This window comes from Streptomyces noursei (genome assembly GCF_016917755.1).
In the GTDB taxonomy this organism is placed as follows: domain Bacteria; phylum Actinomycetota; class Actinomycetes; order Streptomycetales; family Streptomycetaceae; genus Streptomyces; species Streptomyces yunnanensis.
In genome coordinates this window covers 9,418,504-9,475,097 of the sequence record NZ_CP070326.1, presented here as the reverse complement: position 1 = coordinate 9,475,097, position 56,594 = coordinate 9,418,504, and the positions used below count along the sequence as shown (strand labels likewise).

53 protein-coding genes, 1 tRNA gene and 1 pseudogene (1 of these 55 running past the window's edge) are annotated in these 56,594 nt (G+C 71.0%); 35 read left to right on the top strand and 20 right to left on the bottom strand.

Going from position 1 to position 56,594, the window contains the following annotated elements; genetic code table 11:
* Positions 1-11: 11 nt before the first annotated feature.
* Positions 12-743 carry a hypothetical protein gene (locus tag JNO44_RS41310; RefSeq protein ID WP_205369066.1) on the top strand — a complete coding sequence of 244 codons (732 nt, stop codon included), beginning with the start codon at positions 12-14 and terminating at the stop codon, positions 741-743.
* Here the strand turns inward: JNO44_RS41310 and JNO44_RS45405 are convergent.
* Positions 735-1,079, bottom strand: a complete 345-nt coding sequence (locus JNO44_RS45405; protein WP_420882727.1) for a hypothetical protein — start codon at positions 1,077-1,079, stop codon at positions 735-737. The two genes, JNO44_RS41310 and JNO44_RS45405, sit on opposite strands and share 9 nt — an antisense overlap.
* A gap of 159 nt (positions 1,080-1,238) precedes the next feature.
* Between JNO44_RS45405 and JNO44_RS41300 the strand changes: the two genes are divergently transcribed.
* On the top strand, positions 1,239-1,892 hold the full coding sequence (locus JNO44_RS41300) for a DinB family protein (RefSeq protein ID WP_205369065.1): 654 nt from the start codon (positions 1,239-1,241) through the stop codon (positions 1,890-1,892).
* 351 nt (positions 1,893-2,243) lie between these two features.
* Here JNO44_RS41300 and JNO44_RS41295 read toward each other — a convergent pair whose 3' ends face one another.
* Positions 2,244-3,056, bottom strand: coding sequence for an MgtC/SapB family protein (locus tag JNO44_RS41295; RefSeq protein WP_079182436.1), 813 nt, complete (start codon positions 3,054-3,056; stop codon positions 2,244-2,246).
* Positions 3,057-3,399: 343 nt separating this feature from the next.
* On the opposite strand from JNO44_RS41295, the gene JNO44_RS41290 reads away from it, so the two are divergent.
* From JNO44_RS41290 to JNO44_RS41270, 5 genes and pseudogenes are all read left to right on the top strand, one after another.
* On the top strand, positions 3,400-4,272 hold the full coding sequence (locus tag JNO44_RS41290; RefSeq protein WP_205369064.1) for a phosphotransferase family protein: 873 nt from the start codon (positions 3,400-3,402) through the stop codon (positions 4,270-4,272).
* Positions 4,273-4,784: 512 nt separating this feature from the next.
* The gene (locus JNO44_RS41285) at positions 4,785-5,186 is read left to right on the top strand and encodes a hypothetical protein (protein WP_205369063.1); all 402 of its coding nucleotides are present in this window, start codon (positions 4,785-4,787) and stop codon (positions 5,184-5,186) included.
* A 252-nt stretch (positions 5,187-5,438) separates the two neighbouring features.
* Complete coding sequence (locus tag JNO44_RS41280) at positions 5,439-6,206, top strand: SDR family NAD(P)-dependent oxidoreductase (RefSeq protein ID WP_205369062.1); 768 nt, start codon at positions 5,439-5,441, stop codon at positions 6,204-6,206.
* 26 nt (positions 6,207-6,232) lie between these two features.
* Positions 6,233-6,604, top strand: a complete 372-nt coding sequence (locus JNO44_RS41275; RefSeq protein WP_205371401.1) for a MerR family transcriptional regulator — start codon at positions 6,233-6,235, stop codon at positions 6,602-6,604.
* Between the two features lie 123 nt (positions 6,605-6,727).
* Positions 6,728-7,000 (top strand): annotated as a pseudogene (locus tag JNO44_RS41270) (hypothetical protein); the annotation flags it as partial.
* A gap of 243 nt (positions 7,001-7,243) precedes the next feature.
* Here the strand turns inward: JNO44_RS41270 and JNO44_RS41265 are convergent.
* Together JNO44_RS41265 and JNO44_RS41260 are read right to left on the bottom strand one after the other, a co-directional pair.
* Positions 7,244-7,723, bottom strand: coding sequence for a DnaB-like helicase N-terminal domain-containing protein (locus JNO44_RS41265; RefSeq protein WP_205369061.1), 480 nt, complete (start codon positions 7,721-7,723; stop codon positions 7,244-7,246).
* A 306-nt stretch (positions 7,724-8,029) separates the two neighbouring features.
* Positions 8,030-8,686, bottom strand: a complete 657-nt coding sequence (locus JNO44_RS41260) for a L,D-transpeptidase family protein (RefSeq protein WP_240168043.1) — start codon at positions 8,684-8,686, stop codon at positions 8,030-8,032.
* 367 nt (positions 8,687-9,053) lie between these two features.
* On the opposite strand from JNO44_RS41260, the gene JNO44_RS41255 reads away from it, so the two are divergent.
* Positions 9,054-9,467 (top strand): nuclear transport factor 2 family protein, encoded by a 414-nt coding sequence (locus JNO44_RS41255; RefSeq protein ID WP_240167890.1) that lies wholly within the window; start codon positions 9,054-9,056, stop codon positions 9,465-9,467.
* Here the strand turns inward: JNO44_RS41255 and JNO44_RS45400 are convergent.
* The 5 genes from JNO44_RS45400 to JNO44_RS41230 all read right to left on the bottom strand — a co-directional run bounded on the left by JNO44_RS45400 (position 9,440) and on the right by JNO44_RS41230 (position 16,351).
* A complete protein-coding gene (locus JNO44_RS45400; protein ID WP_205371397.1) occupies positions 9,440-10,057 on the bottom strand; it encodes a TetR/AcrR family transcriptional regulator in 618 nt (205 codons plus the stop codon). The genes JNO44_RS41255 and JNO44_RS45400 overlap by 28 nt on opposite strands.
* 47 nt (positions 10,058-10,104) lie before the next feature.
* Positions 10,105-13,017, bottom strand: coding sequence for a CHAT domain-containing protein (locus tag JNO44_RS44700; RefSeq protein ID WP_205369059.1), 2,913 nt, complete (start codon positions 13,015-13,017; stop codon positions 10,105-10,107).
* Entirely contained in the window at positions 13,014-13,631 is a 618-nt protein-coding gene (locus tag JNO44_RS41240; protein WP_205369058.1) for a hypothetical protein, read from the bottom strand. Before JNO44_RS41240 ends, JNO44_RS44700 begins: the two co-directional genes overlap by 4 nt.
* Before the next feature lie 29 nt (positions 13,632-13,660).
* Complete coding sequence (locus JNO44_RS41235) at positions 13,661-15,325, bottom strand: DUF2786 domain-containing protein (protein WP_205369057.1); 1,665 nt, start codon at positions 15,323-15,325, stop codon at positions 13,661-13,663.
* Between the two features lie 558 nt (positions 15,326-15,883).
* Positions 15,884-16,351, bottom strand: coding sequence for a VOC family protein (locus tag JNO44_RS41230; protein ID WP_205369056.1), 468 nt, complete (start codon positions 16,349-16,351; stop codon positions 15,884-15,886).
* Positions 16,352-16,358: 7 nt separating this feature from the next.
* Here JNO44_RS41230 and JNO44_RS41225 point away from each other — a divergent pair, with 7 nt between their 5' ends.
* From JNO44_RS41225 to JNO44_RS41210, 4 genes are all read left to right on the top strand, one after another.
* Entirely contained in the window at positions 16,359-16,637 is a 279-nt protein-coding gene (locus JNO44_RS41225) for a hypothetical protein (protein ID WP_205369055.1), read from the top strand.
* A gap of 15 nt (positions 16,638-16,652) precedes the next feature.
* On the top strand, positions 16,653-17,111 hold the full coding sequence (locus tag JNO44_RS41220; RefSeq protein ID WP_205369054.1) for an SUKH-3 domain-containing protein: 459 nt from the start codon (positions 16,653-16,655) through the stop codon (positions 17,109-17,111).
* Between the two features lie 277 nt (positions 17,112-17,388).
* Positions 17,389-17,709 (top strand): hypothetical protein, encoded by a 321-nt coding sequence (locus JNO44_RS41215; protein WP_205369053.1) that lies wholly within the window; start codon positions 17,389-17,391, stop codon positions 17,707-17,709.
* A gap of 202 nt (positions 17,710-17,911) precedes the next feature.
* A complete protein-coding gene (locus JNO44_RS41210) occupies positions 17,912-18,574 on the top strand; it encodes an HAD-IA family hydrolase (RefSeq protein ID WP_205369052.1) in 663 nt (220 codons plus the stop codon).
* Positions 18,575-18,706: 132 nt separating this feature from the next.
* Here JNO44_RS41210 and JNO44_RS41205 read toward each other — a convergent pair whose 3' ends face one another.
* On the bottom strand, positions 18,707-19,711 hold the full coding sequence (locus JNO44_RS41205; protein ID WP_205369051.1) for a LysR family transcriptional regulator: 1,005 nt from the start codon (positions 19,709-19,711) through the stop codon (positions 18,707-18,709).
* 589 nt (positions 19,712-20,300) lie between these two features.
* Between JNO44_RS41205 and JNO44_RS41200 the strand changes: the two genes are divergently transcribed.
* From JNO44_RS41200 to JNO44_RS41185, 4 genes are read left to right on the top strand one after another with little or no spacing between them, the layout of a single operon-like run.
* The gene (locus JNO44_RS41200; RefSeq protein ID WP_107080297.1) at positions 20,301-20,450 is read left to right on the top strand and encodes a keywimysin-related RiPP; all 150 of its coding nucleotides are present in this window, start codon (positions 20,301-20,303) and stop codon (positions 20,448-20,450) included.
* Positions 20,451-20,489: 39 nt separating this feature from the next.
* On the top strand, positions 20,490-22,310 hold the full coding sequence (locus tag JNO44_RS41195; protein ID WP_205369050.1) for an asparagine synthase-related protein: 1,821 nt from the start codon (positions 20,490-20,492) through the stop codon (positions 22,308-22,310).
* Positions 22,311-22,341: 31 nt separating this feature from the next.
* Positions 22,342-22,602, top strand: a complete 261-nt coding sequence (locus tag JNO44_RS41190) for a lasso peptide biosynthesis PqqD family chaperone (protein WP_205369049.1) — start codon at positions 22,342-22,344, stop codon at positions 22,600-22,602.
* Complete coding sequence (locus tag JNO44_RS41185; protein WP_189863786.1) at positions 22,599-23,024, top strand: lasso peptide biosynthesis B2 protein; 426 nt, start codon at positions 22,599-22,601, stop codon at positions 23,022-23,024. The genes JNO44_RS41190 and JNO44_RS41185 overlap by 4 nt, the downstream gene beginning before the upstream one ends.
* 99 nt (positions 23,025-23,123) lie before the next feature.
* Here the strand turns inward: JNO44_RS41185 and JNO44_RS41180 are convergent.
* Positions 23,124-23,197, bottom strand: a tRNA-Met gene (locus JNO44_RS41180).
* 249 nt (positions 23,198-23,446) lie between these two features.
* Here JNO44_RS41180 and JNO44_RS41175 point away from each other — a divergent pair.
* Entirely contained in the window at positions 23,447-25,174 is a 1,728-nt protein-coding gene (locus JNO44_RS41175) for a serine/threonine-protein kinase (protein ID WP_205369048.1), read from the top strand.
* 79 nt (positions 25,175-25,253) lie between these two features.
* On the opposite strand, the gene JNO44_RS41170 is transcribed toward JNO44_RS41175, so the two are convergent.
* A complete protein-coding gene (locus tag JNO44_RS41170) occupies positions 25,254-25,790 on the bottom strand; it encodes a carbonic anhydrase (protein WP_338058604.1) in 537 nt (178 codons plus the stop codon).
* Between the two features lie 661 nt (positions 25,791-26,451).
* Positions 26,452-27,366, bottom strand: coding sequence for a LysR family transcriptional regulator (locus JNO44_RS41165; protein WP_205369046.1), 915 nt, complete (start codon positions 27,364-27,366; stop codon positions 26,452-26,454).
* 121 nt (positions 27,367-27,487) lie between these two features.
* On the opposite strand from JNO44_RS41165, the gene JNO44_RS41160 reads away from it, so the two are divergent.
* The 4 genes from JNO44_RS41160 to JNO44_RS41145 all read left to right on the top strand — a co-directional run bounded on the left by JNO44_RS41160 (position 27,488) and on the right by JNO44_RS41145 (position 31,834).
* On the top strand, positions 27,488-28,669 hold the full coding sequence (locus JNO44_RS41160; RefSeq protein WP_205369045.1) for a CaiB/BaiF CoA transferase family protein: 1,182 nt from the start codon (positions 27,488-27,490) through the stop codon (positions 28,667-28,669).
* Positions 28,670-28,728: 59 nt separating this feature from the next.
* Entirely contained in the window at positions 28,729-29,556 is an 828-nt protein-coding gene (locus tag JNO44_RS41155) for an enoyl-CoA hydratase/isomerase family protein (RefSeq protein WP_205369044.1), read from the top strand.
* Positions 29,557-29,651: 95 nt separating this feature from the next.
* Entirely contained in the window at positions 29,652-30,818 is a 1,167-nt protein-coding gene (locus tag JNO44_RS41150) for an acyl-CoA dehydrogenase family protein (protein ID WP_205369043.1), read from the top strand.
* Complete coding sequence (locus JNO44_RS41145; RefSeq protein ID WP_205369042.1) at positions 30,815-31,834, top strand: acyl-CoA dehydrogenase family protein; 1,020 nt, start codon at positions 30,815-30,817, stop codon at positions 31,832-31,834. The genes JNO44_RS41150 and JNO44_RS41145 overlap by 4 nt, the downstream gene beginning before the upstream one ends.
* 12 nt (positions 31,835-31,846) lie before the next feature.
* On the opposite strand, the gene JNO44_RS41140 is transcribed toward JNO44_RS41145, so the two are convergent.
* Positions 31,847-32,359: a PadR family transcriptional regulator gene (locus JNO44_RS41140; RefSeq protein WP_205369041.1), complete on the bottom strand. Its 513-nt coding sequence runs from the start codon at positions 32,357-32,359 to the stop codon at positions 31,847-31,849.
* 54 nt (positions 32,360-32,413) lie between these two features.
* Here JNO44_RS41140 and JNO44_RS41135 point away from each other — a divergent pair, with 54 nt between their 5' ends.
* From JNO44_RS41135 to JNO44_RS41120, 4 genes are all read left to right on the top strand, one after another.
* Positions 32,414-33,130: a cysteine hydrolase family protein gene (locus tag JNO44_RS41135; protein ID WP_205369040.1), complete on the top strand. Its 717-nt coding sequence runs from the start codon at positions 32,414-32,416 to the stop codon at positions 33,128-33,130.
* Positions 33,131-33,187: 57 nt separating this feature from the next.
* Positions 33,188-33,739, top strand: coding sequence for a hypothetical protein (locus tag JNO44_RS41130; protein WP_205369039.1), 552 nt, complete (start codon positions 33,188-33,190; stop codon positions 33,737-33,739).
* Positions 33,740-34,291: 552 nt separating this feature from the next.
* Positions 34,292-36,805, top strand: a complete 2,514-nt coding sequence (locus JNO44_RS41125; protein ID WP_205369038.1) for an SdrD B-like domain-containing protein — start codon at positions 34,292-34,294, stop codon at positions 36,803-36,805.
* Positions 36,806-37,087: 282 nt separating this feature from the next.
* Positions 37,088-37,789 (top strand): hypothetical protein, encoded by a 702-nt coding sequence (locus JNO44_RS41120; protein ID WP_235096159.1) that lies wholly within the window; start codon positions 37,088-37,090, stop codon positions 37,787-37,789.
* A 7-nt stretch (positions 37,790-37,796) separates the two neighbouring features.
* Here JNO44_RS41120 and JNO44_RS41115 read toward each other — a convergent pair whose 3' ends face one another.
* Complete coding sequence (locus tag JNO44_RS41115) at positions 37,797-39,134, bottom strand: right-handed parallel beta-helix repeat-containing protein (RefSeq protein WP_205369037.1); 1,338 nt, start codon at positions 39,132-39,134, stop codon at positions 37,797-37,799.
* An 87-nt stretch (positions 39,135-39,221) separates the two neighbouring features.
* Between JNO44_RS41115 and JNO44_RS41110 the strand changes: the two genes are divergently transcribed.
* The 4 genes from JNO44_RS41110 (at position 39,222) to JNO44_RS41095 (ending at position 47,312) form a co-directional block, all read left to right on the top strand.
* Positions 39,222-40,379 (top strand): Dyp-type peroxidase, encoded by a 1,158-nt coding sequence (locus JNO44_RS41110; RefSeq protein WP_205369036.1) that lies wholly within the window; start codon positions 39,222-39,224, stop codon positions 40,377-40,379.
* Positions 40,380-40,692: 313 nt separating this feature from the next.
* Positions 40,693-41,157 carry a hypothetical protein gene (locus JNO44_RS41105; protein ID WP_205369035.1) on the top strand — a complete coding sequence of 155 codons (465 nt, stop codon included), beginning with the start codon at positions 40,693-40,695 and terminating at the stop codon, positions 41,155-41,157.
* 5 nt (positions 41,158-41,162) lie between these two features.
* Positions 41,163-44,006 carry a tetratricopeptide repeat protein gene (locus tag JNO44_RS41100; protein ID WP_205369034.1) on the top strand — a complete coding sequence of 948 codons (2,844 nt, stop codon included), beginning with the start codon at positions 41,163-41,165 and terminating at the stop codon, positions 44,004-44,006.
* A 42-nt stretch (positions 44,007-44,048) separates the two neighbouring features.
* Positions 44,049-47,312, top strand: coding sequence for a DEAD/DEAH box helicase (locus JNO44_RS41095; RefSeq protein ID WP_338058603.1), 3,264 nt, complete (start codon positions 44,049-44,051; stop codon positions 47,310-47,312).
* On the opposite strand, the gene JNO44_RS41090 is transcribed toward JNO44_RS41095, so the two are convergent.
* Complete coding sequence (locus tag JNO44_RS41090; RefSeq protein WP_205369033.1) at positions 47,306-47,998, bottom strand: transglycosylase SLT domain-containing protein; 693 nt, start codon at positions 47,996-47,998, stop codon at positions 47,306-47,308. The two genes, JNO44_RS41095 and JNO44_RS41090, sit on opposite strands and share 7 nt — an antisense overlap.
* 48 nt (positions 47,999-48,046) lie before the next feature.
* A complete protein-coding gene (locus JNO44_RS41085; protein ID WP_205369032.1) occupies positions 48,047-48,895 on the bottom strand; it encodes a peptidoglycan-binding protein in 849 nt (282 codons plus the stop codon).
* A gap of 299 nt (positions 48,896-49,194) precedes the next feature.
* Here JNO44_RS41085 and JNO44_RS41080 point away from each other — a divergent pair, with 299 nt between their 5' ends.
* The gene (locus JNO44_RS41080; protein WP_205369031.1) at positions 49,195-49,854 is read left to right on the top strand and encodes a maleylpyruvate isomerase N-terminal domain-containing protein; all 660 of its coding nucleotides are present in this window, start codon (positions 49,195-49,197) and stop codon (positions 49,852-49,854) included.
* 26 nt (positions 49,855-49,880) lie between these two features.
* Here the strand turns inward: JNO44_RS41080 and JNO44_RS41075 are convergent, their stop codons facing one another.
* The gene (locus JNO44_RS41075) at positions 49,881-50,300 is read right to left on the bottom strand and encodes a winged helix-turn-helix transcriptional regulator (protein WP_205369030.1); all 420 of its coding nucleotides are present in this window, start codon (positions 50,298-50,300) and stop codon (positions 49,881-49,883) included.
* A gap of 87 nt (positions 50,301-50,387) precedes the next feature.
* On the opposite strand from JNO44_RS41075, the gene JNO44_RS41070 reads away from it, so the two are divergent.
* The 5 genes from JNO44_RS41070 (at position 50,388) to JNO44_RS41050 (ending at position 55,514) form a co-directional block, all read left to right on the top strand.
* Positions 50,388-51,209 (top strand): NAD(P)H-binding protein, encoded by an 822-nt coding sequence (locus JNO44_RS41070; RefSeq protein ID WP_205371392.1) that lies wholly within the window; start codon positions 50,388-50,390, stop codon positions 51,207-51,209.
* 179 nt (positions 51,210-51,388) lie between these two features.
* A complete protein-coding gene (locus tag JNO44_RS41065) occupies positions 51,389-51,700 on the top strand; it encodes a hypothetical protein (protein WP_205369029.1) in 312 nt (103 codons plus the stop codon).
* Between the two features lie 710 nt (positions 51,701-52,410).
* The gene (locus JNO44_RS41060; RefSeq protein ID WP_073449324.1) at positions 52,411-52,614 is read left to right on the top strand and encodes a cold-shock protein; all 204 of its coding nucleotides are present in this window, start codon (positions 52,411-52,413) and stop codon (positions 52,612-52,614) included.
* 87 nt (positions 52,615-52,701) lie between these two features.
* Positions 52,702-54,423 carry a DEAD/DEAH box helicase gene (locus JNO44_RS41055; protein ID WP_205369028.1) on the top strand — a complete coding sequence of 574 codons (1,722 nt, stop codon included), beginning with the start codon at positions 52,702-52,704 and terminating at the stop codon, positions 54,421-54,423.
* A 377-nt stretch (positions 54,424-54,800) separates the two neighbouring features.
* Complete coding sequence (locus tag JNO44_RS41050) at positions 54,801-55,514, top strand: hypothetical protein (RefSeq protein ID WP_205369027.1); 714 nt, start codon at positions 54,801-54,803, stop codon at positions 55,512-55,514.
* Positions 55,515-55,644: 130 nt separating this feature from the next.
* Here JNO44_RS41050 and JNO44_RS41045 read toward each other — a convergent pair whose 3' ends face one another.
* The gene (locus JNO44_RS41045; protein WP_205369026.1) at positions 55,645-56,289 is read right to left on the bottom strand and encodes a LysE family translocator; all 645 of its coding nucleotides are present in this window, start codon (positions 56,287-56,289) and stop codon (positions 55,645-55,647) included.
* On the bottom strand, positions 56,238-56,594 hold the 3' portion of the coding sequence (locus JNO44_RS41040; protein ID WP_205369025.1) for a monooxygenase family protein. Its footprint extends 96 nt past the window's final position; only the last 357 of its 453 coding nucleotides appear in the window; its start codon lies off the right edge, out of view — the gene reads right to left on this strand; it ends in the stop codon at positions 56,238-56,240. Before JNO44_RS41040 ends, JNO44_RS41045 begins: the two co-directional genes overlap by 52 nt.

The following is a 56,594-nucleotide window of genomic DNA, read 5'->3' as shown; positions in this document are numbered from 1 at the left end:
GGGGGCACCAGATGACCCACCAGATCGACAGTTCCGGCGCATCCGTCGCTGAACAACTCCTTGGTCAGCGAGACGAGGCAGCCACCCTGATGCCCACCCCTTGGCCGGACTTGACGCAGCTCGCTGAGCTCAACTTCCGTCACAAGGTCGGCATCATCGCGCAGCGGGGAACCCGTGAGGCGAAGGTCGGCCGCGACGTTGCGGTCCATGCCGCCCATACCGGCCTCCCCGTTGTCCTCTTCACGGGATACCCGCCCTCGACGCAGCCCGAGACGCTCGTCGTCAAGGAGATCCCCGCCCCGACCGACTCCCACGTGAACGCGGCAGCAAAGATCCACATCGGAGGCCGGACGCCACGTCTCATCGTCATCGAACGGTACGAACGCCTGACCCGGGAGCCCCACGAGCCGTACAGCGACCCCATGCGCGACCTCATCGACGAGGTCTCCGAAGAGGAGTCGTGGGGAGACCGTCTGATGTGGACTGTCCGCAACATCCGCGTCAACATCCCGGTGCTCCTCACCACGGTCGTCGACGAGGTACCGGACCTCGCCCGGCCATTGGGCCGGTGGCTCCCCATCGACCACCCGGCCAACGTCATGACCGACGTGTGCAAGCCGACGATCGTGCTGGCACGCTCCGGTGCGGAATCGGTGGAAGCACGCCTTGAGGTCGACCCGCACGCATACCGCTCCGGAGAACGCTCGACACTCGCGTGGAAGCCGCTGCCTCGCTCATCCTGACCGGCCCGCCCCGGGCGGGAACCCCGCGACGTGGGCCAGCACCGCGGCGGCGTACGGGTGAGGCGCGTACCCGTCCCGGAGGACCAGCGCGCAGCCGGACGTGGCGATCCGCAACCGCGAGCCGTCGGTCAAGAACGCGCGGCCGATGCCGTGGACGACCCCAAGCTCGAAGTTCGACCTCACCCCGCTATGCGACCAGGAACCGGCCGCCTCGGGCTGCGGCGTTCCTCCGGTGGTGCCGGATACCGGTGTCGGCTGGAGCTGGAGCTGGGTGAGGTTGTCCATCATCAGTCCGAGGGTGAACTCGAACCGGCCATGTCCGGTGCCGGAGGTCAACTCAGCGGCATGGCGGCGGGTCTGCGGAAACGTGTCGGCCGGCAGCGCGGCGAACCGGCGGGTCAGTGGCGTCGCGGGTTTCTACGATCGGCTCAAGACCGACGGGGACTGAGGGGGATGGCACCGCTACCTCGTCGACTGAGCCGCAGGGAGCCGCACATGCACGATGAGAAGGCGCATGGTGGAGGTACGGGCGTGACGTCGGACCACGACGCGGAGCTGACGACTCCCGCTCGGGACAGACCCGCACCCGACCCCCGCGCAAGGACTGACTGGGCCCACGAACTCGGCGACCAACTGGACTGGCACTGGCGGGAACGGCTGCGTCCCCGCCTGGTGGGGCTGACCGACCAGGAGTACTTCTGGGAGCCGGTTCCCGACTGCTGGACCGTGCGCCCGCGCCGCAGCGAAAGCGAGATGGGCGGCGGACAGTTCACCGTCGACTACGCCTTCCCCGCCCCTGTCCCCGCACCGGTCACGACCATCGCCTGGCGGCTGGCGCACCTCACCGTCCACGTCCTGGCCAAGCGCACGGAAATGTATTTCGGCGGGCCGTCGATCGACTACGACGACTACGTCTACGCCGGCACCGCCGCGGCCGCACTGGACCACATCGACCGGGCCTACGACAACTGGTCGTCCGGCGTGCGTGCGGCAACGACGGCCGAGCTCGGCCGCCTGCTCGGGCCGAGCGCGGGCCCGTTCACCGACCGGCCGCTGGCGACGGTCGTCCTTCACGTCAATCGCGAGGTGATGCACCACGGAGCCGAGATCGCGTTGCTGCGCGACCTGTACGTGCACGGGCGTGAGTAGTTACGGCCGCTGATGTGAAGAGTTGCGGCCGCTGAGATCGATCACGGCTCGACCGGAGTCGAGATCGCGTTGACGCGGAGCGTGGAGCGCTGGCCGCGCCGTACGGTGACGCCGTGGTTGAGTGCGGTCCGCAGATACCCGTGATCGCGGGACAGCCGCGCGGTCGCTCCGGCGTGTGCGGCCTGCAGGCTTCTCCTTCGCCTGCAGTCGACACCGCCGCCTTCTGGCGGACGGCTGCCCGTACTGCGGGCAAGTTCCGCGGCAGCGGCCCCGTTCCGGCCGGTCCGTCCCCCAACCGGAGCTCTGCGGCAATCCGCCGATCCGGCCCGCCGGCTTGTTCCTGCTACCCGGCTACTGCCGGCGCGTTCCCCCACGGCCCCACCGGGTGAACGGGTTCCGGAACCGGTGGTGGGGCGGCTCGTCGGCGGGGTAGTTGATGTCGTCCTCGTCCGGGTGGCCGATGACCGTCCAGCTGACTGCGGAGACTGCGGGCTCCAACGACAGTCGGCTGACGGCCGCTTCGAGGAGGGAGTCGTCACGATGCTCGGTGGTGAGTTCCGCGGCGACGGTGACTTTTCCTTCTTCCGCGTCGCGGCTGTACACCGAGCGCAGCCGGAAGCCGGGCCGGGCGACGGCTTGGACGATCAGGGCCCTGATGTGTGCCTCCTCGGGCTCGGTGCATACTGCCTCGAAGTAGTAGTCGGTGGAGACCTCGGCACCGCCGTGCGGCTCCCGGTCCAGGCGCCGGCCCAGTGGTCGCAGCAGCAGGTTGGCGCCCACCACGGCAACCGTTCCCAGTCCCGCCAGGACGTACAGCCCCGTACCGGCCAGGGCGCCCACCGCTGCCGAACACCACAGGGTGGCCGCCGTGTTGAGCCCGCGCACGCTGAGCCCGTCCCGGATGATGACACCGGCTCCAAGGAAGCCGATGCCGGAGACGATTTGGGCCGCGACCCGCGAGCCGTCGTACCCGATGGTGCTGGTGGCCTGCGCGAAGCCGTAGTTGGACAGCAGCACGAAGAGCGCGGACCCGGCGGCCACCAGCGCGTTCGTCCGCAGTCCGGCCATCCGGGCCCGCCATTGCCGCTCCAGGCCGATGGCAGCGCCGAAGCCGAGCCCGGCAGCGATGTTGCCCACCATCTGCCACTCGTTGACGATGGCCATGATCCGTTCCCCTCGTCGGTGATTCCTTTCCCGTGTCGGCTCCTGTATCGGCGATTCACAGCCAGGTACTGAATCGGCGGATGCGCCTCGGGGCTCGTCTCCGCCGCCCGTCCCCGGTCCCGCTCGCCGCCTGCTCCTGCCATCGCCGCCGCCAGGAAGGCCGCTACTTCTTCCGGCCCTGGACCAGGACGCGGTTTCCCGGAACCCTCACATCGCGGGTCACGGGCACCAGGAGGCACGGCCAGAGCGTTGTCATGAACGCACCGGGGAACCGCCCCGCTGCGCGCGCGGAAACCAGCCCAGGGAACCGGGCCGCTCCGCGCAGAGAACAGCAAGGAGCCCCGTGCCCGACGAACTCACCGGCGCCGCCGCACCGGTCATCCGACTACGACCGGACTTCCGCCCCACGGCATTGCTCTCCCGAACCGACAAGTCCCTGCTCATCGCGGGGGATTGCGAGGACGGACCGGCCGTCGCGAAACTGCTGACAACCCCGGAACCACTGTGGGCCGAGAAGTTCGGCACGGAGATCGACGCCTACCAGACCTTCGCCGCGGCACCCCCGCCAGTGCCAGTTCCCGCCCTCATCGCCGCCGACAACCGGCACCACGTGCTGGTCATCGAACACGTCCGCGGCCACTGCCCGGTCCCGGGCCGCGACCGGTTCCCACCACAAGCACTGGACTCCGCACACGTCACCGCCATGCTGACGGCCATGACCGACCTCGGTCGATGGAGTCCCCCCGCAGGGGCGTTCACACGCACCCTCGACTACCTCGCACGTCTGGACCGAGACCACCACCAGGGCCTGACCACCCCGCGGGAACACCAGGCCATGACCGACCTGTTCCACCAGGCAGGCAACGTCCTCGTACCGGGCCACGGAGACCCCCTGCCGACCAACTTCGTCGTCCGGCCCGACGGACAGGTCACAGTGATCGACTGGGAGCACGCGGGACACTACCTCCCGGGGCACGACCTGGCGGTTCTATGGATCGCCCTGGCCGCCACCCCGGAAGCCCGTCCGCAGATCGAGGCACTGGTGACCGCCGGATGCCCGTCCGTCCGCGCCGCCTTCACCCTGAACCGGGCCATGCTGCTCGTACGAGAACTTCGCAACCACCGTGCGGTGCCCCCCTCCAGATGGCGGGACGAACGGGTGGCGGCAATCGACCGTGACTGGCAGGACGTGGGCGAGCTGCTGCGGGCCGGGTGAACACCGGACCGACCTCGCATCACCAAGGGCCGGTGGACCGCAGCACCGGCCCTTTCGCATGGTCGACCCGGCAAGCCCGTACCCGTGGGACTCGCGATGCCGATGTGGGTGCCGGTGCGGATGCCGAGGGCGACGGCGTTGACCTTCTGCTCGATGACGTCGGCGGCGATGACGCTCAGTCGTGCGACCTCGATCGTCATGCCGTGCTGCGGAGAACCTGCCTGCCGGCAGCGCCTACACCCCCATTGCCTCGGCGACACGGCCGGTCAGGTCCTCCCACGGACGCGGAGCGACGACCGACACGCCGGCCGTCCGCGCCTGCGCAGCGAGCCACCGGCAGTACAGGACGCTGACGCGGGCGCGAGGCCCCTGTCGGGGCGCGCGATCGACCGTTGCTGCTGGTACTGGCCGGCAGTGGCTTGATCCCGTGACGGCCCGTTGACCGTGAGTTGATCTTCGGTAGGTTGGCCCGCGGCAGGTTTGCCCCTTCGTTTCCCATTCAAGGAGTTCTCGTGTCGTATGGCGCCATACGCCTCGGTCTGGCCGCTCTGACGGTCATCGGCCTCTCGGCATCCGCCAACCCCACCGCCTCGGCCGTGGACGTCGCCACGGCGTCAAACGCCTGCCACAAGGGCGAGTTCTGCCTCTTCAGCGGGGCGCACCAGACCGGGCAGATCCTCTACCGGCTCAACGCCAAGGTCACCAAGACCGGCTTCACGTTTCCCGAGGTCGACAAGCTCGACCCGGTGATCAAGCCACTTTCGGCGCGCAACCCGATCCCCGACACCTTCGGCTGCATCGTGCGCCTCAACGACAAGGCACACTTCGCCGGTTCCGAGCAGGAGATCGACGGCTTCGGCGACAAGGAACTGAGCGGCGCGCCCGTCGGATCGATGACACCCGACTGCGGCTGACCCAACCTGCGCCGCCTAGCGGGCGTTCTTCCTTCACACCGGCGACCGGAGCTTCCTGCTCGACGAGCTTCAGCGTCAGGGCGAAGCCGAGCCGCGTCGGGCCGCGCTGTCGGCCGGAAGTGCCCGGTCGCGGCCCGGACGTCGGTCTTCGACGTCAACCACTACGGAGTCATCGAGGCAGCCGGCGAACCGTTGACCGCTGGTCGCAGGAGGACGGCCGCTTGACCTTGCCGCTGGCGGCAGGGTTGAACGATGGCCGGCATGAACAGCACCGCACCACAGAGCAGCAGGGTCGTCGCCATCACCGGGGCCGGCACCGGGATCGGCCGGGCCACCGCCCGCGCCTTCGCCGCGGAGGGCGCCCAAGTGATCGCGATCGGACGGCGCATCGCACCGCTCAAGGAGACCGCTTCCGGGCACCACCGGATCACGCCCCTGGCCGCCGATATCACCGCCGAGAGCGGGCCCGAGCGCATCATCCAAGCCGTACTGGAGACACATGGCCGACTGGACGTGCTGGTCAACAACGCCGGCATCGTGCGCAGCGGCGCCCTCGGCACGCTGACGCCGGAGAGCATCGCGCCTCAGCTCGCCACCAATCTCGTCGCCCCCATCCTGCTGGCCCAAGCCGCGCTACCGCTCCTGGAGACGGCGCACGGCGTGATCGTCAACGTCAGTACGTCGGTGGGGCAGCGGGCCTGGCCCGGCAGCTCGGTCTACGCCGCGACCAAGACAGCCTTGGAACTGCTGACCCGCAGCTGGGCGGTCGAGCTGGCACCCCGCGGGATCCGGGTCGTGGCCGTCGCCCCGGGCGCGATCGACACCCCCATCGGCGATCATCAGGGCCTGACGCCGGAGCGCATGGCCGCAGTGCGGGAGTGGCAGCTGGCGCACACTCCGCTGGGCCGGATCGGCCGCCCCGAGGAGGTGGCCTGGGCGATCACCCGGCTTGCCGGTCCGGCGGCATCGTTCGTCACCGGAGTCGTACTCCCGGTCGACGGTGGAGCGGTCGTGGCGTGATAGGAGTGGCCCAGGAGGTGGGGCGGGTGCAGATCGGCGAGCTGGCCAAGGTGACTGGGACGACCGCGCGTGCGCTACGGCACTACGAGCAGGCGGGGTTGATCTCCTCCGAGCGGGCGTCGAACGGCTACCGCGTCTACGAGGAGGGGGCGGCGGTGCGGGTGCGCAACATCCGCTATCTGCTGGCCGCCGGACTCACCCTGGACGATGTGCGCGTGTTCCTGCCGTGCCTGGACGGCGATGTGGCCGCCGCACCGCCGTCGGACAAGGGTCTGCGGGTTGCATGGGAACGGCTGGCAGTCCTCAACGAGCGGATCGCCGCCCAGACCGAGACCCGCGACCGACTGGAAGCGGCACTTCGGCAGAAGGCCGGCGGCCTGATCCGCCCGGCGGCCTGACCGGTCGTCACAGCGCAGAGGCCAAGGAACTCCGGAGCACGACGAGACGGTCCCGATCGGACACGTCTGACACGTCTGACGCGTCTCTTGCCCGGCTATCGGGCGTACCGGCTCCGGATCGGCGAGGCGGAACGCTCCGCGTTCAGCCGGCCTCCCGAGTTCGACGACACTCACGCCTGGTACCTCAAGACCCAGGACGTCATGAACCGACTGTGGGTCGCGGAGCGGCTCATCCGCATCCAGTTCCCCCTACCTGTGCATGACGCGGCACGTGCGTACTTCCTCGACCTCAACCGGACCGTGTGGGAAGGCTTGCCCGACGGTGAGAGCGTGCGGGACTACCTGGAGGACAACCGGCTGACGTTTCTCGACGCGGCACGCGCGGCCATGGGATAGCCGACGGCCGGCCCCGAAGTCCTCGCTGCTCCGTGTAACCCAGCACGGGAGTGGTCCTGAAGCCGTCCGCCGGGCGGCGGCATCGGGATGGCGTGAGGCGGCCACGTCCTCAACCTCCACTATGCGGGGGAGGCCACCCCGGACGACGAAGACGACACGTGAGGCTCGCTGAGCGGGCAGCGCGCGAGCGGGCGGGGGAGTGTTCGCCCCCGGCCCACGGGGCAGGGAGCGAACGGACGTCGCCTACGTCGCCGGCATGTACGAGGTCGAGGCGGTGCTCGTCGTCGAGAGTGCCGCGCTGGTGAACTCGGCGATCACCTTGTCCCACAGCAGTTCCTTGGACGGCGGTGAAGTGCGGCAGGCTGTGGGCGTGCGCATGGGCACCACGTCCGCTGGCCGATGGAACGCGGGCAACGCCGCCAACGAGACTGTGCCCGTCCCGGCTTGGGCGAGCGCCGTGAGGTATGTGCTCCCGCCTACTTCGGCGAACCGTCCCCGGCAGTGCAGGTGCACGCCCACAGTGATCGAGTCGACCGGCTGCCCGGAGGCGTACACCGCCAGCACCGAGACGTAGACAACGGCGAGCGGGCCGGACAGGTCCTCCGGCAGGAGGGTGGCAGCCGTCTCCGGGATCGAATCGGGGGCGACGAGCATCCGGCCGACCCGGGCGCGCTGCGCGGCTTCCCGGTCCGGCGGAGTGGGCATGGCGGTGAGTGTGGTCATGGTCCTGCTCCTCCGGAGCTTGATGTGGTCGGCGAAGGCCACCCCCGCCATGAACAACGAGCAAAGGGGCACCACGGAAACCATCGGAACCTGCCCGCAGGCACGGCAACCTGTCTGCAGGCACGGCAACCTGTCCGCGGCGGGTGACCGAGCGCATCGGCCGGCGGGCGTTCCCGCACCCGGAGGTGTCCTCGGACGCGCGGCGGCGCCGAACGACCAACCGGAAACCACGACGAGGAGGAAGGTGAGCCGTGCCGCGCCGCACGCTCGACGCCGCCACCGGGCTGACCCTTCGGAGTCCTCGTTCTAGTAACGAGTGATCGCGGTGGGTCCGGAGGTGGTCCCGATGGCGATGTGCGGCCGCTGCCGGGGCTTGGCCCAGGCCAGGATCCGGCGCACGGCGTCCGCGGGCGCGGAGACACAACCCGCCGTCGCCGCCAGCCCATTGACGTGCAGAAAGATGCCCGCGCCCCGGCCGTGTACCGGCTTCTTGTAGTTGAAGCCGATGACGAGCGCGTGCGCGTACTGGGTGCCGTAGTCGGCGAGGTGCTCGGACTCGGTGGCGCGGCAGTCGGCGGGCAGCGGCTCGGCCCAGCGGTTGTAGGCGCGTGAGCGATCGTCCTCGCACCACCAGGAGTTCCGGTTCACCCGGCGGTACGGCGTCGAGGTCCCGCTGGGCGCGGCCGTGATCCCGAAGCTGTAGGGAAGGTCGTACAGGCCGGTGGGGGTGGTGTTGGTGCCCTGTCTGCGCTTGCCGCCTTCGACGAGGCCCTTCGCCCCGAAGCGGGCGGGCGCGCTGCCGGCCACGACCCACTTGCCGCCCCGGCGGTCCCACCAGGTCAGCGTCCCCGTCGTGGCGCCGGTGCGGGGTGCGACGGCGGTGATGAGCTGGCTGCCCCCGCCGGTGTCGGCCAGCCGGTCCGGAAGGGGCGGACCGCTGCCGTCCGGGGGCAGGGCGAACAGGACGGCACAGAGCGCGACACCGACACGTACGACGGCCACGGCAACCCCCGAAGAGAGAGGGACGGTTGCTCAGAAGCTACCGGGCGGTGGCGGAAGAGGCAGCCCGGGAGGGTCGTCGATGTGTCGATCGTGCGAGCTGTCGGCTGTTCGACGGCATTCGACGGGGTTCGACGCCCTGGTCGCTGCTGGTGGCCTGCCGTAATGCGTCGGGCTCGGCCTGACGCGTCGCCGGTCAGCGCTGGGTGACCGAGCGCGGCTCCAGATGGCCCGGTTGATGTCGCAGAACGTGATCATTCCCGGAAACCGTCTTCCCGGAAGCGTCACTGTGATGGTGTGGTCTCCTGTGCCCGACTCCAGGGAGGCCGCCGTGTCCCGAACGCCGCAGGAGATCTTCGAGAGTTGTGTCTACGCCGGCACCATGACCCGCAACGCCGACGCCCTCGCTGAGAACTTCACCGCGGACGGTGTCTTCGAGGCGCCGCTCATGCCGGCCGGCGCCACCTTCCCCAGGAGGCTGGTAGGTCGCGAGGAGATCCGCAGCGCAATGGCGGCGTACTACGAGCAGCAGGCGAAGGGCAACCGCTCGCCGAACCCTGAGAAGTCCGCATACGTGCTGCACACCACCTCCGACCCCGACGTCTTCATCGTCGAAATCGACGTCGTCTTCGACGGGGAGGGGGACGGGGATGACGTGACCGTCTCTCTGGTACAGATCTTCCGCGTCCGCGACGGGAAGATCGCTCGCCTGCGTGACTACTTCACGCCCGAGCTGATGGGCTGAGGGCGACCGAAACGACGAGTGATCACTTGGTTCCAGGAAACCAGGCGCATGAGTTCCGGCAATCGTGTCACGCACCATGAGGACGGGCAGACCTGGCTCCTGCGCCCGGTGCCCGGTGCCCGAGGGTTTCTTTCGCCTGACGTGGCGCGGAAGAACGAGCCCGCATCAGCGAGGACGACGCCGAACGCGTGGACGCCGGGACCACGGCAGCACTGCTGCGCCGCACGCTCGACGGCCGCCGCGATGACCGTCGGCACCCTCGCCGACACCAAGCCGTCACGGCCAGCCTGCCGCAGTCCCGTTGGGGGTTCGACTGCGCGGCGCGGCAGGCCACTTGCGCGGTCTCCAGGACGCGCCGGAATCCGTCGAGGACGACCTGGCGGATCAGCGCCCCCCCGATCCGGGAAACGCCGGTACAAGGTGGCGATGTGCACCCCGGCACGGCGGGCAATCTCATCCAGCGGAGCGGCGGTGCCCGATTCCAGGAACACCTGGCGCGCCGCGCTCAGCACCCGGGCACGGTTACGCTCAGCGTCCGCACGCAAGCCCCGAGTACCGCCCGCTGAGGCTTTCTCGCCACCCTGCGACATGGGCGAAGTCACCGTGCCTCCTGGGCCGGCCCGCGCCACGCGTCGGGTTACGGGCCGCTGTGGATGAGCGAGGCCCACAGGTCGGGCCGGCCCTGGTAACGGTCGCGCATGGCGAGCGTCGTACGGTGCAGCGCCCCGGGGGCGTCGTCGGCGGTGCCGGACAGTTCGGCGTAGAAGGTGCGGGCCGCCACCGCGCCGAAGGCGTCGGCCAGCGGCCACAGGCTCGCGATGACGTGCCGGAAGCCGGCGAGCTGGAAGGCGGAGGCGAGGTTCAGCGACTCGTCCACGTGCTCCAGGCTGCGGTGGCCGGTGGAGCATGCCGACAAGTAGGCGAGCTGCGCATCGGCCACGGCGAGCCGGCTGATCTCCGGGATGGTGAGCATGCCGTCACTCAGGCACAGCCCGCTGTGCGAGGGTGCGGCGTGGTCGGCGAGCGCGTGGCACGCGAAGTGCGCCCAGGTGGCGGTGGACAGCGCGGCGGCGACCTGGCTCGTGGTGGCGTCCTCGTTGAGCAGCGGCGGCTGGTCGGGATGGCGGCGGTGCAGGTCGAGGGCTTCGGTGAGGGCGCCGGGCAGCCCGGGCAGGCCGGGCGTGCTCGGTAGGGCGACGGTCAGCTGCCGCCGGGCCACCGCCGCGGGGTGGCCGTGGGCGTGCGCGAGGATCCGCAGCGTAGGGGTGTACGAGGACACGAACGAGTCCAGGGCGCCGGGCCGGCCGGGGTGACCGGCGGCGTGCAGCGGGAACATCCCGAGCAGCCCGATGGGCAGCCACCAGACCCGGCGCGGCCCCGCACCCGGGGGCAGCGCCTCCGCGACCGGCCCGACGACCGTGTCCCACAGCCAGCCGAGCCGGTCCGCCAGCCCGGCATGCGCGGAGCCGACCACGGCCTCGGACTGGGCCTCCACGTGATCGGCGGTGAGGTCCGGCAGCGGCACCTGTTTGAGGTCGCCGTCGTGGCCGATCAGGATCGCGTCGGCCCTGTTCCGTGCGGAGTTGACGACGACGACCGTGCCGCCGCCCGCAGCCTGCCGCAGCTCCTCGACGCGGGGCGTCATGAGGAAACGGGTGAACCGGGGGTGCTCGCGGATCCGGGCGACCAGCTGCCCGTACCGTTCCCACAGCACGGCCTCGGCCGCAGACCCCGCGGCGAGCTCCTTGCGTACCTGGCGGAACGGCCGGGCCAGCTCCGGCAGTTCGCTTTCCAGGTCGGCGAGGTCGTCATGGGCGTCGAGTACGGTCGCCAGCTGAATGCCGCGGCCCAGCTCCGCCTGCTGGACCGCCTGGAGCGGTTCCCCGCGGGCGCAGTGCGCGGCGAACGCCTGACTGGCCAGGCCCCGGGGCTCGCCGAACCGCCGCTCCTGGTCGGTCCAGTCGGTGCCGCGCAGCGGTACGGCGGGCGTCAGCGCGATGGCGGCGTCCAGCACGCGGGCGGCCAGGTCGTACGCGCCCAGGACGTTGGCGAGTACGCCCAGATTCCGCCCGGCCACCGCCCGCCTGCTCGGCGTGGCCCCGCGCGCCGCCTTGAGCCGCGCCTCCCATGCCTCCATCGTCCGTCGGTCGGGCGCCAGGTGCCGCGCGCCGGGGACGAGATGCGCCCTGACCAGCTCGGCGAGGACGTCGGCCAGGTGCGGTTGACCATCGGGCACGGCGTCCAGCGCCCGCCGCAGGTCGTCGAGCGCGCGGTCCAGTGGCCGGTCGCGCGTGCCGCCCGAATCGCCCGGCAGGTCCGCCAGATGGAGCTGCAACCAGGTGCTGCCCCGGATGGCCAGCCGGATCGGCAGGGCCGGGCTGTCGCGCGGCGTCGCCGCCACCGCGCGGTCGGCGAGGAGCAGGGCCCGTTCCAGGTCGGGGAGGCGACGATGGCGTTCGTAGCGGTTCAGGTAGGCCACCGTGAGGTTGGCCGTCCGGCCGGCGTATCGGGGATGGTCGGGCGGGGACGCCTCGACGACGGCGTTCTGGAGTGCGATCGAACGATCGAGATCGGCCTCGTCGCCGCCCGCCCGGTGGCGGCGCTGGTAGAAGACGCCGACGCTGGCCATCGCGGACAGCTGCTCGTCCGGATCCTCGGTGGGGGCCGCCATCGCCCGTTCGAGGAAGCCGATGGCCCGATCCAGGTCGGCGGCGGCCGCGGAGGACTCGTGGCGGGCCCCGTAGGCGACGCCGAGATTGGCGAGGACGATCACCTGCTCGGGGGTGTCGGCGGCGACCTGGTCCAGGGCCTGTTCGTGGCAGTCGATCGCGTGGTCCAGGTCCGCGGGCAGCCCGTGGCAGGCGAAGCGCCGGCGGTAGGCGCTGCCGAGTTCGGTGAGGCGGTCGGGGCGGTCGGCGGCGGAGGCGGTGGCCGCGGCCAACTCCAGGTATGCGAGGGCGTCGTCGATGTCGCGGGGGTCGCCGTGGCCCGCGTAACGGGTGAGGTGGCCGCGGCCGAGGTCGGCCAGATGCTCGTACGGCAGTGTCCACCGCGAGCGGGCGTCGTCGGAGCGCAGGTGGGACCACGACCAGGTGCGCGGGCGCGGCGCTGAGATCTCCCGCGGAATGCCCGCGCAGCCGTCGCAGCGGGCCGCCCCCGATGTGACGGGGCTGCCGCAGTCCGGGCAGTGCGCCAAAGCCAACTCCCGTAAGTGCGCGGCGGCTTGCCGGTTCCCCCGGTAGGCCGCGTACGCGACATGGACGGCCCCCTGCTCGGGCTGGCCGAGCTCGCGCAGCGCCACCCCGAGGGCGAACCGGCCGCTGGCGTGCTCGGAGTCGAGGTACACGCACAGCGCCAGCGGATACAGGGCGCCCGCGGTGTCGCCGCTGTTCCACCTGCCGGCGCCCAGCATGAACTGGCAGCCCACCGCGGTCGGGGCCAACTCCGCGGCGGCGGCGAGCAGTCGTACGGCGTCCTGGTACCGCCCGCGCAGGAAGAGGTCCCTGCCCTGCTCGAACAGCGCCTTCGCGCGGGCCAGTTCGGAGCTCACCGGCCGCCCCGCGCCCGCCCGGCCCTCGTCTGGAGGCGGCTCACACAGACCCAGCACGCCAGCCAGCCCTGCTGGTCCGGGCGGGGCGGGCTCAGCGGCGGAGTCTCCAGGACACCGGACGCCAGGTACGCCTCCGCCGTCCCGGCCCCGATCCGGCCGACCAGCTCGCCTTGGTAGATCTTCTTCGCGCACAGGTCGCACGTGTCGCCGACCGTCGGCTGCTGGACGCTGGCCGGCCAGCGACCGACGACGTACTCCCACGCGGCGGCGGCGAAGGGCGCGAAGCCCGCGGGATCGACCGCGCCCGAGCCCTCGGGGACGCTGCCGCGTCGCGCGTGCTCGCGGGCGGCGGCGCGGTCGAAGACGAACCACTCGCTGCACTCCTCGCAGACCAGCCAGGGTGTGGCGCTGCTCGCGGACTGGCTGATCAGCCGGTCGAAGGCGCCGGCCTGGGCGCGCTCGTCCCAGTCGAGGGCGCGCACCAGGCCGACCGCCGCCCGGAAGGAGCTGCGCCAGTACGCCTCCGACACCACCACGTGCTTGGTCGGCAGGTGATAGCCGCTGGACCGCCGGGTCGTCGTGCCACAGGTGTCGCACACCGCTTGCTCACGCATCCGTGCCCCCGTCTTCGTTGGCGTCGTGGTCAGGTGTTCACCGGGCTCCAGGTGCCGGCGTCGGCGTCCCAGTGCAGTTCCGCGCCGCGTACGCCGTCCGCGCCGAGGTCGAGGTCGATGGCGGCGAGGCGCGCGGCGTCGTCGAAGTCGTCCGGGAGGACCAGCGTCGTACGCTCGCCGGGCGTGAGGACGTCCAGGTCCCGGCGGCCGCTGCGGCGGTGCCACAGCAGCCGCAGCCGGCCCGTGGCGGTGACCGTCGACTCGCCGAGCCGCTCGCCGAGCTTGCCGGCGAAGCTCTCCACGAACGGCCCGAGGAATTTCACCGCGACGAAGCCGCAGGCGAGTTCGACGACGGGGACGCCGGTGAGCCTGGCGGGGGCGTCGTCCGGGCGCCCGCCCGTGGCGTAGGAGGCGTCGGACCGCGCGGCGGCGGGGCTGGCGAAGAAGCCGGTCTCGTCCCCGCCCTCCAGCAGCACGGCCCGCCACCGTTCCCCGAGCGCGTCGAGCTCGGCGAGGTTGTGGCCGAGCGCGCCGAACGCCGCCTCCTCGGCCGGCCGGTCGCCGACCTCGGCGGCCAGGCCCGCGGCGCGGCGGCACAGGTACCGGCCCTCGCTCGCCCGGCCGGCCCGGGTCAGCGCCGCTCCCAGGTCGCACAGCGCCCGTGCCTCGGCCCTGCGGTCACCGGCCGCGCGGGCCCGGGCGAGGGCGCCGGAGGCGAGATCGGCGGTGGTGTCGGCGCCTGCGGGCGGGACATGTGCGGTCATACGATCTCTTCTCGTTTCTCTCGCGGGCGGGGCCGCGCCTGGTACGTACCGGCGCTGACGTGGAGGGCGGCGGGCGGGAACACCGGTTCCAGCGAGTAGGCGCCGGCGAGCTCCGCGAGGGTGTCCAGGGTGGGGAGGCCGGTCCACTCCCACTCGCGGGCGGCGCACGTGCGGCAGGCGGTCGCCCTCGCCCCAGATCTCCGCCTGGAGCCTGGCTTCCCAGGGCGCGCACGGCGTGAGCCTGCCGACTTCCTCGACGCTCAGCACCCGCAGCGCGGTGGGGCGCGGGCGCGTCGCCGTGGGGCGGGTGGTGATGCCGCGTTCGGTACGCCAGGCGCGCAGTTGGGCGGCGGCGTCGCGGTATGCCTCCATCTCCAGGAGGTGTTCCAGGCTCTCCAGCGGGGTGGAGGCGAGCGCGCCGGTTGCGGTGTCGTACCCGGTGACGACGGCCGTCCCGCCGATGCTCCCCAATCCGCCGAGGTCGCCGCCGCGGCGGGTGATGTTGCTGGCCATGAAGTTCACGGCCCGCTGCTGGGCGAGCGCGCCGGCCTTGCGCCACACCGCGATCCCCGGGTTCAGCCCCTGTGCGTTCAGCCGATGGACGTTCCAGCTCGCGGGCGCGCCGCCGTCCCGGCCCATGATGCCGGCGATCTGTCGGGTGGCCCGCTCGGCGTCCGGGTCCAGCACCAGGACCTCCACCGTCTTGTCCGGCTCCATCCGGACCACGATGATCCCGTCCCGCGCGGTCCCGTCCCGCCGCTCGGGCGCTCCCAGTCCGTACCGCTCCATGAGCGCGGCCGCCAGCGCCGCCGCCAACTCGCGCTCCGCGCGCGGCGTACGGGGATGCTCGGCGAGTGCCCGCAGCGACTGGAGTCGGCGGGAGACCGACGGGGCGTCCTTCGGCTCGCTCGGTCCACCCGGCGCGACCACGCCACATCACCCCCCAGAGGGACACCGCTGCCTCGTCGGTCGAATTGAACCAGACCTCGCCCCCGCACCTCAGCCGAACGGGCGAACTCCGTGCCCGTTGCCGCCGCGTGCGGCTGAAACTCCCGCGGAGCCGGTTCTGACCTGGGCTTTTACCTGGGCTCTCAGCTGGCTGCCTGCCGCGCTGGCGCGCGGTGAACTCACTTGCGGTGGCCGGGAAGCCGACCTGCTCGCAGAAGCCCGCGAGCTTGGGATCGCACTGCCTCCCGGGCAGGCGCATGAGGGTCCAGGCACCGTGGTCCTCGGCGCCGATCACGGCGACATCACCGCAGCGCAGCTGCTCCACAAGACAAGCGAACACCATTGCCTCTGCCGCGAAATGGCGGCGGACCAGCATCTCCAGGTGCACCAGCGAGCGCTCTCCACCGAGTCCGTCATGCGGACCGAGCGGCGTGGACGGATACGCCCCAAGAGCCTGCACGGTCCGGCAGTTGCGCTCCTCTGCGGCTGACCGACCGCGGTGCCGGGCCGGCAGCTTGCGGGCCCGGCACCGCCAGGTGTCTACGGGATTTCGACACCGGCAAAGCCAGTGGACCCGGGTTCCGGCCCCATCCCGTCGAGATCGTCGTCGGGGTCCTCGAAGCGTCGCACGGCCTCAGCGACCTCGTGGTCGCTGGACTCGACGCAGAATTCGTTGCCCTCAGGGTCGGCCAGCACCACCACCTCCAGGCCGCAACTGCGGTTCGTCCAGCGCCTCTCGACGACCCGAGCTCCCAGGCAGGTGAGCCGGTCGACCTCTGCGCGCAGCGCTCCTTGGGCGGGGTTCAGCCACAGGCGCGTCCGGCTTCGCGGCCGCCCTGGTGCTCGTTCCTCCACCAGGTAGAGCCGCATCTCCTGCTCACCGCGCGGAGCGATGTTCACCCCGTCCGTCCCGGGCCCGACGGGGGCATCCAGGACCGCACTCCAGAACTCACCCAGCCTGAGCGGATCTGTGCACTCGAACTCGACCACGCGCATCGTCAGACCCATCTGCCGAATGTACGCCCGAACCCGCCTGCCTCACCTGAGCATCGGCGACGGCTTTACCTTCCCGCGCCGCGCCTTCCCGCCGAGCACACCGCACTCCCCGGCACCCGTTTCCCCAAGCCCCGCTGGACTGGAGAGCGCGGACGGGACGTTCCGCAACAAGGCCGGCGGCAAGATCGGCGGAGCCAAGAACCACCGCGGCCGCACCCGGGGCAAGGATGCCATCGCCGACACTGGCAAGGTCATGCTCGACATGCTGCCAGCGCCTGGCACATCCGCCCATGGTTGATCGATAGGGGTTGCCGTGCCTGTACCAATGTCGCGGGATGAGGTCCTGCAGTGGCTCACCAGGAATGGCTGGAGCCCGGACAGGGACATTGAGGAGGAGGCTCGCGAGTTTGTTTCCGAGGTGGTTGCCGAGTCCGAAGAGGAGGGATTCTTGGCAATCCCCTTTGATGCGGCCGTGAGATTCATTACTACCTATGGGTTGCTCAACCTGACCCACCCAAGTGACCCCGAGAGCAAGTTGATAACCAATCCGACCGGCGGCTATGAGGGTGATTTCGGAGAAATCGCCGATCTGTCACGAGAGTTGGGGAAGCATCTTTTCCGGATCGGGTACGACCTCCCTGACGCCGGGATCTTTGTCGTGGCCGAGGACGGCGAGTTCTACTGCATCCATCATGCGGGGGTGCATTATCTCGGCTCTGACGAATTCGAGTTCTTCGGCAACTGGGTGAAGGGTGACATGCAGAGTGTCTGAGCGCTGGGAAGGGGCGTCGATTCCTGGCGCGGCATCTTCTCTCTCCGGGTCCCCACGTCGGTCGGTCACTTCTCTTAGGGCAAGCGATGTCGTAGGGCGTGGGGTGCCTTGCGGGCCGTAACGCTGTGGGGCCGGCAGCACGCCGCACGGCGCGGTACGAGGTCGTTCGGGATGGACTTGGCCAAGTGCTGTGTGCTCCGGCTACGGAGCGACAAGAATGCCGTGAAGGAGCTGTTGATCCGTCCGGTCATTCCCGCTGCGATGAGAGCGAAGCATCATGAGGAACAAGCCCGATTCCGCTGAGTTTGCGTCCGGCGGTACGCGTCACACCGTAACCCGTGCCCAGGTCGAAGCCGCGGCCTCACGTCTTTCCCCAGCGCACAGTGCGACGTTCAGCAAGAACCGCGCGTGGTACGCCCTCGTCGGTACCGGTCTCCACTACGTCACGGACCTGGTGGCCGAGGCCGCCGGTACCAAACCTTCCGACGTGGAAACCGCTCGACTCGCTCTGGATGCACTGGGCTTCCCCATTGTCTGCTGGGCCTGGGGCGACCTTCTCACCACCGGTCATCCCGGACACCGCATCCGCTCAACATGATGAGAGGGGGCGCCGCACCCGGGGACGAGCAGATGCAGTCAGTCGCCTGCAGGTTGCCGCCGCTCGCCGACGCGTCGTGGGGAGAGCGGTATGAGCCAAGGCGGCCCTCGTTGAAGAGCCGCCCACCCCCGGGCCGTTGCCGTGGCGCCGGAGGTGGGTACCTTCGCGATGTCGTGGCTTGACCGGGGAGGTTGGTGGAAGCGTGGCACGGGGCACTGACGGCTGCACGCCCTATCGGGGGCTGATCTTGGACTTCGTAGGGGTGCTGACCGAGGGGGTACAGTCCGCGCTGCACTCCTGGTGCGCATCTGAGGGCCTCGCGCCCGATGCCTGGCGAATCACCCTTGCTGACCTCCCCGAGGGGCGGGAACTGTACGCGGCACTTGAGTCAGGACGGCTGTCGCAAGCCGAGTGGAATCGCCGCACGGCTCGGCTGCTGGGGGTGGAGGACCACCACGATCTGATGGGCCGAGCGTGGTCGGGTGTGCGCCCAGCGGTGAACATGATCGCCTTGGCGCGGGCTGCTCGGCGAGCCGGTTACACGGTGGCTCTGTTGTCGAACTCCTTCGGCCTGGACCCGTACGACCCATACGAGGCGTTGGGCGTGTGGAAGCTGTTCGACGTGACGGTGATCTCTGAGCGGGAGGGCGTCGCGAAACCCGATCCGGAAATCTACCAACGCACCCTGGAACGTATGGATTTGCCCGGGGAGGCGTGTGTGTTTGTCGATGACAACCCAGGGAATCTGCCTCCGGCAGCCGCGCTCGGTATCACCACGGTCCACGCGGACGGCCAAGCCGACACGGTCAAGCGGCTGTCGAGTCTGCTGGGGATTCTCCCGGCCGCCGGCAGAGTTCACAGGTAGTGCCGCACCGGAGCCGGAAGAGTCCGGAAGAGGGCGACGTGGCGACGTTCGTGCTTCGCCGCTGGGCTCGGTGGGTCTGGCAGGCGTGCGGGTGAGGGCGGGGCAGGAACTCGCCGCGATGGGGTGATCGAGTCATCTTGGGCGGGGGCGGGACCTCTGAGCATTCTCGATGTCGCTCTCGCCGCTCTCGCCGCTCTCGCCGCGCTGTGGTGTCGTGGCCCAGGACGGGCGCCAGACCGCATCGGGGAGCCTGGGCAGGGTGCCAAGGTGGGTGATGATTCCGCGGAGTTCCGGATGCGGATTCGTTCGGGGGAAGATGAGCGAGAGCGGGTAGGCGAGGGTCGGATTCACGATAGGGATGCGGCGTAGGTCGTGGTTCGTCGGCCAGATGTACCGGTCGCGTGCCCCGACCAGGGTGGCCACGTCCGCGGAGTCTGCGAGGGTGTCCAGGAGCACTTCGTCTCCGAAGTGCGGGCCCGTCGCGTCGATGCGCAGGTCGAAGTCCGTGGCGAGCTGATCGTAGAACTCCGCCCATTCGCTTCGGGGTGCGATACCCGGCACCCATATCCGGTGTCTGCGCAGCTGTGGCGGCGTCAGTCTTCGCGCGGAGGCGAGCGGATGTCTCGGGCCGACGAGGAGTTCCAGCGGGGAGTCGAAGGCGTGGATCATCTGCAGGTCGGGTGGTAGTACGGCCGGGGCGATGACGGTACGAAACGAGGCGTCGATATCGCCTGCTTCGATCGCGGCGACCACCACGCGTGGGTCGTTGGCCCTGAGGGGCACCACGTCGAGATTGGCTTCGGGGCGCGACCGCCAATAATCGTGCAGGACGACGGCTTGCCCGCTTCGCAGGCCGAGAACGTCGATCCGAAGGGCCCGGGAGCCGGGCCTGACCGCGTTGATGGCGCGCTCGACCCCCGCGACGATGCTCCGGGCGTGGGAGAGAAACGCCTGACCGTCGAGTGTCAGCTCAACCCCTCGGGCGGTACGTGTGAACAGGCGGACTTCCAGCTCGCGCTCCAGGGTGGCGATCCGCTTGGAGACTGCCTGCTGTGTCACGCCCAGCTCATCGGCCGCATGCTGGAACTGGCCGAGCTCGGCTGCCCGGACGAACGATCGCAATGCCTCGGTGTCCACTGCTTCACCTTAGGCGTGCTCAACCCATCGTTGTGGCTGGCCGAGGATCGGTTGTCCGAACGAGCTCCGCCTGGGCGTTGTTCCAGTTGGTGAGCCGGCGATGGCTGATGAGGGCTGAGGCGAGGCCGACGAAGGCCGGGAAGTGCTCGGCGTCACCCGACGCCTCAAGACGGTGATCGCCTTGCCGTAGCCGTAGCCGTAGCCGTAGCCGTAGCCGTAGCCGTAGCCGTAGCCGTAGCCGTGGTCGGTGGGTGTGTCTTCGGTGGGGTGCGACTGGCGCCGGTTTCGTGGGTGAGGGGTGGGGCGGGTCCTTGGGGTGTTGATAGTGCAACCTGTGTGAAGTCAGTGGTTGTTGGGGCAAAAGTGGGAGGGGGTATTCCGGGATATTCATAGCAGAACGGTCGATTGTGGATCTTGAATCGCGGTGAGCCGCGTGGTTCTCTGTCGATCACACCCAGGGCGGCGACCGGGGCGCAAGCCCCGTCGATCGGCGGCGAGTTGGGAGTCATCCCGGCGTCCGCGGAACCTTCCGCACCGGAACGCGTTCCGCCCTGGGCCGTCGCACCAGTCAACGGGGAGGTGAACTGTGATGCAGGGCAACGAACTCCAGGAGACCGACAAGCTCCAGACCTACGAGGCCCCCAAGATGATCGAGTGTGGCTCCTTCCAGGAGGACACCGGCTACTTCGGGCTGACCGGCTACGAGAACCTTTTCCACTTCTACGACAAGCTCCACTAGGGCCGACGCTGATGCGGCACACCCCGTAAGGACACTGAGATGGCCGATGCCGGTTGGCAGTACTTCGTTGCGCTGCCGGATGACGAGGGCGCGGCGGCCGCCATCGGCCGGTTCCCGACGGACGGCGTGCGTGTCCTGTTGAGGCACCGGTCCGGCCGGCCCTGTGTGGCCGGCCGGCTGGCCGAGGACCGGGTCCTGGTGGTCGAACGGGGCGACACCCGGCTCGCCGTGATCGGCCACTGCTCGGCGACCCGGGACGAACTCGCCACGGCGGCCGACCGGATCGACGATCTGACCGACCTGGACCGACTGGGCCTGGCCTGGGCCGGCAGCTACCACCTCGTCGCCTCCGTGCGCGGCCGCCTGCGGGTACAGGGCACCGCCTCCGGGCTGCGCCGGATCTTCCACGGTGAGCTCGGCACACTCACCATCGCCGCCGACCGCGCGGACGTCCTGGCGACCGTACTGGACACCCCGCTCGATCCGGCCCTGCTCGCCCTGCGCACGCTGGACGTGCTGCCGCACCCGCTGGGCGACCTGCCGCCGTGGCGCCATGTCTCCGCAGTCCCTCCGGGCTGGTACCTGGCACTGCCGCAGGACGGCCGGCGGCCACTGGTCGAACGCTGGTGGCAGGCCCCCGAACCGGTGCGTTCGCTGACCGCGGGCGGCCAGTTGTTGCGCCAGGCACTGGAGGACGCGGTGCGGGTGCGCGCCCGCGGCGCCCGGCCGATCAGCGCGGACCTCTCCGGCGGCATGGACTCCACCAGCATCGCCCTGTTGGCCGTCCGGCACCGGCCCTCGCTCACCGTGCTCACCATGGAGAACGACGATCGGGCCGACGAGGACGCCCGGTGGGCCAGGCAGGCCGCCGCCGGCCTCCCGGACCTCAACCACATCGTCTACTCCAGCCGCGAACTGCCGCGGTTCTTCGGCGGCCTCACGGCGGTGGAGGGCGTGCCCGACGAGCCGTCCACCGCCGTACTGAGCGCGCCCCGACTGCGCGCCGTCCGACAGCGGGCCCTCGCGCACGGCTCGCGGCTGCACCTCGACGGACTCGGTGGGGACCAACTGCTGTGCGGTCACCCGGCCTATCACCACGACCTGTTGCGCCACCGGCCGCTGTTGGCCGCCCAGCGCCTCAGGGTGCTGACCCAACTACGCCGGAGCAACTGGGGCACCGAGGCCCGAGGTCTGCTGGAGGGCCACTCCTACCGCCGCTGGTTCACGGACCGGGCCCACGGCCGCGCCCTTCGCACCCCGAGCCCGCTGTCCGCCTGGGGCCACTTCCCGGGCCTGCCCGCATGGCTCACCCCGGACGCCAGGGACCTGGTGACCCGCACCCTGCGCGACACGGCCGCAACCGTCGAGCCACTCGCGTCGACGCGAGGGCGGCACAACGACCTCCTGGCCATCCAGGACGCCGGACGGATGGTCCGCCAGTGCCACCAACTGACCGAGACCGGGGACTTCAGCCATACCTCCCCCTTCCTCGACGACCGCGTCATCCAGGCATGCCTGGCCGTTCGACCCGAACAACGTGTCACTCCCTGGGAGTTCAAACCCCTCATCAAGGCGGCGATGGCGGACGTCATGCCGCCGGAGGTGCTGACCCGGCGGACCAAAGGTGACGGCACCACCATCGTCGCCGAGGGCTTCGAAGCGCACCGTCGGGAACTCGCGGAACTCTGGGACGATTCCCGCCTGGCCGCCCTGGGCCTGGTCGACCCCGGACCGCTGCGCGAGCTGTTCGACCTGCCCTACACCAACAGCCTCCACCAAGGTGCGATGCAGTCCGCGCTCAGCTGCGAACTATGGGCCCGGGCAACGGCCTTCCAACCGGCAGCCGCCACCCGCCCCTGAGCCCGCCACAGGACCCGAGCAGGAGACAACCATGACATGGAGACTGCACCCCGACGTCTCGACCGTGGACACCGACTACGGAACCGTTCTGCTGAACGGCAGCGACGGCCGCTACTGGCAGCTCAACGCGACCGCCTCCCTCGCCTTCCGCGCCCTGGTCGAGGGCAGCACGGTGCAGGAGGCCACCGAGCGGCTGATGGCCTCCTTCGACGTCGACGAGCCGCGTGCCCGCGCGGACGTGGAGCAGCTGATGGCCAGTCTCCGGCAGGCGAAGGTGGTGCAGCAGGCGTGAGCTCGGTCGTACCGCACCGCACGGAGGTCCGGCTCTCGCCGGGCCGCCGCCTTCTGGTGCTGCTCGCCGTTGCCGTCGCCCGGCGCCTGGCCGCCAAGCCGCCGGCCCGGACCCGCGCCATACTGACCCGCCTGCGCAGGGGCGCCCGCGCGGCCACGTACGCGGAGGCCCGCGCCGCCCGGGACGCCGTGGTGGCCGTCAGCCTTCGCTGCGCCGGGGACGAGGGGTGCCTGCCTCGCTCGCTGGCGACCGTCCTGCTCTGCCGGGCGCGCGGCACCTGGCCCACCTGGACGGTGGGAGTACGGGCCCGTCTACCGTTCGGCGCCCATGCGTGGGTCGAGGCCGAGGGACGCATGGTCGAGGAGAAGGCGGACCCTTCCTACTTCCGACCCCTGTTCTCGGTGCCGGCGGAAGGGGCCTGACCCGGGTCTCTCAACCGTCGGCCGGGCCGCCGTCAGGGAACGAACAGTGGGAACGAACAGGGAAGGCCCGGTGGAAACCACCGGGCCTTCCCATGTGAGTAGCGGGGACAGGATTTGAACCTGCGACCTCTGGGTTATGAGCCCAGCGAGCTACCGAGCTGCTCCACCCCGCGTCGACAACAGCAACTCTACGGCACTTCCCCGGATCGGCCGAATCGACCTCCGCCCCGGCCCGACGCCGGGCTTTTCGGGCCACCGCATCGACCTCGGAGCCGAGCGCTCCTTGACGGAGCGCGTCCGCAGCGCCGCGGCGGAGAACGCGGTATCCGCCCGCCGGGGCGCCGCTGTGCGATCCCCTCCCCGTGTCGCCTCCGGTTTTGCTGCCTCTACTCTGGGGCGCCAGGGACGAACGGCGAAAAGCGATGAGCGGCGAAGGAACGGAGCGTGCGGTGACGGCCGGGGGAGCGAGCGGCGAAGAGCTGATAGGCAAGGTCCTCGGGGGCCGATACCGGGTGACCGCGACGATCGGGCGGGGCGGCATGGGCGTGGTCGCCCGGGCCGTGGACCAACTGCTGAACCGCGAGGTCGCCGTCAAGGTACTGCGGGCCTTCACCGACGCCTCCGCACCCGAACTGGCCGATCTGCGGACCCGGATGCAGCGGGAGGCGCAGGCCGCCGCCCGTATTCGGCACAGTGGCGTGGTCACCGTGCACGACGTGACCGAGGAGCAGGGCCTGCCGGTCATCGTCATGGAACTCGTCGACGGACCTTCGCTCGACGACGTGCTGACGGAGCGCGGCACGCTGGAGCCGCACGAGGCGGCGGCGATCGGCGCCAAGCTGATGGACGCGCTCGACGCCGCGCACCGGGTGGGCGTACTGCACCGGGACGTCAAGCCGGCGAACGTGCTGCTGGAGCACGGCGGGCGGGTCGTGCTCACCGATTTCGGCATCGCCTCCATGGATGCCTCCGGCGACGAGGCCATGGCCAAGCTGACCCACAGCGGTCAGCTGGTCGGCTCCCTGGACTACCTGCCGCCGGAGCGCGCGCGGGGCACGGTGCCCAGCCCCGCGTCGGACATCTGGTCGCTCGGCATGACGCTGTACGCGGCGGTGGAAGGCACGTCACCGTTCCGCCGGACGTCCGTGTGGTCCACCTTGTCGGCGATCGTCACCGAGCCGCTGCCGGAGCCCCGGCGCGCGGGGCCGCTGACGCCGGTGCTGCAGGCACTGATGGCGAAGGAGCCGAAGAACCGGCCCACGGCCGAGCAGGCGCGTGAAATGCTGCAGTGGGCGGCCGCGGGCAGGACGATGAACCTCGCGCCGCCGGCTCCCATGGCCCCCGCCCCTCCGCCGGTACAGGCCGTTGGCCCGACGCCTCCCCAGGCAGCCACCCCGGCGCCGCCGCCCGGATTCGGTGCCGTGCCGCCGCTCCACCCGTCGTCCCCGCAGCCTGCGCACACCGGTTACCCGCCGTCCGTCCCGCCGCCCGTCACCCAGCCCTGCATGCCGACCGCGGGCCACGCTCACGGTGCCGGCCCCGCCGCAGGCCGCGGCCGGCGCTCACGTCGTACCCTCATCGCGGCCGCGGCCGCCTTCGTCGTGCTCGCGGGAGGCGGTGTCACGTACGCCTTGACCGCGCAGCCCGGTGCGGCGGACGGCAACGGGCCGCAGGCAGCGCCCGGAGCCAGTTCCCCGGTGGGCAGCGGCCAGCCGAGCGGCGGCGGAACAGCCGACGGCATCAACTCCCCGGGCTCCTCGCCGTCCACGGGATCCGGAAACCCGTCCGGCGCGACCACTCCCTCCTCCGCCCCGCCGTCGACCAAGCCCGGTGCCACGCCGAGCACGTCCGCTTCCCCTTCGGCCAAGCCCAGTTCGGGGCCCACGACGTGCAGCGGCTGGAGCCACCACGACCCGAAGCCGGGAATGTACGGCTACCTGTCCGGCGATCACCACATCCTGACGGGGCCCTACCAGGTCTGCTCCTCTGTGGCCGCGACCACGTCAGGCACGAAGCTGTGGTTCCACTGCTCGGTCGAGAACGCCTACGGCCACAAGTGGCTCTACGTCCGCATCGGCGGGACGAAGAACGCGGGTTGGATGTCCGCCGACAACGTCATCCGGCAGAGCGGCTGGCCAGTCCGTTGTTAGCGGCGCTAGCGGCGTGATCGAAGCCGTCCGGGGCCGGATCGTCCCGAGGGGGGAAGCTCACAGCGCTACGGCATGCCGTTCACAGGGGCTGGAAGCGGCAGCTGCCCGGATGTTCAACGTAGACCTGTCCCGTCTCGACGGCGTAGAACCAGCCGTGCAGGCGTAGCTTCCCCGCCGCGATCCTCGTGGCGGCGAACGGGTACGAGCGTATGTTGCCCAGCTGTAGCAGCGTGTGGAGCTGGGCAACGGTGTCGGGGTCCGGACGGTCGGAATGTGTCACGCGTGCCGTGCGTGCGGTCGGCGGTTCGCCTGCGGCACGTGTCCCGTGGCCGGAGAGGCTGAGCCACTTCTCCAGCAGCGGCAGGAACGACAGTTGACGCGGGTGCATCAGGCCCTGCACGGCGGCGCAGTGTGAGTGGCTGCAGACGATGATGTCGGGTACGTGCAGGGCGGTGACCGCGTACTCAAGTGTCGCGGCGACGCCACAGGCCGCCTGGGGCCGGTAGCGAGGGACGATGTTGCCCGCTACCCGTAATTCGAACAGTTCGCCGGGGCGGGCTCCGGTGAACATGGTGGGGACCACGCGGGAGTCCGCGCACGTGATGAACAGCGCCATCGGCCGTTGGCCATGAGCCAACTTGCCCAAGTTGCCGCCCTGTTGGGTGACGCGTTGGGGAAAGCTACGGGCGTGGTCCAGGAACGCTTGCACATCGACCTCGCTTCTGGTGGACGGTCCCGCGAAGAGCGGGCTCGGCGGGCCGCCCATGGCGGCAGCCGCGGCCGTGGGTGCGCGGGCAGGCCCCGCGCAGGGGGTGGCTCGGCCCCGGGTCGGTATGGACGCGCGTCGGTCTGCCGCCGACGGATCACGCCACGACGTGGGTCTGCGGCCGTCCCGGTCTGGGCACAGGACGGATCGCGGCACGCCCCCTCGGGAGCGAGGGGGTGACATCGGTCTGCCGGGTGTGCGGGTGGGACTGCCGCCCACGGCTGCTGCGCTTCAGGAAATTGCGCACCTCGCACCCGCCCTTCCAGCAACAGCCGCACCGCGGGGAGGGGGAGGAGATCGGTGAGGTCGATCCCTTGACCGGGCCTCAGCCCGCCCTCTCCCCAGCGGTTCGCAAGGAACACTTTCAGCCAGTCTGACGCCGGGTGATCAGGGTGTGAACCAAGGAAATGGCAATGGCGCACCGAGAGTTCGTTCAGGACCTTCCAGGCAATCCCCAAGAACGCAATCCCGGTGTGAAGCGACCTGCCCCGCGCAACGTGGTCACTTCGGTCTACGGCGTGTACTCGACCGTCGGCAGATCCGGCTCGATCAGCTTCAGGACCTGTTGCACGGCGGCATCGGGGCCGTCCGCGCGGTGCACGGCGGCGACCGTGCTCTCCAGGTAGGGGGAATCGCCGTGCAGGGGACGGTAGACCACGCCCGGGATGCCCAACGTGCGCACCTGCTCGGGGGCGAGCGCCAGGCACAGCCCGGCGGCGACGTAGCTGAGCAACCCCGGCAGGTCGTCCGCCTGGCCGCGTGGTCGGGGCGTGAAGCCGGCCTGCGCGCAGGCGAGCGCAACCTGCTCGGCCAGTCCGGGCAGGGCGCCGGGCTTGGGCACCGCGAACTGCTCCTCGGCGAGCTCCCGCAGGTCGAGGCGTGACGTGGCGACCAGCGGATGGTGTTCGGGAAGGACCGCCATCAGCCGTTCCACGCCGATCCGCCGGACGGTCAGTCGTTCCGTGCCGGTGACGGGGAGCCGGACCAGTGCGAGGTCGAGCGTCCCGGCCTGGAGCATGTCGACCAGTTCCGCGGAGGGGTGCTGGCCCAGGTGCAGCCGCAGATCGGGCAACTGCGCGTGGGTGCGGCGCAGTAGGCGCGGCAGGAAGTCGTAGCCGAGGCTGCTGATGAACCCGAGCCGGAGCTCGCCCTCGTGTCCGCTGGCGATCCGCCGGGCCCGGTCCACGGCGGCGGCCTGTGCTTCGAGCAGCCGCCGGGCGTCCTCGGCGAACGCGCGGCCGGCCGGGGTGAGTCGGGCTCCCCGCGGCAGGCGCTCGAACAGGGCGACGCCGAGGCCGCGTTCCAGTCGCTGGATCGCCTGGCTGAGTGGTGGCTGCCGCATGGCGAGCCGCTCGGCAGCGCGGCCGAAGTGCTGTTCCTCGGCCAACACGACGATCTGTTGGAGGATGCGCTGGGTCAATTCCATATCGCACAGCATATGTAAGCCGTAGGGAAGAAGTATTGGACGATATGGGTCACCGAGGACTTGACTGGCTGTCAACGGTCCGGTGCGCGAAGCCGGCCCCGGCGGAGATCGGAGACATGCCATGTCGACAGGACGGGAAACGGACGGTGGCGTCGGTCCACTGGACGGCGTGCGGGTGGTCGAGCTGGCCAGCGTGATCATGGGCCCGTACGCGGCCCAACAGCTCGGCGACCTGGGGGCGGACGTGATCAAGGTCGAACCGCCGACCGGTGACCTGACCCGCCACTACCCGCCGACCCGCAACCCCGGGATGGGGGTGATGACCCTCAACCTCAACCGCAACAAGCGCAGCGTCGCCCTCGACCTCAAGGCCCCGGGCGGCCGCGACGCCCTGCTCGCCCTCCTCGCGAGCGCGGACGTCTTCCTCACCAACGTCCGCCCGCAGGCCCTGCGGCGCCTCGACCTGGCCTACGAGGACGTGGCGGCCGTCAACTCCGGCCTGGTCTACCTCAACGCCCAGGGCTTCCGCAGCGATTCCCCCCTCGGCGGGCACGCGGCCTATGACGACGTCGTGCAGGCGGCCTCCGGCCTGGTGTGGCTGAACGAACAGGTCAGCGGCGTCCCGCACTACGTCCCCACCGTGCTGGCCGACAAGATCTGCGGCCTGGTGATCGTGCAGTCGGTGCTCGCCGCGCTCCACCATCGCGACCGCACCGGCCAAGGCCAGCACGTCGAGGTCCCGATGGCCGACACCATGCTGGCCTTCAACCTCGTCGAGCACCTGGCAGCGGCGACCCTCAGCCCGCCCGAGGGGCCGATCGGCTACCCGCGGGCGCTCAGCCCCCGCCGCACGGCCTCCCGCACGGCGGACGGCTGGATGTGCATCCTGCCCTACAGCGACCGCAACTGGCGCGACTTCTTCGCCTTCGTGGGCCGCCCGGAACTGGCCGACGACCCGCGCTTCGCGTCGTACGCCGCGCGCGTCCACAACGCCGACGAACTCTACGTACTGGTCGGTGAGTTCACGACCCGGCACACCAACGCGCAATGGCAGGAGTTCTGCGACGCGACCAGCATCCCCGCCGCCCCGGTGCTGAGCCTGACGGAGGCCGCCACCAGCGCCTACGCCGCCGAAGGCGGTCTGCTCCGGGAGGCCGAACACCCCACCGAGGGCGGCTACCGCCTCATCGGCCAGCCCGTGCGCTTCTGGGCCACACCGGCCGGCCTGCACCGGCACTGCCCGCGGGTCGGCGAGCACACCGAGGAGGTCTTCGCCGAGATCGGCCACCGGCCGCCTTCCTGAGCCATCACCAGTCACCAGCAGTCACCAACACCCGTACCCGCGGACCGAATCGAGGCCCCGTGAACGAGCAAGCACCCCTGGACGAGCAGGCAGCGCCGAACGCGTGGGAACCGCTGCGCGTCGAGCACCGGCCGAACGGCGTCACCGTGCTCACCTTCGACAACCCCGACAAGCGCAATCCGATGACCGGACGGCTGACCGCACAGTGGCGGCGCGCCATGCGCTCCCTGCGCCAGGACCCCGACCTGCGCGCCCTCGTGATCACCGGCACCGGCCCCGCGTTCTGCTCGGGCGCCGACCTGGGGGAACTCGCCGACCGACACGGCCAGCCCCTGTCCGGCACCCGGGCCCAGCTGTCGGACTTCTACCGGACCTGGCTGACCGTCCGTGACCTGTCCGTCCCCACCGTGGCGGCCGTCAACGGCCACGCGGTGGGCGCCGGACTGGCGCTGGCCCTGGCCTGCGACCTGCGGTACGCCGCGGCGGAGGCGAAGCTCGGCGCGCCGTTCGTCCGACTCGGCCTGCACCCGGGCATGGCCACCACCGCCCTGCTCGCCGAGGCCGTCGGCCCGTCGAGGGCGCGGGAACTGCTGCTGACCGGGCGGCTGATCAGCGGAGCACGAGCCGCCACCATCGGCATGGTGCACGAGGCGCTGCCGGCCGACCAGGTGCTTCGGGCCGCGCTCGACGTGGCCGACGAGATCGCCGCCGCGGCCCCGCTGGCGGTCCGGCTGACCAAGAGCGGCCTGGCCCAGGGGCAGCCCACCGTCGAGCGGGCGCTGACCTGGGAGGGACTCGCCCAGTCGGTGACGACCACCACCGACGACTTCCGCGAGGGCGTCCAGGCCCGCCGGGAGCGCCGCCGCCCGCACTTCACGGGCGCCTGACCACCACCGCCGACGGTGTACCCGTCACTCCGTACACCCACCACTGCGTATACCCGTCACTCCGTACACCCACCATTCCGTCCGAGGAGCACCCGATGACCCTCTCCGACCTCGATCTCGGGGCCGTCCAACTTCCGCCCGAAGCAACCCGGTTACGACAGGAGGTGCGCGACTTCCTCGCCGCGGAACGGGCCGCCGGCACCGTCCTCGGTCGGCCCGACTCCTGGCTGACCGGCTGGGACCCCGCCTTCACCCGTCGCCTGGCCCGGCGCGGCTGGATCGGCATGACCCTGCCGCGGGCGTACGGCGGAGGCGGGCGCAGCAACCTCGAACGCTACGTCGTCATCGAGGAGTTGCTGGCCGCCGGCGCCCCGGTCTCGGCCCACTGGGTCGCCGACCGGCAGGCCGGGCCCACCATCCTGCGCCACGGCACCGAGGCGCAGCGGAACCACTTCCTGCCCCGGATCGCCGCCGGCGCGTGCTTTTTCTCGATCGGGATGAGCGAGCAGGACAGCGGGTCGGACCTGGCCTCGGTACGGACCCGGGCGGAGCGGACCGCCAACGGCTGGCGGTTGACCGGCACCAAGATGTGGACGGGCGGCGCGCACGTCAACGATCACGCGATCGTGCTCGCCCGGACCGACGAGTCCGAGGACCGCCACGCCGGGCTGAGCCAGTTCATCGTCGACCTGCGCGATCCGCACGTCCGGGTCGAGCCGATCCGTCTCCTCAGCGGCGAGCACACCTTCAACTACTGCCACCTGGAAGGCGTCGAGCTCACCGACGAGGCACTGCTCGGGCGCCCCGGTGACGGCTGGCGGCAGGTCACCGGCGAACTGGCCCTGGAACGCAGCGGTCCCGAGCGCTTCCTGTCCACGCTGCCGCTCCTTTCCGCCCTGGTGGGACAGTTGCAGCGGACCGGCGCGTGCAGTCCCGAGCAGCAGGCCCGGGTGGGCCGGCTCACCGCGCGCCTGGCGTCCATCCGGCAGCTGTCGTTGGGGGTGGCCGCGGCGCTGGCGGCCGGCCGCCCCGCCGACGTGCAGGCGGCCCTGGTCAAGGACCTCGGGACCCGCTTCGAGGGCGAACTCGTCAACGAGGTCCGCGAGATCCTGCCGATCGCCGCCCGCTTCGACGCCACCCGCGGCAGCTACCCCGAACTGCTGGCCACCGCCATCCTGCATGCGCCGGGATACACGCTGCGCGGCGGCACCAACGAAATCCTGCGCGGCATCATCACCCGAGGTCTGGAGCTGTCCCGATGAGCATCGAACCGTGCGCCGAGTCCGTCGCCGAACCCCTCTCCGAACCCCTCTCCGAACGCGCCGTCGACGCCCTGCCGCCGCTCGACACGGCCCCGACCGCCCTCGTGGCCCTGGCGCGGGAAGCCGGCTACCGCAGCACCCCGGCACCGCTCGCCGAGACGCTGCTCGTCGCACGCCCGCTGCTGGCCGCGGCCGGGCTCGCCGTCCCGGACGGCCAACTCACCGTGGCTGCCGGCCCGCTCGACGTGCGGTTCACCCACGTGGACACCGACAGCAGGGTCGGGCCGTCAGGGGCGGCAGGCACCGATGACGCCCTACGGGTCAGCGGCACGCTGCACCGGGTGCCGTGGGCCCGGGCCGCCGAAGCCGCGGTGGTGCTGACCGAGGGCCCGGGCGGCGGGCCCGTGCTCTTCCTCCTCGAAGCCACCGAGTGGCGGCAGGTGGCGGGCACCAACCTGGCGGGCGAGCCCAGGGACGACCTGGTGCTGCTCGACGTGGCCGTCCCCGCCGAGCGGGTCCGCCGCATTCCGGCCGCGCTGGTCCGGGAGGCTACATGGCGTTCCGGCCTGGCGCGGGCCGCCCTGATCGCCGGTGCGGCACGCCGCTGTGTCGAGTTGACGGTCGATCACACCTCCTCCCGTGTGCAGTTCGGCCGACCGCTGAGCCACTTCCAGGCCGTCAAGCAGGAGGAGGCCAAGCTCGTCGAGGAGGCGGCCCTGGTCGCCGCGGCCGTCGAGGCGGCCGCGTCCGCCCTGTCCGAGCCGGACTCCGCGGAGTTCACCGCGTGGCTCGCCGCCGCGCAGGCCGCCGCCTCGGTGGCCGAGATCACCCGCATCGCCCACCAACTGCACGGCGCGATCGGTTTCACCGAACTCAGCCCGCTCCGCCTGGCCACCACCCGCATGTGGTCCTGGCGCGACGAGGACAGCGGTGAACGGGCCTGGCAACAAAGGATCGGTCGGCACGTACTCGACGGCGGCAGCGGCGGGTTGTGGCAGCAGGTGACCGGCGGCTGACCCGAGGCCGAGTCAGGCCAACACCTCCCGAAGCCAGGACCTTTCCGCGCGGCTGGTGGCGCGGGCGATGGTGAGCATGCCGCGCCGGTAGGGGTCGTCGGTGTCGTCGCTACGCAGGGGGCGGTCGCCGTCGTGGAAGAAGCTCGCGGGCTGTTCCAGGAACTCCAGTCGGCGGCGCAGTACCGCGTGCTGGTCGGTGGTGTCGGGCAGTTGGGAGAGGAAGGCCAGGACCGTGAAGTACCGGGTGCTGTCGGTGATGTCGAGGCCGTTGGCATCCCGCAGTCGGCGCACCAGCTCGCGGCGGCCGGCGTCGGTCAGGCTCAGGGTGTGGCGCTGGGCGGCCGAGGTGCCCGGTTCGGTCCGTCGGTCGAGCAGCCCGGCACGGACCAGCCGATTGATCGCCGGGTAGAGGCTGCCGTCGCTGACCGGCCGGGCATGGCCGGACAAGTGCGCGATCCGGTGGCGCAGTTGATAGCCGTGCAGCGGCCCCTCGGCCAGGAATCCCAGGATGGCGAGTTCGAGCATGCTGCTACTCTCGCACATCGAAACGAGGTACCTCGAATCGATATAGGGGCAGGGATGACGTACACCGAGGAATGGGTGACCGCGCGGGCGCGCCACGCCTACGAGCACGGCCAGGCATCGTTCGACATACGACCCGAACGGACGGCGCTGCTGGTCATCGACATGCAGGACGAATTCGTCCGGCCCGGCTGGAGCCCCTACTGGGTGCCCGCGGCGACCCGGATGGCGCCCCGGCTGCGGCAACTGGTCGAAGACTGCCGGGACGCCTCGGTCCCGGTGATCTGGACGATCTTCGACGACACCCATCTCGGACTGGACCGGCCACACGCCCTGCGCTTCCTCCCGCACGCCGACACCGACTGGCGCCGACCGGGCCCCGCCGAGGTCTGGGGCCGGATGGGGCGCCGCCCCGACGAGGTCGTGATCCGCAAGCCGTCGTATGGGGCGTTCTACGACACCCCGCTCGACACCGTGCTGCGCAACCTCGGCCGTGACACGGTCATCGTCACGGGAACGCTCACCAACTACTGCTGCGGCACCACGGCTCGGCAGGCGTATGAACGCGGCTACCAGGTCGTCTTCGGATCCGATGTCACGGCCACCGACGACGAGTCCCGGCAGGAACCCGAACTCGCCGTTCTGCGCAAGGGCTTCGCGCGCGTCCTGACCGCCGCGGAGATCACCGACCGACTGGCCGCGGCCGCCCCGGCGCCGGACGACGGGGCGCCGATCTGCCCGACCGGGCACGCGCCGAGGACGTCACGGCGCTGACCACCGGACACGCGCAGCGACGCGCACTCCTGGTCCGGCGGCCCGCCGGCTCCGGCCATGACGAGCCGTGCCGGCAACCCGTCCGCGCAGCTCACCGGGGGGCAGGCCGAAGCGTCCCTGATCAGCCCGTCCGCTCTGGGCGCCCAGTGGAACCCCGCGGCCGGCGGCGGCACCGGACGGCAGGGCGCCCTGCTGCGCCCGTCAGGGAACAAGGCGATCGCACGGGTCGTCCGGACGTCGCTGCCGAAGGCCGGTGATGACCGGTTCGGCGTGCGGATGTCCATGGTCACCACCGTGCAGGGCCTCAAGGCCACCCTGGCGCTCGAAGCGGCCGCCGCACGGATCGGTCCCAACGCCATCTCCGTGACCAACGGCGGGCTCGGCGGTGCCGGCCATGCGGATACCCGGCAGGCCATCCAGAGCCGGCGCGCAACGCCTCCAGAGATCCTCGGACTCGGCGTGGCACTGTCGGCGGCCAACGCCAAGAACGCCCCGCTCACCCTCGCCGCGGGCGCGTCGATCAGCGCGGCCGGAATCCCCGTGCCCCAACAGGCCGGGACACTCGCCGTCTTCGTGCTCGTCGCCTCGGTCGGTGTCCTCGCGTCCTGAGTGCGTCGGCGAGCAGCCGTCGGGTGGGCAGGGCGTCCGGTCACCGACGGAACCGGATCCGGTCGGCATGTCAATGTCGCAATGTCAATGTCGCACATTCTTGCGGTCGCTATTATCCGCCGCTCGGGACTATCGCGGCTCCCGATGAATGTATGGATTCTGCTGGTGCCGGCGCGACTTCGGCGGATAACATATCGCGCGCTGCTCGCGATGGCGGTTGGTGAGATCGGCGGTGGGGGCGAGGGTGCCGTGATTGAGCTGCGAAAATGCACCACCCGGGGCGGTTCTTCCCGAGGCGCTCAACGCGCGTTCACCTTTCCTGGCCTGCGACGCTTACGGCGTGCCCGCAATACCTGCAAACGATCAACGTAAAGCGGTCCACGCAACAGCAGTGGGCCCTTTTTCTTTTCCGCGATGTTCGCGACCGGCGTCCCCGTTCGGGGCCCGTGAAGTGGGCGTGCGGCGAGACGAGGGGCTGCGTTTTCATGACAAGAGACACGACAAGGAACATGACAAGAGGCATGACGAGAGAAGTGTGGGGAGTGTGATGCCATGAACCGAGTCGGCAGAGACTCGCGCCGCTCGGCCCGCGGGCTCGTGGAGCCGCTGGCGCGCGTGGGGTTATCTGTTCTGTTGTTGGCGGGCGGCGCCGTGGGAGCGACGGCCGGACCCGCCGTCGCTTCAACCACCGACGGCACGCTGACGGTTGAGGTGCTGCGCGACTTCTTCGGCACCGGCGTGATCAACACGACGATGGACGTGCCGCAGCGGGGCATGAAGGTGGAGATCTCCGACCCCGCCGGGCACCATGTCACCGGCGTCACGGATGCCACCGGAAAGGTCGTGGTGTCGCGGTCGAAGGTGCTGAACGGCGGCCGTTACCGCGTCGATGTCAGCGTCCCGGCACCGTACAGCGACTATCTGCGGGCGGCGCCCGCGTCGACAGTGGGGAACCACTTCGACAGCTTCACGTCGTTCGTGGACGTGTCGGGCGGAAAGAACGCCTCGGTGGTGACGGGGGTGTGGGATCCGGCCGACTACGCGCTGCCGGACTCGCGGTATTTCGTTCCGGTACAGAACGGCGCCAGCGGATCCGACACCCGGGCACTGGTGGCGTTCGGGACGAAGACCCGAGGCACCTGTCCCACCGGTGTGTCGTGCCCGACCACGCTGGCCACGCAGGCCCAGGTGGGCACGACGTTCGGGTTGGCGTACGACAAGTACCGGAGCCGGCTGTTCCAGAGCGCGTTCGCCCGCCGGTACGCCCCGTACGGACCGAAGGGCGGTGGCGCGATCTATACGGTGCCGGTCAACGGCGGGGGCGCGCCCAAGCTGTTCGCGCAGGTGCCGGGCGCTGCGGTGACGCCGCACGACACCGGCAACATGATCAAGGATCCCGGGTTCACCGACGCACCGGGCAAGGAGAGCGTCGGTGGCCTGGCCCTGTCGGAGGACGGCGGCACGCTGTACGCGGTGAACCTGCGCACCCGCAGCCTGGTGAGCTTCGACGCAACAGGAGCCACCGCCTCGGCGCCCGAGGCGACGGTGCGGATCCCGGACCCGGGGTGCGCGAGTCCCGGCGACTGGCGGCCGTTCGGCCTCGCCACCCACGACAACACGCTGTACGTCGGCGGCGTGTGCACCGCGGAGAGCACGCAACAGCGCGCGGATCTGAAAGCCGTCGTCTACACCTACGACGGCAAGCGGTTCACGACGGTGCTGACCCACCCGCTCACCGACAGGCGCGGCACCGTCTTCACCGGTGCCGGCGACGTCGCCCAGGCCACCCACTGGAACCCGTGGAACACCACCCTGGCCACGTGGGACGAACGGAAGGTGGGCGGCGCCTTCATCGATCCGCAGCCGGAGTTCGCCTCCCTCGCCTTCGCCCGCGACGGTTCGATGATCCTGGGTTTCCGCGACCGGTTCATGGACGTCCTCAGCGCGAAGGGGCTGGACCCTCGCCCGCTGAACAACACGCCGGAACTCGGCATGTCCGGTGGTGACATCACCATGGCCTGCGCCGGCCCCAGCGGCGGATACGCGTGGGAAGGCACCGGAAACTGCCCCAACCACGCCAACCGCGCCACCGACGGCGGCCAGGGCAACGGTGTCGTCGAATACTTCCCGGGCGACTTCTTCGCCGGCGGGCACCAGGAGACCGCGCTGGGGTCGGTGGCCTACATTCCGCAGCAACAGTGGGTCGTCAGCACGGAGTTCGACCCGACCGTCAACATCGAAACCGCCGGGACCGGTTACTACGACATCACCACCGGTCAGGGCCCGGGCAACGCTCCGACCGCCAACGCGTACCAGTTCATCGGTCAGGAACAGAACGGGTTCGGCAAGGCCGGTGGGCTCGGTGACATCGCGTACGCGGCGGCGAACGCGCCGATCCAGATCGGCAACCTCGTGTGGTTCGACGGGGACCACAACGGGATCCAGGACCCGGCGGAGGTGCTGCTGCCTGGGGCGACGATCAACCTGCTGGACGCGGGCGGCAAGCGGGTCGCCACGACCAGGACCGATGCCGCCGGCGAGTACTACTTCGGCGGTGTCGGCGCCGCGTACCAGCTCACGCCGGGCGCGACATACACGGTGCAGTTCGACGTGTGTACCGCGGACACCGGCAAGGTGCCCGGCCGGCCCGCGGCGAGTGAGCTGCGGTTCACGCTCCCGCGAGCCGGTGCCAACCGTGCGCATGACTCCAATGTGACGCCGCCGACCACCGGTCGGTTGTGCAACGGCTACGCACCGGTCACGGCGCCGGACAAGCCGGGCGGCGTCGATCACACGATCGATGCCGGGGTGTACATCCCGAAGGCAACCCCAACACCAACACCGACCCCGACCCCAACACCGACCCCGACACCGACCTCGCCACCGGCCTCCACGCCGCCGTCACCCGCGTCGCCCGCCAGCCCGGCCCCGGCCGGCGGCACGGGTTCGCTGGCGCACACCGGTACGTCGGGGCTGCCGAAGATGATGGGCCTCGCCGGTCTGCTGGTGGGGGCGGGCCTGGTCATCGCGTTCCTGAGCCGGCAGCGTCGCGCCCAGAAGCACTGAAACGAACCGAACAACAGTGATCTGCCCGCCCGCGATCCGGAGGGCGCGGGCGGGCAGATCACGTCTCGGCCGGTCCACGAGGGCCGGCCCCGGCGCCGTCCGCCACCGGACTGCCGAGTGTCGCCGCAACCGCACGCCGGCCGACCAGTGGGGTGAGGGAGAGGGGAAATCAGAAGAGTGTCAGCGTCGAGCCGCGTGCGGAGCGCGAGAATCCGGCAGGCTCCACCGCGCCGTGCGGCTGACCGGCGCCGATGGCTGCGGCCGCGCTGGGCGGCCGCCGTCATCGTCGCGGCGGCCGTCGCGGCGGCCGCGTTCCTGGTCGCCGGCGGCGGCTCCGGCGCCAGCGGTCCGCGCGCACTGACCTCGGACGAGGCGAACCGGCTGGCGATCACCCGGTTCCGCAACTACGAGGCGCACGGCCGCGCGGTGACGATCACCGTGCCGGGCACCGCCGGCGGGCTGATCGTCACCGGGTCCGTCGACTACCGGGGCAAAGCCGGTTACGGCGTGGTGCACGGCACCGGGCGCGACACCTCCAGCGACGGGTTGATCGAGTGGACGGCTACCTCGGTGTTCGTCCACCCGACGGCGCACGCCCCCGCGCACGCCCCCGCGTCGCCGCCCCGCTCGGGCTGGTACGGCCGTCCGCTGCAGTCGTCCGGCAGTTCGCTGGACAGTGCGTTGGCCATCGCGCTCCGGCTCGGCAGCGACCGGCCGGACAACGCCGAACTGCTGCCGCAGAACGGCGCCGCCTGGCGGGGACGGGACGAGGTGGACGGGCATCGGGTGGACGTCATGACCGGGCCGTCCTCCCGTGACCGCTCCGGTACCGGGGGCAGCGTGCGCTACTGGGTCGGCTCGGACGGCACCATGTACCGGGTCCGTGTCGACGTGGGGTCCGCGTCGCAGCCGGTGGTCATCGATTTCGACACCCAGAAGTACGTTCCGGTCAAGGCGGTGCCCGGAGCCGCCCCGACGCGGTAGCCGCTGTTCAGGAGGTCCCCACCCGTGCGTGCGCGGCGAGCAGGGACACCGACGGCAGCGGGATGCCTGCCGTGTCCGGTAGGGCCGGAACGGCCGGGACAGCGGTGGCGCCCGTAGTGGCGGCGTGGGGGAACTGCGGCTGTGGACCAGGTGCCGCGACCTCGGTGAACGGGATGCCACCGGGTGCCGTCGGCATCGCCCACCTGCCGGCCGGCGAGGGCGACTTGGCCGGGAGCGGGCAGGACGCGGCTGCCGCGAGCCCGGCCGGCACGGTGGTCCGCAGGGCGTTGCCGCGCAGACAGTTGTCCCGTCCCCGGGTGGCGGTGGGGAACGTCCAGCCGACGTCGACGCCGTTGCCGGTGAAGGTGTTGTCCACGATCTGGTTGCCGACCGGAGCCATGTCGGCGGTTGCGGTGATCACCAGCCCGGCGTTGCTGTTGTCGGCGATGCGGTTGCGGATGAACTGGTTGTCGCTGCCGCCGTCGATGCCGACGCCGGTGCCCCACCCGCCGTCGGCCTGCTCCGGGGTGGCCTTCTGCTGGTTGGCGGCGATCAGATTGCCCGCGATGACGGCGCCCCGCTGCGGGAGCAGCTTCTCCTGGTGGTCGGAGTCGGTGGTCAGGCCGACCCGGTTACCGACAAGGCGGTTGCCGACCACGTACATGTCGCCACTGGCGTTGGTGCCTTCGTAGCCGACCGCGTTGAGTTCGGCGACGTTGTCCCGCACCACGATGTGACACGGCTTGCACTGCCCGACATAGATCCCCGAGTCGGCCCCGCCCGACGCGTACGAATGCTCGATGACACCGTTCTGCGCGGAGAACGCGTAGATGCCGTACAGGCCGTTGCGGGTCGCGGTCACATGCGAGACCAGGAACGACTTCAGGAAGGTGACGGGCTCATCGCCGGTGTCGTAGCCGCCGGAATGCCCCGGCAGCCCGCCGGCCGCCTTCGCCGAACCGGTGACCAGCACCCCGTTCTGCGTGTTGTTCTGCACGGTCAGGTTCTGCACGGCCACCCCGGGCGCCGCGACGACGACACCGTTCGGCTGCTGCAACCGCCCGTCGATGACGACCTTGTCCCGGGACGCGCCGCGCAGGGTGATGCGAGCCGTGCCGATCTTCACCGACTCGTGGTACACGCCCGGAGCGACCAGCACCAGGTCACCGGGCCGGGCCAACGACACCGCAGCCGAGATCGTCGGGGCATCGGCCGGCACGCGGATCGTCACCTGCGCGCCGGCCGGACGCCGGCCGCTGCCCGATCCACCGTCGCCGCCGCAGCCGACCACGAGCGTCAGCGTGCCCAGCACCGCGGCCACCACGCGAAGACCTAATCGAGGCATGATCCCAGTCTGGCACGACGGCCAATTCCCCGCCAGAATAAGGAGGTTGACCGACACGCACGATTCGGGTGTGGCACTCTGCACACCATGCACCGTGCCGATCAGCACCCGTCACGCCGCACGTTCCTCGATGTCACCGGCGCCATGGTGGCCGCCGGTCTGACCGCCGGGTGCACCTCGGACTCCGCCCAGCCGGGCCGGCACGCCCCTTGCGCGGCGGCCACACCCATGCCGGTTCCGGCGACGGGCCGGCACCAGGCAGGCATCACGCTCCCGCAGCCGGCCCAGCCCAACCTGCTCGCCGTGGTCGCCGACCTCGCCACCCCCGCGGCCGCCGGTCCGCTACTGGCCGAACTCGGCCAGGCCATCCGCACACTCACCACGGGGACCGACCCTCGACTGCTGGGCCTGCCGCCGGGCGACCTCACCGTCACCGTCGGCGTGGGCCCCCGGCTGGTGCGCACGGCCGGCGCCGCACTGCCCGGCGCGGCCGACCTCCCGCAATTCTCCCGCGAACGGATCGCCCCACCGGCACGCGGCGGGGACCTGCTGATACAGGTCTGCGCCAGCGACCCGCTGCTCCTGCCGGTCGCCGCCGCCGCGCTCCTGGACCAGGCCGGTGACCGCATCCACGAACGCTGGCGGCAGTCCGCACGCCGCGGTACGAACGTGCCGGTCGGCAACGGCCTCACCGCGCCGCGGAACCCGCTCGGTTTCATCGACGGCATCGTGGGCCCGCACACGACCGCCGAACAACAACGCGACCTGTGGCTGGCCGGGCCCCCCGCGGTCGCCGGCGGCACCCTCGCTGTACTGCGGCGCATGGAACTCGACCTGCCGCGGTTCGCCGCCCTGCCCGTAGCCCGGCAGGAAGCGGTCTTCGGGCGGCGCCGCGCCACCGGCGTCCCCCTCTCCGGCGGCACCGTCGCCACCAGCCCCGAACTCGGCGCCAAGACACCGGACGGACGCTACCTCGTCCCCGCGGACGCCCATGTGCGCAGGGCGAACCCCGCCGTGGTCGGCACCGGCCTCATGCTCCGCCGCTCCTACAGCACCGACGAGCCCGCCCCCGGCCTGCTCTTCATCAGCTTCCAGAACGACCTGCGGACCTTCACCGCCACCCTCACCCACATGGACATCTCCGACGCACTGCTGCAATTCACCACCACAACCGCCAGCGCGACATTCCTGATCCTCGCCGGCTTCGACCGACAACACCCGCTCGGCTCAAGGCTGTTCGGCTGAACACGCGGTGCCACGTCATCAACTGCACTGAGAACGTGCACGGTTCGCACTACCGACTGGCGTTCCAGCCAGGTTGAACTTCACCGACGAAGAAGCCCCACCTGGCCATGGGGCGTCGACGAGCAGGACCGCGTGCAGCGCATCAAGGAGAAGCCGTCTCCACCGACTGGCAGCACGTGACCACCTCCTTCGCCAGCCACGTCCGCATTCAGTTCCTCAGTCAGGCGTGGGCGGTGCAGGCGCGGTCGTCTCACCGGCGGCGCCATGGCTGGTCGCCAGGGCCGATGGATAATGTCCTTTCACGGAAGCGATCATGGGATCGCAGGGCGAGGGGGACATGATGCTGGAGGAACTGATTCTGGCCGGGGGAACCACCGTGGTCGGGGCCATGGCCACGGACTCCTGGGCGGTTGCGCGTGGCGGGATCGCGAGGCTGTTCCGCCGTCGCGGGCAGGACCAGCAGTCGGCCATCGAGGCCCAACTGGACAATCACGTGGCGCTGATCGAGCGGGCCGGCGACACCGAGCGGGTGCGCCAGAGCCTGCTTCCCGTGTGGCTGCTGGAGCTGGAGTCGCTGCTGGACGAGTACCCGGACGCCGCCGGTGACCTTCAGGAGCTGATCGGCGAGATCCGGGACCGCCTGCCCGAGGACCAGCGGGCATGGGTCCAGAACAACGTCGCGAAGGACGGTGGTCAGGTCTTCGCGGTCCAGGGTGGCAACGTCATCGTGCACCAGACGGCACCTGGACGGAGGGACGGCAGCGGAGAGGCGCATTGAGCCGCATGGATTCCGGGCCCGGGCAAGTCGTCCGCGTCGAGAACGGTTTCGGGTACGGCGTCATCGGTGCCGATCTGCACGTCTTTCCCGACCGGGGGCCGGTCTACCTGCTCTCCGAGTACGGTCAGCCCGCCGGCCCCGCGGGTCGGGACGCCGCGTGGCTGACCGCCCAGCCCAGCCGCCTGCTCAACGCCCGTTTCCAGGTCGTGGACTTCACCGGCCGCGACCGGGAGCGGGCCGGACTGGCCGCATGGCGGGACGGCGACGGCCCGCGCCTCGCGGCCACCTGGCTGCACGGCCCCGGCGGGCAGGGCAAGACCCGGCTGGCGGCCCGGTTCGCCGCCGACAGCGCCGCGGCGGGCTGGAAGGTCGTCACGGCCACCCATGGCTCCGGGACGATCCGACCGAGCCCGGGAAGCCAGGACCTGCGCCTCGACGGTGCCGCCGGGCTGCTACTGGTCGTCGACTACGCCGACCGCTGGCCGCTCTCCCACCTGACCTGGCTGCTGAGCAACCAGCTGCTCCACCGTCCGCTGCCGACCCGGGTGTTGCTCCTGGGCCGGTCGGTCGCCCCCTGGCCCGCCGTGCGGGCCGCCCTTGAGGAGGCGGAGGCAGCCACGGAAGACCTGGCGCTGCCCCCGCTCGACGACCGGGGCGGTGAACTCGGCGTGCGGCGGGCCATGTTCCTCGTCGCCCGGGACTGCTTCGCGGCCCGCTACGGACTCGCCGACCCGTCCGTCATCGAACCGCCCGGCTATCTGCACCGGCCGGACTTCGGGCTCGTCCTGGCGCTGCACATGGCCGCTCTGGTGGCGGTCGACGCCCACACCCGGGGCAGCCGGCCCCCGCAGGACATGGCGGGCCTGTCCGCGTACCTGCTCGACCGCGAACGCCGGCACTGGACCCAGCTCTACGAGAACCGCCTGGAGGGCCTGGACTACACGACACCGCCCGGTGCCATGGGCCATGTGGTCTTCACCGCAGCCCTCACCGGAGCCACCACGTACGCGAACGGCACCGCACTGCTGAGCAGTCTCGGCCTGGAGCATCCCGGACGGCTGCTGGCCGACCACACCACGTGCTATCCGGCAGCGGAGTCCGGCGCCGTCCTGGAGCCGCTCTATCCCGACCGGCTCGCCGAGGACTTCCTCGCCCTGAGCCTCCCCGGGCACGACGCCACCGGCTATCCCGCCGCGCCCTGGGCGGCGGACACCACCCGCACGCTCGTCGCCCGCGACGGGCAGGGCGCGCCGCCCGGGCACACCGCGCGCGTGCTGACCTTCCTGGCCTCGGCGGCGGCGCCGCACCGCTGGCCGCACGCGGTCCGGCACCTCGAAGCCGTGCTGCGCGCCGACCCGGCCCTCGCCCTCGCCGCGGGCGCCGCCGCGCTGAGCGCGCTCGCCGCCTGCGACCTCGATACCGCCGTGTTGGAGGCGATCGACGCGCACATTCCCGGGCGCGGCCAGGTGGACCTCGACGCCGGGATCGCGGCCTTCACCCAACGCCTCACCCGCCATCGGCTCGCCGCCACGGACGACCCCGCCCAACACGCCCGGCTGCACCAGAACCTCGGGTTCCGGATGGCCCGGGCGGGACACCGCGAGGAGGCCATGGCGGCCACCGAACGGGCGGTCGACATCTTCCGGCAGTCGGCGGTCGCCGAACCTGCCGCGCACGAAGCCGAACTTGCCGCAGCACTGGTCCAGTTGAGCGGATGTGCCGCCCAACTGGACCTCACCGACGCGAGCTGCCGGGCGGCCGAGGAAGCGGTTGCCATCTTCAGGCGACTGGCCGCCGCCGACCCCGAAACCCATGAACCGGGCCTGGCGCTCTCCCTCGTCCAACTCGGTGACATCATGACGGAGACGCGAAAACAGCAGGAGGCCCTGGCTGCCGCCCAGCAGGCCGCGGGGATCTTCCACCGGCTGGCGGTGGAAGATCCCGCGGTTTACGAACCGGGCCTGGCAGTGGCCCTGTCCAATGCGGCCGTCGCCTCCTTTCGACTGCGTCGCTGGACGGACGCCCGCACCGCCGCGGAGCGGGCCGTCGAGACCATCCGACGGCTGGTGGCCGCCGAGCCCGCGGCGCACCTGTCCGACCTCACCCGCTCCATGGCCGTGGACGAGTCCGACCTGGCGGTGTCCCTGGGCAATCTGGGGGTCTATCTGTGGGGCGCCCGCTGTCGCGAGGACGCGCTGTCCGCTTTGAGGGAGGCCGCCGGGATCCACCGGAAGCTGGCCGCCGTCAACCCCACCGCCCATGAACCGGAGTTGGCCGGAGTCCTTTCCACCCTCGGCTCCTACCTCTCGCGCAGCGGGCACAAGGAGGAAGCCCTGGCCGTCACCGGGGAGGCCAGGGACGTATATCAGCGGCTCGCGGCGGAACGCCCTGCCCGGTTCGAGGAACTGCTGCGCAAGGCACGCACGTCATACGAGGCCGTACGGAACCAGCAGACCTGCCAGGCCGACGGGAGACCCCGGTCCTGGACCATGGAGGAGCACTACGTGACCCTCCTCAACCAGGACGAGGTCTGGCAGGACGCCCAGGACCGCCGCCACCGCCTCGACGACATGGAGCCGCGGTACTGCGGCAATGTGCTGCGCTTCCTCCTCCGGCAGGCCGACGACATCTTCGCGACGCTGGTGGACGGGCTGGCCGCCTCCCCCGAAGCACTGGGCCGCTGGGAGGGCGAGGACGCCGGGGCGTGGCTCGCTCGGCAGCCGCTCGCGGTGGCACTGCGCCGTCGCTCCGAGGGCAAGCCCGCCCGGTCCGGGCTCTGCTACTGCGGATACGCGATCCAGCCCGGATGGAATCATGACCATTGCCACCCGGGCATCATCGTCGACTGACACACGCGGCCGGCCGGGCCGGCAAGGCAAGGGGGGAAACTCGTGGTGGAGACGGCCGAGTTCGGCCAGACGGTCGTGGAAGTGGTGCAGGAACGCTGGGGCGTCGCACTGCAGGGCACCGGGCTCATCGACCGCTTCACCGAACCGGGGTGGAGCTACGAGGAGGAGGTGCCCCGCACCTGTCCGGAGTGCGACGGGCGTATGTACGCGCTCCGCAGGCCGTACGAGTCGGGCGGGCGGGTCTACCGCTACGTGGCCGTCGTCTGCCCGGTCTGCCCCGCGGCGTACACGCTCGCCGACCTCGGCGTGAAGACCTACGACAAGCTGTGGCCGCGGCCCACGGCGAAGAAGACCGCGGCCCCGCGGCTCAAGGTGACCGGACCGGAGCTCGTCGCCAGCGTCGAGGAGGCGCTCCTCGGCCCCTGTCCCGTGGAACCCGGTGTCACCCTCACCCCCCTCACCCCCTTCAGGGTCATCGCCGCTTCCACAGGACCGGCCTGGCCCGCGGACCTCCCGGTGCCGAGGGAGAGCGAGCAGCGCCGCCTGTGGTGGTGCAAGGTGACCGACCCGGCCTGGCGACCGCCCGACCAGGCGGTCTCGGCGGCCGACGACGTCCGCGTCATCCTCCCCGAGGGCCCCGCCTTCGACGACCTGCGCGCGCACCTGGCAGCCCACGGCATACCGTTCCGCAGCGCCCGGCACTGGATGGAGGGCGAACAGGTCGGCACCGTATCCGAGCTCGGCGCCGCCACGGGGCTGGTGGCCCACCCGGTCCGCACGTTCTCCGCCAAGGGATCCCCGATGCCGCCCGCGCCCGTCGCGGGCCCCGGGGCCCATGCGGCCCGGGATGCGTTCGCGGCCCAGTGGGACGCCCTGGAGGACCTGCCGGCCGCCGGCGACGTCCCGTACATACCGGTGACCGACCTCGTTCCCGAGGAATGGGCCGGCCTGCTGCCGTACCCCACCTTCAACCCCGCCCAGACCGACGCCGTTCCGGCGGTGATGGACAGCGACGACCACCTGATCGTCGTCGCCCCGACCGGAGCGGGCAAGACGCCGATCGGCATGGTCGCCGCACTGCGGGCGCACGCCCGCGGCCGCAAGGCGGCCTGGCTCGTGCCCCAGCGGTCGCTGACCGACGAACTCGACCGCGAACTGGAGAACTGGCGACGGCACGGGCTGGAGGTCGTCCGGCTCACGGGCGAGTACGCCGTCGACACCCAGCTCATCCGCGAGGCCGACATCTGGGTCGCCACCACCGAGAAGTTCGAGGCGATCTGCCGGAACGGATCGCTGGGCGGCGCCCTCGCCGAGGTCGGCGCTCTGGTCGTCGACGAGATCCACCTGCTCGGCGACCCGGGGCGGGGCGCCGTGCTGGAGGCCGTCCTGACGAGGGTGCGCGAGGACAGCGCCCAGACCCGCATCGTCGGGCTCTCGGCGACCGTGGCCAACGCCGACCAGGTCGCCGCATGGCTGGGGGCCCGGCTGATCCGCACCTCGTGGCGGCCCACCCGGCTGACCTGGCAGATCCCCATGCTCCCCGCGCCGCGCGACGGCGAACGATCCACGCAGGCCGTCACCGCCCGCACGGACGCGGCCGTGCAGTTGGCCCGGTCCTTCACCGACGAGGACGGCAGCGTGCTCGTCTTCTGCAGCAGCAAGCGCGGGGTGCGTGCGACGGCACTCGCCCTCGCCGCGGACCGGGGCGTGCCGACGCGGGGCGTCGACGCGGACGACACGGAACGCGTCGAGCGGCTGTGCACCAGCGCCGGCGTGGGGCTGCACTACCGCGACTGGCCGTTCAAACGCGAGGCCGAACGCGCCTTCCGGGCCCGCGAGATCGACGTCCTGGTCGCGACCTCCACCGTGGCCGCCGGAGTGAACCTCCCCGCCCGCGCCGTCGTCGTGCGCGACGTCCGGCTGGGCCGGAACCGGATCGAAGTGTCCATGGTGCAGCAGATGTTCGGCCGCGCCGGGCGGGTCGGCGCGGGAGAACGGGAGGGCTGGGCCTTCCTGCTGGCGGACGAGACGGAACGCCCGGAGTGGCAGGCCCGGCTGACCGCCGGCTACACCGTGCGCTCCCGCATCGGCGACCGGCTGCCCAACCACCTCCTCGCCGAAGTGGTGCAGGGCCGCGTGGGCTCGATGAAGGAGGCCGAGGACTGGTGGACCGACACGTTCGCCTTCCACCAGGGGCACGACAGCGTCGAACCGCTCCATGACGCGGCGCTTCAGCTGGCGGAGGCGGGGTTCCTGCGCATCGCTCCCGGCCCCCAGGGCGCGGAGTTCCTGGAGGCCACCGAACCGGGCATGCTGACCAGCCGCTTCATGGTCGACGCCGAGCTCGCGCACGAGCTGTCCGAAGCCGTGCGCGGGGTGCGGGTGCCCGAGGACCCCGACCACGCCGAGGCTCTCCTGACCGAGCTGCTGAGCATCCAGCTCCCCGAACTGGCGGAAGCGGCCTTCAGCGACCGGGCGCGCGCCACGCTGCGGCGGGTGCTGCACCATCAGGGCCGCGCGGAGCGGCTGGAGCACGACCGGGGGCTGCCGGACAAGGACGAGGGCCTGCTGCCGGGCGAACTGGCCCACGCGGTGCTGCTGTTGGTCGCCAGGAGCCCGCAGCTGTTCGGCGCACGCGGCGGATACGTGCTCGGCATCCCGACCGACAGCCTGACCGGCATCCTGGACGAGGCCCAGCGCTACCTGGCCTGGCTGGGAGCCCAGGGCGAGCTGGGCACCGTCCACCCCTGGGCGGCCGTCGTGGCCGCGGACCTCGCCGAGCGCATCCGCTGGCGCGCCCTCGGGCCCGGTCGCGGCGCCGGTCGACTGCTGTGGATGTGCGGGCGGATGGCCACGCCGCAGCTCGCCACTCGGCTCGTCCCGCGCATGTGGCGTGCGGCGCGGGACCGGGGCGTCGGCGCCCCGGACTGGACGGGCACCACCCCACCGCGCGACAGCGCGCTCGCACCGGAGCGCTACCAGGCACTGCTGAAAGTGCGGGCCACCGGCGCCGCATTCACCTCGCACCCCGGCTCCGTGCGCGTCGAGGCACCGCACGGTGCGGTGATCTGCCTGTGGGACGGCGCGACGACCGTCCGGTACGCGGCGGACGGCCAGTCGGCCCGCCTGGAGTACCCGCCCGCAGCCCCCGACGACCCCTCGACGGGCCGACGGGGAGCAGCGGTCTTCACCCACGGCGACCGCTTCGCCGCCGGCTGGCTCGCGGCCTACAACGGGGTCGGGGATGACGAGGTCGCGCTTGAGGATCTCGCTGGTGGGGCCTCAATAGAGAGGGAACCTCAATAGGGATGGGGCGGCAGGTTCGGATTCGCCTGCTGCACGCGTGAGATGTCGCCGTATCTGCGCCAGATGTAGTTGATCGCCGCCGAGATGTTCGCCACGGGATCGTAGATGTGCTCGGAGGTCCCTTCCTGGTGGTTCTCCGCGAAGGTCTCGGCGGTCACCTGGGCATACCCGCGAGAGCAGTTGAACCGCGCGCCATCCACCTGGACCGGGCCCTTCGCATTGACGTCGGCCGTGTTCACCGCGTTCGCATTGAAGGACGACTCCCGGAACATCAGGGTCAGAAGATTCGCGCGGTTCTTCACCCCGGTCACCCAGGTCGGCGGTGCACCGGTCATTTCGCAGGCCGTCACCGCAAATCCCTGTGCCGTGGCCTCGTTCTTGGGGACGTTGGTGTTCTTCACGAAGCGGACCACGTCCGTGGCGATCGCCCCCGGATGCCGGCAGGCCACCTCGAATCCCGCCTGGTGACCGAGCTTCGTCAGGGAGGCGCACCCGGGGAATCCGTCGGCTTGCTTGTCCGTGAAACCGAGTGTGCGCTGCCAGGCGGCGTACGCGGCCCTGGTCTGGTCGTCGAAGACTCCGGTGGCACCCTGCGGAATGCTGAACCCCGCCGCGATCAGGGCATCTTGGGTGGACCGCACATCATCGTTGCGCTTGCTGAACCGGACATTGGAGAGCGCAACCATCGTGCCTCCTTGACGGATTTCACCGGCCTGTCGACCGGCAGCGGAACGTCAGGCGAGGTGGGGCACCCGCAGGCGGTCCCAACTGCGCTTTCCGGGAGTGCCATCCGCATCCCGGCCCGAGAGTCCGAGTTTCTGCTGCCATGCGGCATAGGACTTCACATCGTCGATCTCCCATACGTCGATGACATCGCCGGGCCGGTACCGGTCGCAGTCCTCGGCGACCAGACGACGGTGCATCGCGGCGATGACCGGTGATTTCTGACCGGTGTGGAAGAAGGCCGCGCCGGGGAACGGCTCGGCGGGCGCCATCCGCGCCGCGAAGACCGGCCAGGACCCGGGATCCACATGGTCGTTCTCGGGTACGTGGGCGTGCGCGTACCAGCCACCCTGGGACTTCCACACGCGCGCGGAGCGGTGGGAGGTGAAATCGGTGGGCTGCCCCATGGGCCAGGTGTCCGGGACGTCCCAGGAACGCACCCAGTCGTTGAGTTCCTGCCAGCCATGGCACGGGGTGTCGGCCAGCGCGGCGAACACCTTGCCCTTGACCCGGCAGAACGGGAAGAACAGCGCCTCGATCTGAATGACGACCTCGCCGGCGCGGTTGGTCCGCGTGCCGCCGGGAAGGTCGCGCAGCGCCTTGCTCCGGGACGTCGCGGGGAAGAACTGGGCGAAGGTGCCGGCGAACGGATCCCACAGAATGTGGGGGGCCTTCCCCTTCCCGTCATGGGTGAAGAGTTTCTGGAGATCGTCGAAAGGCACCAGGTCTGCCGGTGCCGCCGCGGTGGCCGTGCGGTCCGCCGTGATGTGCGCGACGGCCTTCGGCGGGAATGCCGGATCGCACGGGGCGTGGTCGTCGAGATCCGCCTTGATGGCCTGCGGCATCCACATATCGGCCATGGTCCGACTCCTGCTGTCGTGCCCCAGGATGAGGAGAGGACATTGCGAAGGCCCGACCGACCGATACCTCCACAGCCCCGTTCCTTGTGCCGCGAAGAGCAGCATGCGGAAATGTCACTGGGGCGTGGGATGTGTGGGTGTGCACTTCAAGTCTCTGCCTGAAGGCGCGCTCGGGCCACCGCTGGGACGGACGAGGCGGTCGCCCCCTCGGCCACAGCCCTACTTGCCAGTTGAACCAATGTCTTCGGAGGCGGCATCTGGCAGGCCGGGCCCGGGACGGCCACCAGTAGCCTGCCGGGATGACGCATTCCGCACACCCGCAGACGCAGGTCCTGTTGCGCGGCGAGCATGTGCGCGCCGCCGTCGCGCACTGTGTCGCCACCCTCTCCGGTGCCCCCGCCCCCCAATGGCACGCGGCCGCCGGCCAACTGGAGTGGACCTGTTGGGAGACCCTGGAACATCTCGCGGACGACCTGCTCACCTATGCGCTGCGCTTCGGTCTCGCGCACCCGAGCGGCGTACCACGCGTACCGCTGCGCATCTCCACCGATCGCCCCCAGGGGCCCGCCAACGTCATCTTCGGCGACGAGACGGCGGGACCGGAGGGCCTGCTGACCGTCGTCGAGGCATGCGGGGGGCTGCTCGCGACCGTCGTGGACAGCACCGATCCCACCGTGCTGGCCCCACACGTGTTCGGCGCCTCCGACCCGGAGGGGTTCGCGGCCATGGGCGTCGTCGAAACCCTCGTCCACACCCATGACATCGCTCGGGGGCTCCGACGCGACGGGTCCCCGCCGGAGGATCTGAGCAGCCGCGTCCTCACCCGGCTCTTCCCCGACGTGCCCCTCGCGGACGGCGCCTCGGCCACGCTCCTGTGGGCCACCGGACGCCTCGAAACCCCCGCCCGTCCTCGTCGGAAGGACTGGCGCTGGTACGGAGCGCCGCGCAGCCATCAGTGACCGGCGTGCGGTGACTGCGGTTCTCGTCAGCGGATGTCGTGGTCGGGGTGCGTCCGGTCGTAGGTGTGCCGTGCTTCGGCGATGGCGGCGCGGTGCGCGAGCGACCAGTCGGCGAGTGCCTTGACCAGGTGGGTCAGGCCGGCTCCGGTCTCGGTGAGGCGGTAGTCGACCTGGGCCGGGACGGTCGGGTACACGGTCCGCAGCACGAGGCCGTCGCGTTCGAGTCTGCGGACGGTGAGGGTGAGCATGCGCTGGGAGATGCCGTCGATGGCGCGTTGGAGTGCGCGGAACCGGCGCGGCCCGCCCGCGAGCTCGACGATCACCAGCACCGACCACTTGTCGCCGATGCGGTCCAGGACGTCGCGGATCCCGCAGTCGGGGTGGTCCTCGCGTCCGCAGGGGTCGAGGTCGGCGGGGGTGGTTACCCCGGTGTGCGTGGGTGACATCAAACTGCCTTCTTGTGGCCGGTGGGCGTCCGATCGAGGATCAAGCGTAGTTATCGATGAGAACCACGACGGAAGACTGCGATGGACATGATGTTGGTGACGGGAGCGAACGGGAGCCTCGGCTCGGCCACCCTGGCGGCGCTGCGCGCCCGTGGCGTCGCCGCGACGGGCGGCAGCCGCACGCCGGACGAGGGGATGCGACGCCTGGACTTCGACGACCGCACGAGCCTCGATCTCGTCGGGGTGTCGACCCTGGTGCTGATCTCCGCCGGTTACGCCGAGGACGACCAGGTCGTCGGGCGGCACGCGGCGGTGCTGGACGCCGCCGTCCGCGACGGCGTCGGCCACGTCGTCTACACGAGCCTGACCACGGCCGGCGACCACCTCGGTTTCGCGCTGGCGCACCGGGCCACCGAACGCCTCGTCCAGGCGAGCGGACTGCCGTGGACGATCCTCCGCAACGGCCTGTATGCCGAGCTCTTCGGCGGCCTGCTGATGTGGACCGACGACGGCGTGGAGTCCGCCTTCGGGGACGGTGCGCTGGCGGCGGTCGCGCGGGAGGATCTCGCCGAGGCCGCGGCGATCGTTGCGGCCGATCCCGCCGGACACCGCGGGCGCGTCCACGACCTCGTCGGCATGCCGATCACGGCAAGTCAGGTGGCCGACCGGCTGGGGGTCCCGCACCGCACCATCGGCCTGGGCGAGTACCGGCGCAGGCTCCTCGACGAGACGCCGGGGCTCCTGCCGTTCCAACCGCCCATGCTCGCCTCGATCGCCACCGGCATCCGACACGGCTTCCTGGACGGCACCAGCCCCGACCTCGCCGACCTTCTCGGCCGCCCGGCCCGCGACCCACTGGCCACGGCCGTTGCAGCCGCCTCCGGTACCCGGCCGGAAGCAGGCCGCTGACAGCGGACGAGTGCCGCCCGCGGCCGGGGATCAAGGGCGTCGCCGTGGCCGTCCGCCACCACGCCTCATCGGCGCTGTGTCTGGGCTCCGTCACTGCGATGGCCCGCACCGACCGGCAGAACCGTCCGACCGCGGTGAGGATGAGCGGGACAAAAGGGGGGAAGCGAAAGGATCTGATCATGTTCCGCTCGATTACCACGGTACTGGCCGCTACTGCCGTCACCGGTTTCCTGAGCGCCGGTATAGCCAGCGCCGCACCCGACCACTCCCAGGCCCTCGCGGCCGTCACCCAGCAGGCGCAGGGCGGTGACCACGGCGGCGGCCACGGCGGCCACGGCGGTTGCCACAGCCGCGACGGCGGCGTCGGTGTCGGCGGCGTCGGCAGCCCGGACGTCGGCGTCGGCGTCGGTGGCGTCGATGCCTGCGCCGATGTCGGTGTCGGCGGCCTCGGCCGCAACGGCAACGAAGGCGTCGGCGTCGGCGGTATGTGACGCTCTCGCTGCTGCTCCCTCCCGGCACCCGTCTCGTACGGGGGCCGGGATGCGGCGGTCGACGGCAGGCGCACGGCAACTCCCCGTGGCTGCCCGCCTCATCAGGCGCCTCCTCATACGGGCGGAGGTCCGAGACGCTGAACGGAAGCCGCCACGGGGCGCGCCCGCCAGCAGGGCCAGGGCCAGGGCCAGGGCCAGCAGGGGTGACGCCGCTGCCGGCACGCCGAGGCGGCGCACAGCAATCAATGCCTTCATGGATCACTCCACGGATGACTCCGCACGGTGCGGATTTGCTCACTCTGTGTCGCCGTCCAAGTTGAAGGGTTCGACACATGGCCCCGCGGGCCCTGAGGCTCAACCGTGCCCCATGAAGCGTCCGGATGCCGTTTCACCAGCAGTTTTGTCGCACCCGTGCGCGAATTTCGGCTGCGCGGGTGGGGTCGGCGGCACGGGGAGGGTGATGTGGTGTTGGGCTGCGTGGAGGCGGAGGGCAGGCGCACGTCGCGATCACCGAAAGGCCCGGAGGGGCCCCGTTCCGGTGTGCGCCTTGGTGGCCCGGACGCAAGCCGCCGAGCTGTGCTAAGGTCATCGAGTTGCAGTTGTGGTACCCATGAACCTATGTGCGCCTGACGGGAATGCTTCTCCTTCAGGCGCATTGTTGTTTTCCGGCATCTCCGGATGGGGCCTCTGCCTACCAGAAGGAGAAGGTCATGGCACAGGGAATCGTGAAGTGGTTCAACGCCGAAAAGGGTTTCGGCTTCATCGCGCAGGACGGCGGCGGCCCCGACGTCTTCGCGCACTACTCGAACATTCAGTCCCAGGGCTTCCGTGAGCTCCAGGAAGGCCAGCGGGTCTCCTTCGACGTCACGCAGGGCCAGAAGGGCCCGCAGGCGGAGAACATCGTCCCCGCCTGATTGCCGGACGCGTATCCGCTCACCGGGGTCCGCACCGTCATGGTGCGGACCCCGGTTTGTGCTGTTTCCAGGAAGGCAGAACACTGCATGTCCCGCAGGCCCCAGAAGTCGAACCGGCGTGCCTCGTCATCCCCTCAGTCCGCTTCGGCACCGCGTGATTTCCGGTTGCCGGAAAGCACCACACCCGCTTTGCCCGCCGTCGAGGACTTCGCCGGTCTGGACATGCCTGCGGGGCTGCTGAAGACCCTCGCCGCACAAGGCGTGACCACCCCGTTCCCCATCCAGGCCGCCACCCTGCCCAACTCGCTCGCCGGCCGCGACCTGTTGGGACGGGGACGCACCGGCTCCGGCAAGACCCTCGCGTTCGGGCTGGCGCTGCTGGGCCGCACGGCCGGACTGCGTGCGGAGCCCAAGGCACCCCTCGCCCTCGTGCTGGTGCCCACCCGTGAACTCGCCCAGCAGGTGACGGACGCGCTGACCCCCTACGCGACGGCGGTGAACCTCCGGCTGGCCACCGTGGTCGGCGGGCTGTCCATCACCAAGCAGGCCGGGGTGCTCCGGCGCGGCGCCGAAGTGCTCGTGGCGACGCCCGGCAGGCTCAACGACCTCGTGGAACGCGGGGACTGCGCGCTCGGCGACGTACGCATCACGGTGCTGGACGAAGCCGACCAGATGACCGACATGGGCTTCTTGCCGCAGATCACCAAGCTGATCCAGCAGGTACGGCCCGACGGACAGCGGATGCTCTTCTCGGCCACCCTGGACCGCAACATCGACCGTCTGGTGCAGCGGTTCCTGACCGACCCCGTGGTGCACTCCGTGGACCCGTCCGCGGGGGCGGTGACCACCATGGAGCACCACGTGCTCCACGTCCAGGACGAGACCGACAAGAAGGCCGTCACCACGCGCATCGCGGCCCGTGACGGCCGGGTCATCCTCTTCCTCGACACCAAGCGGTCCGCCGACCGGCTCGCCAAGCGGCTCCTGGCCGTCGGTGTCCGCGCGGCGGCACTGCACGGAGGCCGCTCCCAGCCGCAGCGGAACCGCACCCTGGAGCAGTTCAAGAACGGCCAGGTCACCGCACTGGTGGCGACGAACGTCGCGGCCCGTGGCATACACGTCGACGACCTCGACCTCGTCGTGAACGTCGACCCCCCGACCGATCACAAGGACTACCTGCACCGGGGCGGTCGCACGGCCCGCGCCGGCGGTTCCGGCAGCGTGGTCACGCTGGTCCTGCCCGAGCAGAAGCGGGACATCACCCGGCTCATGTCGGACGCGGGTATCCGGCCCCGGACGGCCCGCATCAAGTCGGGCGACGCGGAACTGGCCACCATCACCGGCGCCCGCGAGCCTTCCGGCGTGGCCGTCACCATCGAGGTGCCCCAGCCGACGGCGTCCGACCCGGACCGGAAGGGCGGTGCCAAGCCCGGTCGGCGATCCGGCCGCCGGCGCCGCAGCGGCGGCGAGGCCAAGGCGGCGACCGGTACGGCCACCAGGACGGAGAGCCGGGGATCGGACCGCCGGGCAGCGGCCGGGGCGACGGCGTCCGGTGGCTCCTCGGCTACCGGTGGGCGCGGTTCTGCCGGCCGGGCGGGATCCGGGCGGGCCACGGGCGGTGCCGTCGGCGCGGGCGGCCGGAGCTCCGACCGCCGGTCCGCGCCCGGTGCGACGACCGGCGCGTCCTCCGGCAAGGCTGCCCGCGGAACCGGCCGACGGGCGGGGGCCGGTGGGGCCAAGGGCGGTGCCGCCGGGACCGGTGGCCGCAGCTCCGACCGTCGAGGCGGTCGTCGTACCTCTGCCACCTGAGTCGCATCAGGCAGCGGCGCTGGCCCCGGTGGCGACTTCCCGTCGGCGTTCGTCCCGGGCGTGATCGTGCCGACAGGCGGGGTGGCGGCGGATGGTGCGGAGCGTGGTCGTCGCAGACGCTCGCGATCCTCACCTCCGTCGGGGGAGAGGGGTGAGGCCGCCCGGCGGTGGGGTCGGGGCCCGTGGTCGGGGTCCTTGTGCCTGCCGCCGCGTCGGCCCACCGCTGGCCCGGGAGGGGCGTGAGGGCTGGTGTTCTTCGGCCGCTCCCGCCGGTGTTAGTCGGGTGTTAGCGGAGCGGCAGTCCTGCGATAGCGGTTTCGACCAGGGTGGTCGGTGTACCGAGGAGATACGACACCGACTGTCCTGGGGGACTTGAAATGAGCTCCAGCACCACCGTCCGCACCGCTCGTCGTCGCACTCTGCGGGTTGCCGCCGCGGCCTTGACCGCAGCCGCCGCCCTCACCCTGACCGCCTGCTCCGGCTCGGACGCCGGCGGTACGAAGTCGGCGGGGCATGCGGACACGGCCGCGGCCAGCGGCGCGGGTTCCACCGCCGGTGCGCAGGGCTCCGATGCCAAGGCCGATGCCGAGAGCTCTACCCATGCTGGTGCCAAGGCGGGCGTTGCGGGCAAGCAGTCGGGCGGTTCGCACGCCGGTACGGCGAAGACGTCGTCCCCGGTGCGTACCGAGCGCCTGGTGGACGGCAGCAAGGCCGAGATCTACGACCTCGGTTCCCAGCGCTACCGCGCCAAGATCATCAGTCGTGGTGCGGTGGTGGCCACGCTGGAGACGACGGGGCAGGAGGTCGACGCCGGGCTCGACGCCAATGACATGTTCGTCGTGCTCACGATGGGTGGCGAGATTCATTCCTGGATGGGCGGTGGACACCAGGGGCCGGGCACCTTCAAGCTCGCGGGCGGATGGACGGCCAAGGTGACGAAGGCCGGCGAGTTGCGGTACCGCGCGCAGATCATCGGCCACGACGGCTCGGTGGACGCCACGTTGGAGACGAAGCAGCACGACGTCGGGCTCGACGCCAACGGCGTGTACATCGTGCTCAGCGCCGGCGGCGTGATCAGCGCCCATGGGTGAACGCCCGCCCGGCTGTGTGGTGGAGCTGACTCCGGTGGCTCCACCGCCGAGACTGCCACGGTAGCGAGACATGGGGTGGATCTCCTCATGTCACCCTGGAAAAGGGTGAGTTGAGACGGTCGGGCAGGCCCTAGTCGGCGCGGCCCGTCGCCGCCACCGTCACGCCCAGGCCGATCATCGCCAGGCCGCCCGCTCCGCCGACCTTCGACAGGCGGCGGTCCGAGCGGGCGAACCAGGAACGGGCCGCAGAGGCGCCCAGTCCCCACAAAGTGTCCGTGATCAGGCCGATGGCGACCGGGATCAGTCCCAACTCCATCATCTGGAGCGGGACTTGACCGGCCGAGTGGTTCACGAACTGCGGGAGCACCGCCGCGAAGAAGACGATGCCCTTGGGGTTGGTGGCGCCCACCAGAGCACCGTCCAGGACCGTGCGCAGGTCGCCGCGCCGCTCGCCGCTGGGCGCCTCAATGTCCGCCGCGCGCATCTCCTTGCGGTGCCGGAAAGCCTGCACGCCCAGGTAGACGAGGTACGCCGCACCGGCCAGTTTCACGCCCGTGAACACTGCTGCCGAGGTCTCCACCAGTGCGCCGAGGCCCCATGCCACGGCGATCACCAGGGCGTAGGAGCCGACCAGGTTGCCGAGGACCGTCGCGAGCGCCGTGCGCCGGCCGTGCGCGAGGGCCCGGCCGATCACGAACAGTACGCTCGGCCCCGGAATCACGATCACCAGCAGCGACATCGCCGCGAATGCCAGCAGGCTCTCCATGGACACCATGTCTGCGTCACCCCTCCGTATTGCCGTCCGGTGGGCATCCAAACAGACGATGAGCCGCTCGCTCCAGGCCCTGTCCACCCCCTGGTCCGCCGGTGGTTGAACGCCGCCCAGGCAGGGCGGTGTTGCTGATCCGGGGTCGAGGCGTAGGCGAGCAGCTTCTCGCGCGACTCCCGGTACTGGACGATCGTGAAGGTGCGCTGCCCGGCCGTGTATCCCTGGTGCCCCAGCGGCCCGCTGCCCTGCTCATGTGCAAGCTCCTTGAGCATGCGCGGCATGGCAAGGAGGGCGGGCAGCCAGTGGCGTAC

Coding starts and splice junctions, on each gene's coding strand:
- JNO44_RS41055 (WP_205369028.1), top strand. CDS start 52,702: ATGTCCCGCAGGCCCCAGAAGTCGAACCGGCGTGCCTCGTCATCCCCT.
- JNO44_RS41300 (WP_205369065.1), top strand. CDS start 1,239: ATGCACGATGAGAAGGCGCATGGTGGAGGTACGGGCGTGACGTCGGAC.
- JNO44_RS41160 (WP_205369045.1), top strand. CDS start 27,488: ATGTCGACAGGACGGGAAACGGACGGTGGCGTCGGTCCACTGGACGGC.
- JNO44_RS41215 (WP_205369053.1), top strand. CDS start 17,389: ATGAGGAACAAGCCCGATTCCGCTGAGTTTGCGTCCGGCGGTACGCGT.
- JNO44_RS41170 (WP_338058604.1), bottom strand. CDS start 25,790: ATGGCGCTGTTCATCACGTGCGCGGACTCCCGCGTGGTCCCCACCATG.
- JNO44_RS41115 (WP_205369037.1), bottom strand. CDS start 39,134: ATGCCTCGATTAGGTCTTCGCGTGGTGGCCGCGGTGCTGGGCACGCTG.
- JNO44_RS41240 (WP_205369058.1), bottom strand. CDS start 13,631: ATGCGTGAGCAAGCGGTGTGCGACACCTGTGGCACGACGACCCGGCGG.
- JNO44_RS41200 (WP_107080297.1), top strand. CDS start 20,301: ATGCAGGGCAACGAACTCCAGGAGACCGACAAGCTCCAGACCTACGAG.
- JNO44_RS41195 (WP_205369050.1), top strand. CDS start 20,490: ATGGCCGATGCCGGTTGGCAGTACTTCGTTGCGCTGCCGGATGACGAG.
- JNO44_RS41100 (WP_205369034.1), top strand. CDS start 41,163: ATGGATTCCGGGCCCGGGCAAGTCGTCCGCGTCGAGAACGGTTTCGGG.
- JNO44_RS41265 (WP_205369061.1), bottom strand. CDS start 7,723: ATGACCACACTCACCGCCATGCCCACTCCGCCGGACCGGGAAGCCGCG.
- JNO44_RS41280 (WP_205369062.1), top strand. CDS start 5,439: ATGGCCGGCATGAACAGCACCGCACCACAGAGCAGCAGGGTCGTCGCC.
- JNO44_RS41310 (WP_205369066.1), top strand. CDS start 12: ATGACCCACCAGATCGACAGTTCCGGCGCATCCGTCGCTGAACAACTC.
- JNO44_RS41050 (WP_205369027.1), top strand. CDS start 54,801: ATGAGCTCCAGCACCACCGTCCGCACCGCTCGTCGTCGCACTCTGCGG.
- JNO44_RS41140 (WP_205369041.1), bottom strand. CDS start 32,359: ATGCTCGAACTCGCCATCCTGGGATTCCTGGCCGAGGGGCCGCTGCAC.
- JNO44_RS41225 (WP_205369055.1), top strand. CDS start 16,359: ATGTACGCCCGAACCCGCCTGCCTCACCTGAGCATCGGCGACGGCTTT.
- JNO44_RS41130 (WP_205369039.1), top strand. CDS start 33,188: ATGACGAGCCGTGCCGGCAACCCGTCCGCGCAGCTCACCGGGGGGCAG.
- JNO44_RS41150 (WP_205369043.1), top strand. CDS start 29,652: ATGACCCTCTCCGACCTCGATCTCGGGGCCGTCCAACTTCCGCCCGAA.
- JNO44_RS41080 (WP_205369031.1), top strand. CDS start 49,195: ATGACGCATTCCGCACACCCGCAGACGCAGGTCCTGTTGCGCGGCGAG.
- JNO44_RS41135 (WP_205369040.1), top strand. CDS start 32,414: ATGACGTACACCGAGGAATGGGTGACCGCGCGGGCGCGCCACGCCTAC.
- JNO44_RS41125 (WP_205369038.1), top strand. CDS start 34,292: ATGAACCGAGTCGGCAGAGACTCGCGCCGCTCGGCCCGCGGGCTCGTG.
- JNO44_RS41060 (WP_073449324.1), top strand. CDS start 52,411: ATGGCACAGGGAATCGTGAAGTGGTTCAACGCCGAAAAGGGTTTCGGC.
- JNO44_RS41230 (WP_205369056.1), bottom strand. CDS start 16,351: ATGGGTCTGACGATGCGCGTGGTCGAGTTCGAGTGCACAGATCCGCTC.
- JNO44_RS41175 (WP_205369048.1), top strand. CDS start 23,447: ATGAGCGGCGAAGGAACGGAGCGTGCGGTGACGGCCGGGGGAGCGAGC.
- JNO44_RS41190 (WP_205369049.1), top strand. CDS start 22,342: ATGACATGGAGACTGCACCCCGACGTCTCGACCGTGGACACCGACTAC.
- JNO44_RS41075 (WP_205369030.1), bottom strand. CDS start 50,300: ATGTCACCCACGCACACCGGGGTAACCACCCCCGCCGACCTCGACCCC.
- JNO44_RS41165 (WP_205369046.1), bottom strand. CDS start 27,366: ATGGAATTGACCCAGCGCATCCTCCAACAGATCGTCGTGTTGGCCGAG.
- JNO44_RS41295 (WP_079182436.1), bottom strand. CDS start 3,056: ATGGCCATCGTCAACGAGTGGCAGATGGTGGGCAACATCGCTGCCGGG.
- JNO44_RS45400 (WP_205371397.1), bottom strand. CDS start 10,057: ATGTCGCAGGGTGGCGAGAAAGCCTCAGCGGGCGGTACTCGGGGCTTG.
- JNO44_RS41085 (WP_205369032.1), bottom strand. CDS start 48,895: ATGGCCGATATGTGGATGCCGCAGGCCATCAAGGCGGATCTCGACGAC.
- JNO44_RS41045 (WP_205369026.1), bottom strand. CDS start 56,289: ATGGTGTCCATGGAGAGCCTGCTGGCATTCGCGGCGATGTCGCTGCTG.
- JNO44_RS41070 (WP_205371392.1), top strand. CDS start 50,388: ATGATGTTGGTGACGGGAGCGAACGGGAGCCTCGGCTCGGCCACCCTG.
- JNO44_RS41105 (WP_205369035.1), top strand. CDS start 40,693: ATGGGATCGCAGGGCGAGGGGGACATGATGCTGGAGGAACTGATTCTG.
- JNO44_RS41145 (WP_205369042.1), top strand. CDS start 30,815: ATGAGCATCGAACCGTGCGCCGAGTCCGTCGCCGAACCCCTCTCCGAA.
- JNO44_RS41110 (WP_205369036.1), top strand. CDS start 39,222: ATGCACCGTGCCGATCAGCACCCGTCACGCCGCACGTTCCTCGATGTC.
- JNO44_RS41065 (WP_205369029.1), top strand. CDS start 51,389: ATGTTCCGCTCGATTACCACGGTACTGGCCGCTACTGCCGTCACCGGT.
- JNO44_RS41090 (WP_205369033.1), bottom strand. CDS start 47,998: ATGGTTGCGCTCTCCAATGTCCGGTTCAGCAAGCGCAACGATGATGTG.